This window comes from Streptomyces sp. NPDC050439 (assembly GCF_040655335.1).
Classification (GTDB): domain Bacteria; phylum Actinomycetota; class Actinomycetes; order Streptomycetales; family Streptomycetaceae; genus Streptomyces.
This window is the reverse complement of sequence record NZ_JBFAJT010000002.1, coordinates 918,296-975,966: the sequence shown is the minus strand read 5'-3', so window position 1 is coordinate 975,966 and position 57,671 is coordinate 918,296. Positions and strand designations below refer to the sequence as shown.

Here is a 57,671-nt window from a genome sequence, read left to right as displayed (position 1 = left end):
GTACGCGGTGCCGGACGAGCAGGACGAGGGCGGACACGGCGGCTCCGACCCGCTGCTCATCGACGAGTTCGTACGGTTCGTGCGCGAGGGAGGCCGCACCGACACCTCGCCCGTCGCGGCCCGGATGGCGGTGGCGGCGGGCGTACGCGCCACGCAGTCGCTGCGCGACGGGGGCACGCCGCGTGAGGTGCCCGAGCTCGACCCGGAGCTGATCGCCTACTTCGAGCGGGGCCAGACCAGGGCCTGAAGGAAAGGGCCTGAAGGAAAGCTGCGGCGGCGCTTAAGAAATCCTCGATGGACCCGGGCGCCGCCGTAGGGAAGATTCCTGTGTCGTCGGGGGAAGAAGCGACGTACGACAGGAGCCGTTGCGTTGAAGGCGCTGGTCAAGGAGAAGGCGGAGCCGGGTCTCCGGCTGATGGACGTACCGGAGCCGGTCATCGGCCACGGGGACGTCCTGATCAAGGTGCTGCGCACCGGGATCTGCGGGACCGATCTGCACATCCGGGCCTGGGACGGCTGGGCGCAGCAGGCGATCGAGGCGCCGCTGGTCGTCGGACACGAGTTCGTCGGCGAGGTCGTGGAGACCGGCCGGGACGTCGCCGACATCAAGATCGGTGACCGGGTCAGCGGCGAGGGCCACCTGGTCTGCGGCAAGTGCCGCAACTGTCAGGCGGGCCGCCGCCACCTGTGCCGCGCCACGGTGGGCCTCGGCGTCGGCAGGGACGGGGCGTTCGCGGAGTTCGTCGCGCTGCCCGCCTCGAACGTGTGGGTGCACCGCGTTCCCGTGGACCTCGACGTCGCCGCGATCTTCGACCCGTTCGGCAACGCGGTGCACACCGCGCTGTCCTTCCCGCTGGTCGGCGAGGACGTCCTGATCACCGGCGCGGGGCCGATCGGCCTGATGGCCGCGGCCGTGGCCCGGCACGCGGGCGCCCGCAACGTCGTCGTCACGGACGTCAGCGAGGAGCGCCTGGAGCTCGCCCGCAAGGTCGGCGCGAGCCTGGCACTGAACGTCGCCGAGACCTCGATCACCGAGGGGCAGCGCGAGCTCGGCCTGCGCGAGGGCTTCGACGTCGGCCTGGAGATGTCCGGCAACCCCGTCGCGATGCGCGACATGCTCGCCAACATGACCCACGGCGGCAAGATCGCCATGCTCGGTCTGCCGGCCGAGGAGTTCGCCGTCGACTGGTCCCGGATCGTCACCTCCATGATCACCATCAAGGGCATCTACGGCCGCGAGATGTTCGAGACCTGGTACTCCATGTCCGTGCTGCTCGAAGGCGGCCTAGACCTCGCCCCCGTGATCACCGGACGCTACGGCCACCGTGACTTCGAGGCGGCCTTCGACGACGCGGCGAGCGGCCGCGGCGGCAAGGTCATCCTCGACTGGACCGTCTGAACCCTGCCCCCGCCCGACCTGCCGCCCCTGCCTCAGCTGCCGAAGGAACCCAGCATGTTCGACTCCGTACGCGACGACCTGCGCACCACCCTCGACGAGATCCGCGCCGCCGGACTGCACAAGCCCGAGCGCGTCATCGGCACCCCGCAGTCCGCCACGGTCGCCGTCACCGCGGGAGGCCGCCCCGGCGAGGTCCTCAACTTCTGCGCGAACAACTACCTCGGCCTCGCCGACCACCCCGAGGTGATCGCCGCCGCGCACGAGGCCCTGGACCGCTGGGGTTACGGCATGGCGTCCGTGCGCTTCATCTGCGGCACGCAGGAGGTGCACAAGGAGCTGGAGGGGCGCCTGTCCGCGTTCCTCGGCCAGGAGGACACGATCCTCTACTCGTCCTGCTTCGACGCCAACGGCGGAGTCTTCGAGACGCTGCTCGGCGCCGAGGACGCGGTCATCTCCGACGCGCTCAACCACGCCTCGATCATCGACGGCATCCGACTGAGCAAGGCCCGCCGCTTCCGGTACGCCAACCGCGACATGGCGGACCTGGAGCAGCAGCTGAAGGAGGCATCCGAGGGCGGCGCGCGCCGGAAGCTCATCGTCACCGACGGCGTCTTCTCCATGGACGGGTACGTCGCCCCGCTGCGGGAGATCTGCGACCTCGCCGAGCGTTACGACGCCATGGTGATGGTCGACGACTCGCACGCCGTCGGCTTCGTGGGACCCGGCGGACGCGGCACGCCCGAACTGCACGGCGTCATGGACCGCGTCGACATCATCACGGGCACCCTCGGCAAGGCGCTCGGCGGGGCCTCCGGCGGCTATGTCGCCGCCCGCGCGGAGATCGTCGCGCTCCTTCGCCAGCGCTCGCGCCCGTACCTCTTCTCGAACACGCTCGCCCCCGTCATCGCGGCGGCCTCGCTCAAGGTCATCGACCTCCTGGAGTCGGCGGGCGACCTGCGCGAGCGGCTCGCCGCGAACACGGCGCTCTTCCGCTCGCGGATGACCGAGGAGGGCTTCGACATCCTGCCGGGCGACCACGCGATCGCCCCGGTGATGATCGGCGACGCCTCGGTCGCGGGCCGGATGGCCGAGCTGCTCCTGGAGCGCGGCGTGTACGTGATCGGCTTCTCGTACCCGGTGGTGCCGCAGGGCGCGGCCCGCATCCGCGTCCAGCTGTCGGCGGCGCACTCCACGGAGGACGTGAACCGCGCGGTGGACGCCTTCGTGGCGGCACGGGCGGAGCTGGACGCCTGAGAGCGCCCGGGGCGGGCGCCCGCGGTGGCTGATGGGCTTGGCCGGACCAGTGGTGTCGGTGGGTTCCGTGGTGCGGGACAATCGACCCCATGATCGAAGCGCGGCGGCTGCACATCCTCCGTGCGGTGGCCGACCACCGCACGGTCACGGCCGCTGCCGCCGCGCTCTATCTCACGCCGTCCGCGGTCTCCCAGCAGCTGACCGCCCTGGAGCAGGAGACGGGCCACCGGCTGGTCGAGCGGGGCGCCCGCGGGGTCAGGCTGACCCCGGCGGGCGAGATCCTGCTCTCCCACACGAACGCGGTCCTCGCCCAGCTGGAACGGGCCGAGGCGGAACTCGCCGCGTACAGCTCGGGCGCGGCGGGGACGGTGACCGTGGCGTCCTTCGCCACGGGGATCGGCCTGGTCGTCGGCCCCGCCCTCGCGCGCCTCGCGACCCTCGCGCCCGGCATCCGGGTGCGGGTCCAGGACGCGGAGGGCGACGCGAGCCTGCCGATGGTGCTCGACCGGCAGGTGGACGTCGCCGTGGCGGTGGAGTACCGGGGCGCACCGGGCGCGGACGACCCGCGGCTGACGCGCGTCCCGCTCTACGCGGAGCCGTTCGACGCGGTGCTCCCGGAGGCACATCGCCTGGCGGCGGCGGAGCGGGTGCCGCTCGCGGAGCTCGCCAAGGACGCGTGGATCGGCCCCTTCGTCGGCAACCCCTGCCATGACGTGGTGATACTCGCCTGCGAGGCGGCGGGCTTCCAGCCGCTGCTCGAACACTGGTCGGACGATTTCCGCGCGGTGGTCGCCCTGGCATCGGCGGGGGCGGGCGTGGCGCTCGTGCCCCGCTCGGCGCTGCGGGGCATGGATGTCTCGGGCGTGGTGATCCGCCCGGTGGAGGGTGTCGCTCCCACCCGCCGGGTGTTCGCGGCGGTGCGGTGCGGGGCGGAGGAGCATCCGCTGATCCGTCCGGTGCTCGACGCACTGGGGGAAGCGGCGGGAGCCGACCTCACGGCTTAGGGCCCTTCTGATGGATCTCCGTCAGAAGGGCCCTAGGTGCGGCATGGTCCCGCCGACGGTGGGGCCGACGGGACCGGGCGCTACACCCTTACATCCAGAGGCCGTCGAGGAACGGGTAGGCCTCGGTCAGCCTGGCCGGGCCCTGGATGAGCTTGTCCTCGGAGACGACGACGAACTCGTCGCCCTTGGTGAGGAAGTAGTGCGCCGTGGAGTCCGAGACGGCCGTGGCCGCCGCGTCCGGCCCGAACCCGAAGGCGTCGGGTGCGGCCGTCAGCAGGAACTGCTGGTGGGACGAGCCACGCGCCAGATCCACCTTGGTGGGGTCCATGGTGACGCTGTCCTTGCGGCCGAAGATCACGAGCCTGCCGCGCTCGGTGCCGAAGCCGGTGACGTCGCACAGCTCGCCGACCGCCTGTACGAGGCCGGGGTGCAGCATGGCCTCCGCGTCGTGGACGGGGCCGTGGCTCTTGTCGGAGAACTCGATGGCCTGGTCCCGTGTGAAGCCCAGATAGGTGTGACCGCTGCGCTTGGCGGCCGGGCCCACGGCGTCGAAACCGTCGCGGAAGGGCTTGGGCAGATGCGGGAACTGCTCGGCGATCTTCCGTGGGCCCGCCTCGATGCCGCGCCGCTTGGAGAAGCGGATGAACTCGTCACGGCGGAAGCCCTCGAAGCGTACGTAGGGCGCGTCGCTGTCCGGGATCGACTTGGCCGCCGCCTCGAAGATCCCGCCGCCCGCGTCCAGCGCCTGCTTGGCCGCGCCGCTCAGGGAGCCGAGAACCGAGCCGAGGATGCCGCCGCCGGCGGAGACCACGGTGGCCGTCAGCGCGTCGAACGCCGTGGTCTCGCCCCGGCTCGGCACCCGCTCCAGGCGCCACTGCTGGGCGATGCGGGCGCCCGCGGAGGGCTTGGCCGCCTGCTCCAGGGGCACGTCCGGCATGTTGCTGTCGTCCTCGACGGACAGCAGGTGGCCGCTGTTCACGTTGACCAGCGTGTACCGGTCGTCGCCGGCCGCGACCGGCCGCCACAGCTGGGAATCCAGCAGATCCTGCCGGGTCTCCGCCGGGCACTGCTGCACCGGCGAGCCCGCGCGGCCACGGCCGGTCATGATGTCCATGCGCATGGTGCTGTGCACGCTCTGCAGCGTCCAGGCGCCCTCCTTGGCGGCACTGGGCCGCAGATGCCACAACTGGCTGTTCCGGGCGGTTCCTTGCGGGTGCAGCTCCTGCTGCACGACCGGGGCGCTCTGTGCGGTCTTGGCCCCCCGCACTCCCGCGTACAGCCCGCTCGCCTCGTTCTTGAGCAGGTAGATCCCCTCGGACAACGCAGACATTGCCAACCTCCGTGGAAGACGGACAGTGATCCCCCGCGTGTGCGCCTCACAGAGTAGGAGCTGCGCCCGATTGCCGATACGGGCGGATTTCGGCTGCTATTTACCCCTCAATCAAGGGGAGTTGGCGGGGGTGAGTGTGGGGGGATCGGCCCAGGTGGCGTCGAGTGCGGGTGTGGGTGGACCTGTCGGCGGAAGGCGGGGCGGGGGCAGGGGTGCGTGGAGAGTGGCAGTCCGGTTCTTGCCTGTGACGCAGCGTCAGGTGCTGTGGTGGCGGACTGATGACTTGTGGCCGGGGTGGGCGTGGTTCACGTCAGGCCGCCGGAGACCGGCGTGGCGCCGAGGTTTCCGTCTCCGTCCTCGCTGCCGCGCCCGCGCCCGTCTCCGCCCGCGTCCCCGCCGCCGCGCACGCTCCCGTCCCCGCCCGCGTCCCCGTCCGCGTGGCGCAGGACCCAGTCGTCGAGGTCGCGGGCGGCTTCCAGCGGATTGCCTGCAACGTAATCCCGCCACCACCCCACCTGAGTGGAACTTTTGGTGGCCGAGGCCGACTCGGCGGCGCGCAGCTCCTCACGGAAGCAGGACTCGGCCGCGGTGAAGCGTGCCCGCGCCGTCGGCGCGTCCACTCCCAGGACGTCACCGATGACCTGCCAGTTCGCCCCGCCGAGCCGCTCGTACACGGTGGCGGCCTCGAAGAAGCGCTGCGCGGCGCGCAGCACGTGGGCGGCGTCGGATAGCACCGAGCCGGGGGAGTGCGTGGTGCCGTCGGGGCGCAGCTCGCGTTCACCGACGGGCACGGCCGCGCGTGCGATCTCGGCCAGATCACACGCTTCGTACGCCATCGCCAGCCGGGCTCGTGCCGCGTCGGTGAACGGGTGTCGCGTGTACGGCGCTCGCGTGTACGGCGGTCGCGTGTACGGCGGTTCAGAGTGCGGCGACCCCTCGTTCGGCGAGGCGGCGGCGTCGGAGTGTGAGCTGTCCATGCTGGCCGGCCTCAGCCGCGTACGAAGTAGAGGACGGTCATCGACACGGCGGTGGTCAGGATGATGCCGCGCAGCAGCCGGTCGGAGAGATGGCGCGCGAAGTGGGCTCCGGTGAAGCCGCCCGCCAGCGCCCCGGCGAACATCGTGGCGAGGACGAGCGGATTGCTCAGCGCGTCGGAGGCGACGAGGAGCAGGGCGGCCGCGCTGAGGTTGATGGCCGCGATCTGCGTGACCCGCATCGGATTGCTGACCGCGGTGTCGAGTCCGAGGCCGATGCCCCACAGGGCGAACATCATGATGCCTACGGCCCCGCCGAAGTATCCGCCGTAGAGGGCGAGGAGGAACTGGCTGAGCAGAATGGCCCGGGAGCTGATGCCGAGCTCGCGGCCGAGTGCGTCGCTCAGCGCGCGGGAGAGGCGGCGGCCGAAGGCGAGGACCAGCGTGGCGAACGCGAGCAGCCAGGGCACCGCGGCGTCGAACGACGCGGCGGGCAGGGTGAGGAGCAGGACGGCGCCGAGCCCGCCCCCGACCACGCTGACCACCGTCAGCGCCTTCGTGGATGTCGTCCCGAGCGGGGTGAGTTCGCGTCGGTACACCCATCCACTGGCCACGGCTCCGGGGACGAGGGCGATGGTCGACGACGCGTTCGCCGTCACGGGGGACAGGCCGACCGCCACCAGAGCGGGCAGCGCCACGAACGTGCCTCCGCCGCCGACGGAGTTCAGCGCTCCGGCGGCGAGGCCCGCCACCAGCACGAGGAGTATTTCTGACACCCGCCGAGCATCGCCCTGTGGGCGGTGGGCCCACAATGCGTTATCGGCGTACCCAGCCTAAGGCTGTGCCATAGGCTCACGAGGGTGCGCTATGACCTGGACGACCTGCGGCTGTTCCTCGGCATCGTGACGGAGGGGTCGATCACGGCGGGCGCCCGCCGCATGCACCTGAGCCTGCCGTCGGCCAGCGCGAGGGTCCGCTCGCTGGAACAGCAGGCCGGTGTGGCGCTGCTGATCCGCGGCCGGAGGGGCGTGCGGCCGACCCCGGCGGGGACCACGCTGGCCCGGCACGCGCGCGAGGTCCTGGCCCAGACCGTCCGTCTGGAGAGCGCGGTCGCGAGCTATACGAGATCCCCGACCGCGCCCCTGACCCTGCTTGGCGGCGGTTCGGCGGTGCACCGGCTCGTGCCGCAGGCCTTGGTCTCGTTCCTGCTGGCCCACCCGGATGTCGACGTCCGCGTCTTCGAGAACCGCACGCCACAGATCGTGCGGATGCTGGCGGACGGCGAGGCGGACCTGGGGATCGTCCTGGACGACGAGGCGCGCGACTGCGGTCTGGCGATGGAACCCCTCGGCGACGACTCCCTGGTGGTCGTCGGCCAGGCGGGCGGCATCCTCGCGGGCCGTACGTCCCTGACCTACAGCGAGGCGGCCGAGCACCCTCTCGTCGGCCTCGACGCCGATGCCTCGCTGCGCCGCTGGATCGAGCGACATGTGGGCCCCCACGCACCGGTCGTGCGCTACCGCACGACGGTCGCCGACCTCAATGTCCTGGTGGCCCTCGCGGCGGCGGGCGTCGGCCTCGCCATAGTCCCCCGCCGCGTGATCGACCCGTCCCAGCCCCTGGAGGTATGCGACTTGCAGGACTCTTGGGCCCGCCGCCACCACCTCCTGGCCTGGGGCACCAAAACAGGCCCGGCTTCCCCGGCCGCCAAGTCCCTGGCCGAGCATCTGCGCAGGGCGTCGAACGCCGAACCAAGGCGCGCCCTCCCACCCCTCCCACCTTCCTGAACCCTCAGCCCGCACCACCACCTCGCCCCGCACCCGCTCCACCCGTGACCTGGCGCCCTGTTCGCGAAGGGCGAGGGCCAGTACTTCGCGGCTCATGCGTGTCGCGGGGCAGGGTCACTGTGGTGAGTGGGGGCGTGAGTTTGTCCCTGAATGCTCAGCCCGTGGGCCGTCCGGTGCTGGCCCGCAGCACCACCTCGCCCCGCACCCGCTCCACCCGTGATCTGGCGCCCTGTTCGCGGAGGGCGAGGGCCGGTACGTCGCGGCCGATGCGTGTCATGGGGCAGGGTCACTGTGGTGAGTGGGGGCGTGAGTTTGTCCCTGAATGCTCAGCCCGTGGGCCGTCCGGTGCTGGCCCGCAGCACCACCTCGCCCTTCACCCGCTCCACCCGTGATCTGGCGCCCTGTTCGCGGAGGGCGAGGGCCGGTACGTCGCGGCTCATGCGTGTCGCGGGGCAGGGCCACTGCGGTGAGTGAGGGCGTGAGTTCGTCCTTGAATGCTCAGCCCGTGGGCCGTCCCGTGCTGGCCCGCAGCACCACCTCGCCCCGCACCCGCTCCACCCGTGACCTGGCGCCCCGTTCGCGGAGGGCGAGGGCCAGTACGTCGCGGCCCATGCGTGTCAGCGGCAGCGCCACCGTGGTCAGCGGGGGCGTGAGTTCGCCGATGAGGGGGATGTCGTCGAAGCCCGCGAGCGACACGTCGTCCGGCACCCGGAGCCCCCGCTCCCGGAGTGCACCCAATGCCCCCACGGCCATCACGTCCGTCACCGCGAAGACGCAGGTCGGACGCTGCCCCCGCCGCAGCAGTTCGACCGCCGCCGCATGACCGCCGTCGCGGGTGAAGGCGCCCTCGACGATCCGCTCCGGGCGGAGGGCGACCCCCGCGTCGGCCAGCGCCTCGCGGAAACCGGCCAGGCGGTCCGCGACCGTGGTGAGACGTTCGGGACCGGTGAGGACGGCGAACTCCCGGTGGCCCAAGGCCAGTAGAGCCCGCGCCAGCGCACCCGCCCCCGCCCGGTTCTCGGGCTGCACCGTGTCCACGCGCAGGCTGCGGTGCCGGCTGACCACGGCGACGCGGCCCCCGTCACGCATGTAGGGAACGAGCTCCGACTCCAACGCCCTTTCCCACGCGGGGTCCTGGAAGCCCGAGCCGATGAGGAGGATCGCCCGCGCCCGCTGCGCCCGCAGCATCGAGACGTACGCGATCTCCCGCGCCGGAGCGCGGAAGGTGCTGGCCAGCATGACCAGCACGTCCTGCTCGGCCGCCGCCGCCATCACCCCGCTCGCGATGGCCGCGAAGTACGGGTCACCGACGTCGTGACAGATGACGCCGACGGTGTTGTTCGAGGAACTGGCGAGCGCCTGCGCATGGGCGTTGGGGATGTATCCCAGCAGGTCCGCCGCTTCGAGCACCCTGCGTCGCAGATCCTCGCGTACGCGCGTCGTGCCGTTCAGGGCCCGGGACGCGGTGGCCGGGGAGACCCCGGCGGTCCGGGCCACCGCGTGGAGGGTGACGTGGGGCCCGCGCTCGCGTCCCCGCCCTGGCGCGGGCGCGGCGGCAGGGGCTAGCGGTTCCTGCCCCTGCGCAGACCCCTGCGCAGGCCCCTGTGCCTGCCCCCGCGTCTGCCCCGGCCCTTGCGGCCGCCCAGCTCCGGACCCCTGCTCGCGCCCCAACGCCCGCACCGCGCCCCCCTCGTCCCGCCCCGCGAAACTTCGAGCCGACCTATTGACCCTGCGGTCAGCCAGTCATTAGCGTGGCGAACACCTTATCAGAAAGCGCTTTCTGAAAGCGGTTTCCGCATCACTGTCTCACCTATCGCCTCACCTATCGCCTTACCTGTCGCCCCACGTACCACCTCACCTACCACCTCACGACACCGCTTCACGCCAGGGGAGTTCACCGTGAGCCAGAGCGCACTGCAGGCAACTCCCGCGAAAACGGCAGGCGTTGTCGACCGCAGCCGCCCCACCCCGAGCCAACGCCTCGCAGAAGCGGCCGAGAAGAGCTGGCGTCCGCTCGTCCTGCTGCTCGTCTGCTTCGGCGTCTGGTGGCTGATCGCCGCCACCGAGATGGTCGAGGCGTATCTCGTGCCCTCGCCGGGCGCGACCTTCGACGTGATCCTCGACAAGCCCGACTACCTGTGGCAGCACACCTGGGTCACCACCTACGAGACCCTGCTCGGCTTCGTCATCGCCGTGGTCGTCGGCATCCTCGCCGCGGTCCTCATGGTCTATTCGACGACCGTCGAGAAGACGCTCTACCCGATCCTGCTCTTCGCCCAGGTCGTACCGAAGATCGCGATCGCCCCGCTGTTCGTCGTCTGGCTCGGCTTCGGCATCGCGCCGAAGATCCTCATCGCCGTGCTCATCGCCTTCTTCCCCGTCGTCATCTCGATGGTGACCGGGCTGAAGGCCGTCGACCCGGAGATGCTCCAGCTCTCCGCCACCATGGGCGCGCGGCCCTGGCAGACCTTCCTCAAAATCCGCTTCCCCGCGTCGCTGCCGCACCTCTTCTCCGGCCTGAAGGTGGCCGTCACGCTCGCCGTGACCGGCGCCGTCGTGGGTGAGTTCGTCGGCGCGAACGAAGGCCTCGGATACGTGATCCTCCAGGCCAACGGAAATCTCGACACCCCCATGCTCTTCGCGGGCCTGCTCGTCATGTCGCTGATCGGCGTCGTCCTCTTCGTGCTCGTCGAGATCGCCGAGAAGCTGCTGCTCCCGTGGCACGCGAGCCGCAGGGACGTGGCCGCCACCACGGCGTACTGAGATCCACCTCGGCCCACCAAGACCCACTACGGCCCACCAAGACCCACCACGGCCTACCAAGACCCACCCGCGGTGCCGGCGCACCCACCCCGCCAGTCCGATGTCCGACGTACGCGAGAAGGGCCGTCCCATGCACGCGCGCAGACTGCTCACCGGCCTCGTCCCCCTGACCCTCGTCGCGGTGACCGCGACGGCCTGTGGCGGCGACGACGACAAGACGAGCACCAGTGACTCGGGCAAGAAGCTCGACAAGGTGACGCTGACGCTCAACTGGTATCCGTACGGCGAACACGCGCCGTTCTACTACGGCAAGCAGCAGAAGATCTTCGAGAAGCACGGCATCGACCTCGACATCAGGGCGGGCCAGGGGTCGCAGAAGACCGTGCAGGCCACCGGCGCCGGGCAGACCGACTTCGGCTGGGCGGACACCCCCGCGGTGCTCGCGGGCGTGGACCAGGGCGTGAAGGTGAAGAGCCTGGGCGTCTTCCTGCAGACGACCCCCGCCTCGGTGCAGTACTTCGAGGCCCAGGGCATCAAGTCGCCCGCCGACCTCAAGGGCAAGACGATCGCGGGCACGGCGGGCGACGCGCTCACCAAGACCTTCCCGATCTTCCTGGAGAAGAACGACATGGACGTCTCCGACGTCAACATCCAGAACACCGACCCGGCGGGCAAGATCGCCGCGGTGATCTCCGGCAAGACGGACGCGCTGCTCGGATACGCGAGCGACCAGGGCCCCACCATGCAGAACAAGGCCAAGAAGGGCGTCTCGTATCTGCGCTTCTCCGAGAACGGCCTGAACTTCTACTCCAACGGCCTCATCGCCGGGCCCAAGACCCTCCAGGGCAGGGGTGATCTGGCCAAGCGCATGACCGCCGCGGTGAGTGAGGCGTGGGCGGCCGCGGAGAAGAGCCCGGAGCCCGCGGTCGCCTCGATGGAGGGCGCCTCCGAGCAACTGCCGCCCAAGGACGTGCTGTCCGAGCAGTTCAAGACGACGCTGACCCTGCTGCACACCGACGCGACAGAGGGCAAGGCGCCGGGTGCCAACACCGAGGCGGACTGGCAGCAGACCATCGACGTCTTCTCCGAGGCGGGCATGGTCAAGGAGGCCAAGCCCGTCGCCGAGTACTGGGACGCGGCCAAGGGAATCAAGGGCTGAGGGGCGGCAGAGCCATGGCGAAGGACGCGATTCTCAAGATGAGCGACGAGCCACGCGCGACGGCGGGAAAGACGGCGGAAAGAGACGCGCGGTCGGCCGCGGTACGCCTCGATGACGTCGCCGTCCGCTTCCGTACGAAGAAGAAGGACGTCACCGCGTTGCGGGACGTCTCGCTGAACGTCGGCGCGGGCGAGTTCGTGGCGATCGTCGGCCCGTCGGGCTGCGGCAAGTCCACCCTCCTGAAGCTGATCGCCGGGTTGCTCGCGCCCTCTTCGGGGGATGTGCTGCTCGGCGGCGAGCGGGTGCGCGGGCCGCGCCGCGACATCGGATACGTCTTCCAGCGCGCCGCCCTCCTGGACTGGCGCACGGCACGCCGCAACATCCTCCTTCAGGCGGAGATGCGGGGAATCCCGGGCGCCGAGGCACGCGCGCGTACCGACGAGTTGATCCACATGACCGGGCTCGACGGCTTCGAGGACGCCTATCCGCACGAGCTGTCCGGTGGCATGCAGCAGCGTGTCGCGCTCTGCCGGGCGCTGCTTCACGAGCCTCCGGTGCTGCTGATGGACGAGCCCTTCGGCGCGCTCGACGCACTCACGCGCGAGCAGATGAACGTCGAGCTGAACCGGATCTGGCGCGAGACCGGGACCACGGTGCTCCTGGTGACGCACTCGATCCCGGAGGCCGTCTATCTGGCCGATCGCGTGGTCGTGATGAGTCCGCGGCCCGGCACGGTGGAGGAGATCATCGATGTCGGCCTCCCCGCCGAGCGCTCGTACGCGTCGACGCTGGCGACAGCCGAGTTCGTCGAGGCCACCGGGCGCATCCGCGAGTTGCTGGGGGCGGTGTCCGCGCACGAGTGAGGCCTGCTCCACGGAGCCGGGCGGGGGTTGTCGCGCGTCTCATATTCGGGATACCGTGCCGAATATGGAACGCACGCCAAGCGTGGAACACGACGGGGTCGACGAACGGCTCGCCGCGCGCCTCGCCGAACTGCGCGCGGAACACGGCTGGTCCCTGGGTGACCTGGCGGACCGCAGCGGCGTGAGCCGCTCCACCCTGTCGCGGGCCGAACGCGCGGAGATCAGCCCCACCGCGTCCCTCCTCAACCGGCTCTGTGCCGTCTACGAACGCCCCATGTCGCAACTCCTGAGCGAGGTGGAGGCCGAGCCCGCGCAACTGGTGCGCGCCGCCGAGCAGAGCGTGTGGACCGACGGCGCCTCCGGCTTCGTGCGCCGGTCGGTGTCGCCGCCGCACGCCGGGCTGCGCGGCGAACTCGTCGAGGGCCGGCTGGAACCGGGCGCCGACGTGGCGTACGACCGGCCTCCCGTGGCCGGGCTCGAGCAGCACATCTGGGTGCTCGACGGTGGCCTCGAAGTGACCGTGCAGGGCGAGACGCACGCCCTGGACGCCGGGGACTGCCTGCGCTTCAGGCTGTGGGGGCCGACGCGGTTCCGGTGCCTAGGGGAGCGGGCCGTGCGGTACGCCCTGGTGGTGGTCGCGCGATGAACACCGGGCGTGCGAAACAGGCCGCAGGGCAAGCGACGCCGCCCGCGGGGCAAGCGGCACAGACGCCGACGCGCCTCACCGCCGGGCAACTCCTCGCAACAGCCGACGACTTGGCGGGCCTGCTCGCCGATGTCGTGGACGGCGGATCGTCCCTCGGCTTCCTCGCGCCCCTGGACAAGGCGGCCGCCGCCATCTGGTGGCGCAGCCTGGCCCCCGCGGTGGCCGAAGGCCGGCTCGCGATCTGGGTGGCGCGCGACGGCGAGCGGATCACCGGGACCGTCAGTGTCGGCTTCGTGGACAAGCCCAACGGCAGGCATCGCGCCGAGATACTCAAGCTGATGGTCCATCGCGCCGCGCGCGGCCGCGGCTTCGCGCGCACCCTCCTGGCCACGGCGGAACAGGCGGCCGCCGACGCGGGCGTCACCCTCCTGGTCCTGGACACGGAGACCGGCAGCCCCGCCGAGTCCCTTTACCGGCACGGCGGTTGGACGGCTGCCGGGACCATCCCGGACTACGCGGCCGATCCGGCCGGGGTGCTCCACCCGACCACCCTCTTCTTTAAGAAGGTGGGCGGTTCGGGCACACCCCGGCCGAAGCCGGCACCTCAGTACCGCAGTGCGGCCAGATACGCGTAACTGTTGCGGGCCGTGGCGAACGGATCGGCGGGGCTGTCGTGCTCCACCAGCCACTGCTTGACGCCGCCCGACCGCGCGTCGTCGAACATCGCGGCGAAGTCCAGCGTCCCCGAGCCGACGTCGGCGAAGCCGCCGTCCGGTGCCATGTCCTTCACATGGAGCGCGGGGAAACGCCGCCGGTGCCGCACGAAGTACGTCGCCGGATCCGCGCCGCCCTTCGCCGCCCAGTACACGTCCAGTTCGAAGCCGACCAGATGCGGGTCGGTCTCGGTGAGGAGGATGTCGTACAGGCTCGTGCCGTCCACCACCACATGGTCCGAACCGTGGTTGTGGAAGAGCACCGGACCGAGCCCTGCGTCACGAGACGCCTGCCCGATGCGGTTGAACTGCCGTGCCGCCTCCCGGAATCCGTCCGGCGTGTGCAGCGCGCCGGGCAGACTCGGCACCACCGGCCACTTCGCGCCGAGGGTGTGCAGGTCCTCCAGCGCCTGCGGAAGACCGCTGCCCTTGAGGATGTCGTACGAGATGTGTTCGAGGACCGCGCGCAGGTCCACCGCGTCGAGCATCCGCCGGATGCCGGCCGCGTCGTTCCCGTGCCTGCCGCTCACGCCCACCGTCGCGTAGCCGATGTCGGCGAGCTGCTCCAGCGTGCCCGCGAAGTCCCGCGCCAGGGCATCACGCATCGTGTAGAGGTGCATGCCGATCCCGCCGCGCGGGATGCGACGGCACCGTGACGCGTCACTCGCGCGCGCGGGCAGTGCGGTACCGACCGCTGCCGCGAGCCCCATCGACGTACCGAGAAAGGCGCGTCTGGTCCCGTTCAGACCGGTTCTCTTCCTGGATGTCATGGCTGACCCCTCACTTCGCCGTGATCCGGACAGCGCCGGTCGTCGTGTCGCCCTTGTCGTCCGTGACGGTCAGATGCGCCGTGTACGGGCCCTTGCGCGCGTACGTGTGCTCGGCGGTGGCGCTCTCCGTGCCGGTCGGCTTGACGTTGTCGCCGAAGTCCCAGTGATACGAGGCCGCCGTGCGGCCCGCGGGGAGCTTCACCGTGCTCGTGAGCTTGACGGCGAGAGGCGCGGTGCCGTCGGCCGGAGCCGCCTTGACCGTCACCTTCGCACCGGTCTTCTTCTCGACGCCGGGTCCGTTGAAGTGCAGCCAGTCGAGCGTCAGGAGGTCGGCCTTCTCGGACGTCCACTCGGGGTTGGTGAAGACGGCGTAGAGCTTCGTCGTGCCGTCGTGGTCGGCCAGTTGGGCGGTCGGCGAGATGAAGTTGCCCCAGCCACCGGTGTTCGGCACGCTCACCTTGCCGAGCAGCTTGCCCGTCGAGGAACCGGCGCGGAACTCGATGTCGCCGCCGAGCCCGGCCGAAGCCGCGCCCACCGTCACGGAGTCGACGCCCTTGAGGTTCACGGGGTCGAAGGAAACCCAGTCGCCGTCCTCGATCTCGATGAGCCGCTTGCCGCCGGACGCGTCCGCGCGGTCACCGATGTCCACCCCGCCGTGCGCGCCGCCGGTGGCGGTACGGTGCTCGCCCTCCCGGAAGGAGGTCCGCAGCGTCAGCGAGGCGGACCCCGTCAGGGCCGGCGCACCGGACGCGCCCTTGTCCTCGTACTGGGCCGTGATCCCGTAGTACAGATTCTGCCCGGGACCATGACTGTCGCCGGCGTCCGTCACGATCTCGCCCGCGCAGCCGGTGTAGTTGTCCAGCGGATGCAGATGGGTGTCGTGGCCGAGCTGGGACTGGACGACGACCCGCTTGCAGTCGATCTTCCCGTCCTCCTTGTCCGTCACCTTGATCTTGAACGGAATCGTGTCGCCGAAGCTGAACGTCCCGCCGTTGGGCGGCTGTTGAATACTGACCACGGGCCGGGTGTTCCCGACGGTGATCTCCTGCACGGCCAGGCTGCTCAGCTCGTCCGGTCCGGTGACCTTCAGGCGCGCGCTGAACTGCCCCTTCTCGGTGTAGGTGTGCGTCGGGTTCGCCTCGGTCGAGTCGGTCGTGCCGTTGCCGTCGAAGTCCCACGCGTAGGTTACGGGCTTGCCGCCGGGCAGCCCCGAACCCGCGCTGGAGAACTTCACCTCAAGTGGGCTGCTGCCGTTGTCCGGAGTGGCAGTGACGCGCGCGTCGGGCAGCCGTCCGTCCGCCACGTAGTCGATGCGGTAGATGCCCGCGCCTTCGTTGCCGCCGCCGCGGCCCGTGCCGCTGCCGAGCCCGAAGTCGATGACGTACATGGCACCGTCAGGACCGAAGTCGGCATCGAAAGGCTGATTCCACTTCATGTCACCGAAAATGGAGTTGATCGACTGGAGATCGCCCGCCTTCGCGGGCTCGAAGCGCGGATCGGTGAACGTCTGGTCCTTCTCCTGCATCGAGAAGACCTTGAACCACTGCCGCGTCAGCTCGTAGTTGAACCACTTCCCCTCGAAGTACTCGGGGAACTTCGTCTTGTACGTGTTGGCGGCGTCGTAGTCATAGACGGGACCGCTCATCGGACCGCCGCCGCCCGTGCCGAGTTCGGGGAACTTCTCCGAGGCGGAGTAGGCGTACCAGACATCCGCGGCCTGGGCCGGAGGCAGGTCGCGCAGGCCCGTGTTGTTCGGCGAATCGTTCACGATCTTCGCGCAGTCGAATTTCGCGCCTGATTTCTTCGTCGCGAAGTCGTAGTCGTTGAACGGGGTGTTGTTGCCGACGCAGTACGGCCAGCCGTAGTTGCCCGCCTTGGTGATCCGGTTGTACTCGACGGTTCCTTCCGGGCCGCGGTCGGCCACGGCGTTCTTCGCGTCGGGCCCGTAGTCCGCCATCAGCAGGGCGCCGCTCAGCGGGTCCGTGGTGATGCGGAAGGGGTTGCGCATGCCCATCGCGTAGATCTCGGGTCGGGTCTTGTCGGTCCCCGGCGCGAAGAGGTTCCCCTCCGGCACGGAATAGGTCCCGTCGTCCTTCGGCGTGACGCGCAGGACCTTGCCCCGCAGGTCGTTCGTATTGCCGGAGGTGCCCTGCGCGTCCCAGGCGCGGCGGCCCTCGCGCTCGTCGATGGGGCTGAATCCGTCCGACGCGAACGGGTCGGTGTTGTCACCCGTGGCGATATACAGGTCGCCCTTCTTGTCGAAGGCGATCGACCCCGCCATGTGCGAGTTCGCCCGGCCCTCACCACGGAAGGTGGGAATGGTCAGGATCCGCTTCTCCGAAGCCGGATCGACCTTTCCGCCCGCTTCGGTGAAGCGCGAGAGATTGATGCGTTTCTCGTTCTTGTCCGAGTTCAGGAGATAGACCCAGTGGTTGTCCTCGAACTTCGGGTCGAGCGCGAGGCCGAGCAGTCCGTCCGACTGGCTCGTCATCTCGGGGGTGTAGTCGAAGTCGAGCGCCGTGGAGACCTTCAGCGTCTCCTGGTCGATGATCTTCAGCTTCCCGGTGCGCTGGATGAAGAACACCCGGCGGTCGGGCGCGACGGCCAGCTCGAAGGGGTCGGCCAGATCGTTCGTGGCGAGCGGCGTGCGCTGGAAGGCACCGGTCTTGGTGGCGGTGCAGTCGCCCGGCTTGTTGCCCGCGGCCCACTCGATGCCGCCGAGAATGTGCTTGAGGAAGCCCTCTTCCTGATAGGCCGCCTTGTCGTGTCCGCCCGCGGTGTACCAGGAGCGGCCGCCGTCGTAGTTCTGGCACCAGGACCACGGCTGGTCGACGCCCTCGTCGAGCCCGGTGACACCGTCGCGCACCTTGACCTGGGCGAGCGTGTGCACCTTGCCCGTCGGGTTGGCGCGCCAGTTGTACCACTCCTCCGTGCGCTCCCAGAGCTCCGGAAGACCCTTGGTGGAGGGGTGCGCGTGATCGAGCACCTTGACGCGCCCGGTCTGCACCTCGGGGTGCTTGTCGAAGATCGCCCCGACCAGACCCTCGTACCAGGACCAGTCCCGCTCGCTGGCCGACGCCGCGTGCAGACCGACCCAGCCGCCGCCCCCACGGACGTACTTCTGGAAGGCCGCACGCTGGTCGGCGTCGAGCAGGTCGCCCTTTTCCGGGGTGGAGTTGGTGTTGTTGAAGACGATGGCCTGGAAGCGGGCGAGATTGGCGTCGGTGAAGGCCGCCGCGTCGTCGGTGGCCTCGACCTCGAAGCCGTTCTCGCTGCCGAGCTTCTTGATGGCCTCGACACCCGCGGGGATCGAGTCGTGGGGGAAGTTGGTGACCTTGGAGAAGACGAGGACGCGGAAAGGGTCGGCTTTGGCCTCGGGCGGGGCTTCGGCTGCGGCCGGGGCTGCGACTTCGGGTGCGGGTGCGACTGCGGGTGCGGCTGCGGGTTGTGGCTGGGGTTTCGTTTCGGCAGCCGCGTGGGGCGATGCGGTGAGCCCGAGGCCGATGATGAGGGCCAGCAGGGCGATGAGCGCGAGCCAGGGGCTCGGCGTGGTGGGGCCCGGTCTCGATGTCGTGGGGCCGCGTCTGGGCGCGGTGGGACTCGTGGAACTCATGGCGCTCCCTGGGCTGGGCGGGTGGACGGCTGCCGGTAGCCGGGTTTGCGGTGAGTGCGAGTTGCGTGGGGTGGGTGGGGGTGCGCGGGTTAGAAAGCGCTTTCCCCTGTGCGGTGTTCAGCGTAGGTTCCGCTCTGACGGGGGGTCAATGGGTCGGAAGGGCCTGGCGTGAGAAGGGGGTCACGCAGAGGCACTTGAGTGAGGGCGCTGGTACGAGGGCGGTATGAGGGCGGTATGAGGGCGCGTGTGCGGGGGAGGGTTTTAGGGGTGGGTGGGCGTTCGGGAGCGGGCGTTCCAGGAGCAAGCTGAGATTCCAGCTCTGCCGACGCCGGCCCAGAACCGTTCCGGAACCGTCCCGTCCCAGATGTCGTCAGAAACCGTCCCAGATGTCGTACAGGGAGCCTTACGCAATGCCTGACCACGCCTCGACGCCCGCCCCCGCCGCGTACACCGCCGGACTCGTGAACGCGGCGGACGGCGTCCCCGTCGCCACGTACACCTGGCTGCCCGCCGGCGGCAGGCCGCGCGCCTTCGTGCAGATCGCCCACGGCGCGGGCGAACACGCCCTGCGCTACGACCGGTTCGCCCGCCACCTGATGGAACACGGCTACGGGGTGATCGCCTCGGACCACCGGGGGCATGGCGCGACGGCGCAGGCGACCGGGGGGTATGGGGTGACGGGCTCGTCCTCCGAGGGGCCTTCCGGTGGACCTTCCGACGAGGGAGCCGACGCGCCTTCTGACGAGGGAGCCGACGGGGCGGCCGATGCCCGGCGGTCCGACGCGTCCGGCGAGCCCGCCTCCTCGTACGACAGCTGGCGCGCCATCGTCGACGACCTCAAGGCGATCGGCGACCAGGTACGCACCCTGCACCCCGGGACCCCGCTCTTCCTGCTCGGCCACAGCATGGGCTCGCACCTCGCCAGGGACTACGCGCAGGAGTACCCGGACGGCCTCGCGGGCGTGATCCTCTCCGGCACGTTCCGCTCGCTCCCCGGTGTAGGGATCGACGAGTCGATCACCCGCCTGGAGCGTGAGATCGCCGAAGGCGGCCGGGAGGTGCTCTCCTCCTACCTCCCCGAACTCTTCGCCGCGTTCAACGACGCGTACCCGCACCGCACCGGCTTCGAATGGCTCTCGCGCGACGAGGCCGAGGTCGACGCGTACGTCGCCGACGAGCGCTGCGGTTTCCCCTTCTCCGCCGGGCTCTGCCTGGACTGGGTGCGTGCCGTGCGCAAGATGAACGACCCGCGAAACCTCGCCCGGGTGCCCGCTGACCTGCCCGTCCACATCGCCGTCGGCACCGAGGACCCCTGCAACCAGGGCATGACGCTGGTCCACGAACTCGTGGAGGACTACCGCTACGTGGGCCTCGACGACCTCACCTGGAGGGGTTACGAGGGGGCGCGCCACGAGATCCTCAACGAGACCAACCGGGAGGAAGTGCAGGAGGACCTGCTGAGCTGGATGGACAAGCGGGTGCTGTGAGGGGCGGGGCCGGGTCGCTGTCGCGCTGTCGCTGTTTCCGGGACTGCTGCGGGTGGTTCCGGGGCCGCTGTCGGTGGTTAGGGGGGCCGCTGTCAGTAGTTACGGGGGCCGCTGTCAGTGGTGTTGGCTACCGTTCGGGGCATGTCTCGAGCTCATGCCAAAGCCCAGGTCACGGGTGACGACGTCCGGCGTATCGCACTGGCCCTGCCGGATACGACGGAGAAGATCGCCTGGAGCATGCCCACCTTCCGGGTGGCAGGAAAAATGTTCGCCACGCTCCCGGAGGACGAGACGTCCATCGCCGTGCGGTGCCCGAAGGAGGAGCGGGACGAGTTGGTCCTCGCGGAGCCGGACAAGTTCTGGATCGCCGACCACGAGGCGATGTTCGCCTGGGTGCGCGCACGGCTCTCGGCGCTCGACAAGGATGAACTGAGTGACATCCTCGCCGACTCCTGGCGCCAGGCGGCCCCCACCCGACTCCTGGACGCGTACCCGGAGTTGGGGCTTCCGCCGACGGATTAAAAGGGATCGCTGCTGTCAGTGCCCCGTGGCATGATCCCGGCGGAGGTGACGGGCGAGGTTCGTGGGACGACGGACCGGGCGCCGCTGCCGGGGAGGGAACTGCGGTGCCGTCAGGGGACGGGTTGGGCGAGGGCGGGTCCGGTGAGAGCGGGACCGCTGGGGGCGGGACCGGCGAGGGCGAGCGTGGGCGGCTTCCGGTCGGGAGGCGAGGCGGGCGGGGCGAGCGCGCCACGCGCCTGCGCAAGGCCATGCCCCTGCGTAAGGCCATGCGCCTGCGTAAGGCCGAGCGCACGCCCACGCGCCTGCGCAAGGCCGAGCGCACGCCCACCGGCGGGCCGGCGACCGAACAATCCGCACCCCCAGGACAAGCCGCGCCCCCAAAACAAACCGCACCCCCAGGACAATCCGCACCCCCAGGACAAGCCGCACCCCCTGGACGAGCCGCGCCCCCTGGACAAGCCGCACCCCCAAAACAAACCGCACCCCCAGGCGCGAGCATCTGGTCCCGGGACTTCGGGTTCTTCTTCGGCGCGCGGACCGTCGCCAAGCTGGGCGACACGATGCTGCCCGTCGCCCTCGCCGCGGGACTGCTCCAGCACGGGCACGGCGCGGGTGCCGTAGGTCTTGCCATGGCCGCCACGACGATCTGCTTCGCCGGCCTGGTGATCTTCGGCGGGGTCTTCGCCGACCGGTTCAGCACCCGCCTGCTGATGATCGGTGCGGACGTGGCCCGGCTCGCCACACAGTCGGTCGCGGCAATCCTCTTCTTCAACGGCCACGTCGTGCTCTGGCAGATCTGCGTGATCGGAGCGGTCAACGGCGCGGCGGGCGCGATCTTCCAGCCCGGTGTCGCCAGCACGGTCCCGCGCCTGGCCACCGACGTCCAGAGGGCCAACGGCGCGATACGCGTGGCCGAGTCCGCCGCGGCGCTGGCGGGCCCGGCCGTGGCCGGCGTCCTCGTGGCCTTCGCCTCGCCCGCGCGGTCTTCGCCGCGCATGCGGGGACGTACGGACTGAGCGCACTGTGCCTGGTCCTGCTCCGGCTGCCGCCCGCGCTGCCCGGTTCGCTGCCACACAGCAACGGCTTCCGGGCCGACTTGGTGCAGGGCTGGCGGGAGTTCAGGTCCCGCACCTGGTTGTGGGGCGTCATCGCCATCTTCTGCGTCCTGATGATCACGACCACGGGCCCACTGACACCCCTCGTAGCCACGCTCGTGGTGCAGGAGCACGGCTCGGGGGCGTACGGCCTGGTGAACTCCGCCCTGGGCGCAGGCACCGTACTCGGCGGCTTGGTCGCCCTGCGTCTGCGCCCCCGCCGCATGCTCCGCGCCGGTTCCTTCGCGCTGATCCTCTACTGCGCGTTCCCGGCGACCGTCGGCGCCCAGCTGGGCGTCCCGCTGATGGCGGCGGGCGCCGCGGTCGCGGGCGCGGGGCTCTCCTTCTGGGGAGTGATGTGGGCGACGAGCGTCCAGACGCAGGTGCCGCCCGACGTCCTCAACCGCATCCACGCCTACGACGTCGCGGGATCGATCGCCTTGCTGCCCGTAGGCCAGGCCCTCGCGGGACCGGCGGCGAACGCGTTCGGCGCGGAACAGGTGCTGATCACGGGGGCCGTGACGACGGTCGTCGTCTGCCTGGCCATGCTCTCCGTGCCCGCGATACGTGGGTTGGTGCGGGTGGACGGAAGAGCGCCGGTCCGGAGCGGGGGAGCGGCGGGGACAGCCCGCCCAGGAGGCCACGAGCCCGAACCGGGCTCCACCCCGAACCGGGCTCTCCAAGGAAAAGGAAGGTAATGGGCGGCGCGCCCGGCAGCTAAACAAGAATCTGCGAGGACGCTGCTGCCCCCACCCAGCGGCTGATCCGCTCCCGCAGCGAGCGGACGTCGAGACCGTGTGCGGCCATGTGCTCGTCGACCTGCCCGTAGCGGCGAAGCTCGGCACGGCCGACGCCGAGCCCGAGCACCCGGTGCGGAACATCGGCGAGCGCGTCGTTGGCGGCAGCGGTGGAAGTCCCGGCCAGATAGGGCTCGACCACGACGACATCGGCGACGGTGGCGGCCCCCGTCGCGCGGCGCAGCGCCTCCGCGTCGAAGGGCCGCACGGTGGTGGCGTACAGAACGGTGAGGTCGAGGCCTTCAGTGGCGGCAAGAACGTTGTCCAGCATGGTCCCGACAGCGACAACCACCCCACCACGCCCCTCGCGCACGGTGTGGAAGCGGGCCCCGTCGACCGGCAGCGCCCGAGCGTTCGACTGCACGGAGAGCCGCACGTACACCTTGTCGTCGCCCGCTGCGACCGCGTGCCGCAGCAGGGTCTCGGCCTCGTCCGGGTGCCCGGGTACGTGGACGGTCCAGCCGTCGAGCGTGTCGAGCAACGCCACATCGCCGGGTGACATGTGCGTGTAGCCACCGGCGGGCCAGTCGAAGGAGGCGGCGGCGCTGACCAGAACACCCCCGACGCCCTGATGCCCGAAGTCGAGCTTCACCTGCTCGAACGGCCGCTCCACGAGAAAGCTGGCGAAGGTGTGCATGACGGGCCGCATCCCGGCCAACGCGAGCCCGGCCCCGGCCCCGACGAGCAACTGCTCCCGGATCCCGACATCGATCACCCGCTCCGGATGCTTGCGCTGAGCCTCCGCGAACCCGTCCGCACCGATGACGGCGAGGACGACGGCAACACGCGGATCCTCGTCGAGCAGGCGAGAGAGGGTGGGGGCAAAGCGATCACGCATGGTGTCCATGACAAAACCTCCGAGGGATGAACGAAGAACCAAGCAAACGGGCCGATGGGTCATTGGTCAGAGAGGCAGAGGCCGCGTGCGCGCCCTCTGTCGCCCCCTTTGTCGCCCCCTTACGGTCCCTTCGGCTCGACGCGGGCGACGACGACGCGGGGCTGCCCGGGATGCGGCGCGGTGAAGGCCGCGTAGAGCGCGTCGTGATCACGCCCGTCGACGGTCGCGGTGGACCACCCGGCGGCTTCGAAGCGGGCGGCGATGCCGCCGGGCCTGGCGTGCCGGGCGGAGGCGTTGTCGATCACGACGGTGTGCAGCCGTTCGAGCTGGGCGGGCCCGGCGAAGGCGATGGCCTCGTGATTGCTGCCTTCGTCCAGCTCCGCGTCCCCGACGAGCACCCACACCCGGGCGTCCGCGAGCCCCCGCGCCCTGAGCCCCAGCGCGGTCCCGACCGCGATCGGCAGCCCGTGCCCGAGCGACCCGCTCCCGATCTCGACCCCCGGCACGAGCACCCGGTCCGGATGATGCCCCAGCGGAGAGTCGAAGGCCCCGAACCCCTCTAGCCACTCGACGGGGATGAAGCCCTTGGCGGCGAGGACGGCGTAGTAGGCCATGGGCCCATGCCCCTTGGACAACAGAAACCGATCCCGCCCAGCACCCTCCATCTCCTGGGGTGTGACCCTGAGCACCCGGTCATAGAGAACCCAGAGCGCATCAAGGGTGGAGGTCGCGGCGGGCCCGTGCTTCTCGTCCCCCGTCATCTGCCCCATGAGGCGGGACAGGTCTGCATATCCGTATCCGTCCGCACGCCCGAGCGCACGTTCCGTTGTCGTCGTCATGCCACAGAGAGTGCAACCTCAAGTCCGCTTGAGGTCAACAGCCCCCGAAAGGCGTGAGCGATCACGGCCCCGAGTGCGGTATTGTTTCGGTGCACGTTCGGCCAGGGGAAACCCCAGGTCACACGGGCGCCGGGACGTGGCGCAGCTTGGTAGCGCACTTGACTGGGGGTCAAGGGGTCGCAGGTTCAAATCCTGTCGTCCCGACTAGTTCGAACGATCGAACGTCGCAGGTGAAGGGCCGTTTTCGAACGGCCCTTTTTCTGTTGCTCCCACGCTCCCGGGTGGGAGCGGGCGCGTGGGAGCAGGCTCCCACTGTCCCCTTGTCGGTTTGCTCCCACTCGCGCCGATGCGCACATATTCGATTCCTTGCGCGCACGTTCACATCCGCGCCTGGTTTGTGACCTGCGGCTCCCATCGATCGGGTGCTCTTTCGGTTATGCGCTTCCGCTCTTGCTGCTGGTCACCCGTGCTCCCAGTGGGAGTGGGGTCGGGAGTCGGGGCCCCATATCCGGGAGCCGGGATGTGGGGTCATACGAATCCTTGACCCCAGTTCCGATTGCGGGTGGTCGGTATGTGGGTTTTTGGGTGGTGGATGCTGCGGGATGCATCGAGATGTTGAACGCAGGCAGGGGTAGGTGGGAGCGGTTCGGGGCGGGTGGCGGATCGTGATGCCGGTTCGCTGCTCCAGGGTTACCGCTCGCGTGGTTCGGGGCGCTGAGTGGACGGGGGCGGCTGCTCGTGCCCTGGGTTTTGTTCGTCGGCGAACTGACGTCCGGGCTTGTGTGGGCGGCGCTCGCACGGATTTTTGGTGGCCCCTTACCGTGCGGGGTGGAGGCGCTTGGTGCGCGTGTCTGAGCACTTCCGGCGAGGGTTGGATCGTCATCAAAGCCCTCAGCCCGGACGACTCCGAAGACGGCCACTGCTGGCGGGTGCTGTCCACGCGGGAGATCCGACGGCAACCCGGCACATCCACTACCGAGATTGTCGGGGAGGACATCCAAGTCCCCGCCGAGGACGAGGAAAACCTCGGCCTGAGGCCCATGCGCCACTGTGCATGTGGGAGTCGACAGAGAGCGATCCGTGGAGTCCGAGTGGCTCCTGCGCTCAAGCGTGTTCCTGTCGATAACTGCTCCTGCTCGACGCCACCGTGAAGTCCACTGCTCGCCCGCATCACTGGCCCAAGCGCCCTTCTGGTCCCCACGGATGATGCGGCAGCCGACCATCCGCGGAGTTCAGACATCTCAGGCGTTCAACGTGTCAGGCGGCTGCCTCGAGTTCGGTGGGGGAAGGCGGTTTTCTCGTCAGGTACGACGACGAGAGGCTGTCGACCGTGTCACGGCTATGCCGTCTAATCGCACGGAAGTCCCGGCCCCCAGGCGTTGATCGTTTGACTACAGTGGTGGCAGGGGACATCACGCATCGGCGGGGCGGTGCGTTTCTGGGGGAGCGAGTGGCGATGGATGCGGCGGTACCAACCAGGATCGGTCGATACGCGATCGAGCGGCGGCTCGGGTCGGGCGGCATGGGGGAGGTGTACCTGGCCTACTCGGCCGCGGGGGAGCCGGTAGCCGTGAAGGTGATCCGGCCAGACCGCACCGATCCTCATGCTCGAGCCCGCTTCGAACGTGAGGCGGTGATCGCTCGCACCGTCTCTGGTACGGGCCGGGTTGCCCGGTTCATCGACGCGGACCCCTTCGCCGAGCAGCCCTGGCTGGCGATGGACTACGTTCCCGGTCGGCCGCTCGCGGATGTGGTGAAGGAGCAAGGGCCTCTCGCGGCGCCCCTCGTAGCGAGCCTGGGCGCGCTGCTCGCCGAAGGCCTCGCCGCCGTGCACGCCGTCGGGCTCGTGCACCGTGATCTCAAGGCGCAGAACGTCATCCTGGGCGGCTTCGGCCCGGTGATCATCGACTTCGGGCTCGGGGCGTTCCTCGACGCCACCAAAGGGTCCATGTCACAGGCCGGAATGATCATGGGGACGGTCCGGTGTATCCCGCCCGAGCAGGCGTTGGGGCAAGTGGATGTGACACCGGCCGCGGACGTGTACGGCCTGGGCACGGTGCTGCTGTACGCGGCGACCGGGCATTACCCGTACGACGGGGCCCACTGGGCGGCGGTGGCCGCGCAGGTGGCCAACTCCGACGTGCACCCTGATCTGTCAGGGCTGCCCGACGGGCTCGCCCCCGTCGTGTCGGCCATGCTGGCGCACCGGCCGGAGGACCGTCCCGCCCTGGATGAGGTGACCAAGCGGTGCGCGGGTCTGCTGCGCTCGCTTGGAACCAGCCCGGCGCGTGCGCGGCGCGATCTGATCAGCGCGACGACGGTCCGGGACGGCGCCACGCTGGTGGTGCCGCAGCCGGACGCGGAGATGCTGGACCGGATCGACCTGTTGGTGGACGACGAACCGGTTCCCGGGCCGCCTGCAACGGAGGAGCCCGCCACTCGGGTTGTGCGCTTCGAGGACCTCCCGACCATGGACGCCTCGGGGAAGCCGGGGCCGCCGTTGCCGCACGCGACGAGTCCGGACGTCACCAGCGATGTGTCGGCCCAGCTGGTGCCGAGGACGCAGAAACCCGGTCGCCCTCCCGCATCCCGCCGGGTCGCCGAGGAGTTGCGCGGGCGTTATGCGAGAGGGCCTGCGCTGGCCTGGTCGAAACGCTGATAGGCCGGAGCGTTGCCAAGTCCTCCCACCGGCGCGTGAACTGGCGCGGCCTACCCGGCGCATCGGCGCGGTGTACCCGGCGACGAGGCCCGGTATGTACAGCGAAATCCCTCCGGCAGTGACGGCCGTAGACCCATCCCGTAGGCAAATAACAGCTCAGCCATACCCCCAGCGAGGAGTGCACGTGAGCACGGCGACGTCGCCCGAATTACCTCAGGCGCGTGACGAGGAAGTCCACGCAGCCGCCGGCGTGCGGCCTGCCTTCGCCCCTGGCGCACAGGTGCGCATCCGGGACGAGCAATGGCTGGTGAAGTCCGTTGACGAGAGCCGGGACGGGCTCATACTCGAAGTCAGTGGTGTCTCATCGTTCGTACGCGGCACGGACGCGGTCTTCTACTCGGGTCTCGACCAGATCGACGTGCTCGACCCGCGCCGCACCCGCCTGGTGCCCGACGAGACCGCCAAGCACGCCAAGGCCCGTCTCTACCTGGAAGCGGTCATCCGCAAGACGGCGCTGCCGCAGACCGAGCACGGCATCGCGCTCGCCGACTCCTTCCTTATGGACCGGCAGGATTACCAGTTGCGCCCCGCCGAGTTGGCCCTCTCGATGCGCAACCCGCAGCCCCGGCTCCTGATCGCGGACGTGGTCGGCCTGGGTAAGACTTTGGAGATCGGCGTCACGCTTGCGGAGCTGATCCGGCGCGGGCGCGGGGAGCGGATCCTGGTGGTGACTCCCGCGCATGTCCTGGAGCAGTTCCAGCGCGAGATGTGGACCCGGTTCGCGCTGCCGCTGGTGCGTCTGGACTCCACCGGCATCCAGCGCGTCCAGCAGGAGATCCCGGCGGGTCGCAACCCGTTCGCGCATTTCAAGCGGGCGATCGTCTCCGTCGACACCCTCAAGTCAGCAACGTACGCGCACCACTTGGAGAACATTGACTGGGACGCCGTCGTCATCGACGAGTCCCATAATCTCGTCAACAAGGGCACCCGCAACAACCGTCTCGCCCGCCGCCTCGCGGAGCGCACTGACGCGCTGATCCTGGCCTCCGCCACCCCGCACAACGGTGATGCGGAATCCTTCGCCGAGCTGATCCGGATGCTCGATCCGGCGGCCGTCGCCGACCCGAAGAACTACAAGGTCGCCGACCTCGAGCACCTCTACATCCGGCGCACCAAGACCGATCGTGAGGTGCGCGACGGCCTCAAGGACAAGCCGTGGGCCGACCGCGGTGACTCGGTGCCGGTACCGGCCCTGGCGACGGCGAAGGAGGTCGCGGTCCTCGAAAAGCTCGCCGCCGAGTGGACGCCAGGTGATCCCGACTGCTCGTCGGTCTGTGCCGATCCGCTGGTGGCGTACGGTTTCCTCAAGGCGTTCCTCTCCTCCCACGTGGCCCTCAGCAAGTCCTTGGAGAGCCGTCGTGCTTACCTGAACGACCCGAAGAAGAGCAAGGCAACCGACACGCCCGAGCGCCGCGCCGCCCTCGCCGCCGAGAGCGCCGCACTGACAGAACTCGAAGCTCTGGTCGCTGACTTCACAGAGGACGACTCCGCCAAGCTCGACGTGCTGGTGCGCACCCTGAAGGGCCTCGGCGTCGGTCCGCGCTCAGAACGCCGAATCGTGATCTTCTCCGAGCGAATACACACCCTGAACTGGCTCGCCCGGGAGGTCCCGGCCCGACTCGGCTTCCCGAAGCAGCCGGTCAAGGGGGTAAAGGCGGACGCGTCGCGCCCGTGGAAGGCATACGGCGGGGCCGTCGAGGTCATGCACGGCGACACCACCAACGACCAGCAGCAACAGGAGATCGTCGACCGCTTCGGCCGGCGCGAGGAGCCGGTGCGACTGTTCTTCACCGGCGACATCGCCTCCGAAGGCGTCAACCTGCACCATCAGTGCCACGACATCGTCCACTACGACCTGCCCTGGTCCCTCATCCGCATCGAGCAGCGCAACGGACGCATCGACCGTTACGGGCAGGCCGTCAGCCCCGAGTTCCGTGCGATCACCCTCACCGCCGACGTGCCATGGAGGCGCGATGAGACCACTGGCAAGACCCTCACCCTCGACGACCGGCTCGTCGGCATCCGTCTCCTTCGCCGCGAGGAACAGGCCAACCAGATCGAGACCGGCGAGGGCAGCGCGGAGGCCGTCACAGGCCTGTTCAACGACAAGAAGGAAGAGGACCGGCTGACCCGCGACCTCATCAAGGGCAGCACCGTGGACCGCTCCATTGAGCAGAGCCGGCAGGAGGCGGGTGATCTCCTCACCGGCCTCCTGGGCGCCGTGAACGCGGCAATCGCCGACCCGGCGGCCGCCCCGGCCGCAACGGGCGCGGCGCCGGTATGTGAGGCCGACGTGCCGCACGTGTTCGCAGACACCAAGGCGTACTTCGACGCCGCGATGGAGCTCCTCTACCCGCAGGCCGAACGTGAGGACCTCGGATTCCGGCCCGAAACGGCAGGCGGCCGCATCGAGTTCACACCGCCCGACGACCTCCAGTACCGCTTTAGAGCGTTGCCGAAGTCGTACCTGGAGCAGGAGAAGATCCTCACCACTTCCAAGCACGAGGGCACCCTGCGCATCACCTTCGACAAGAAGTACGCGGCCGACCGCCTGGAGGCGGCCCGCAACGCCAAGCAGGGCAAGAGCGACCAGCCCACCTCCCAGTGGCCCAACGTCAGTTACGTATCGGACATCCACCCCGTCCTGGACTGGGTGACCGACAAGGTCCTGGCCAAGCTCAAGTACGACGAGGCCTTCGTCCTCGCCTACCGGTCTGACGTCGCCAAGGCGAAGAAGATCGACGAGGAGCTGCCCGCGGCCCTCACCGGCCCGGTCTACCTCCTCCAGGGCGTCTACTCCAACGCGGCCGGCAAACCGACGGTCGTGGAGTGGATGGCCCTCACCGGGCTTACCGAGGCCACGCCCCGCGTCTGGCGCATGGACTCCGCGTTCCTCGCCGCCTGCGGCGTCGGCCCCGACATGCCGGGCCGAGGCCGGCCCGTCGACCCCGACCGCCTGCAATCGCTCGTGTCCGACGCCGTCGACGCCGCCGAGAGCCACCTGCGCGAGCGCCGCGCCGACTACGACAAGCAAGTCGACGCCTACCTCGCCCCCTACGAGGACCGGGTGCAGGTCTGGGAACAGGACGCGTTGATCGCCGTCGGCAACCAGCAGCGCCGCCGCGAGCAGGTGTACGACACTGCGGCCAAGCGCCGGGACCTGGTACGCCGCCTGCGCACCGCCGGTGACCCGATGCTGCGAGTCCTCGGAGTCCTCGAACCCCTCCACGCCACCACCGCTACCCCTGCCGCTGCCCGGGACGAGGAGTCCGCACGATGAGCTACACCTACGACTCCTTCGCCAACCGCGGCGAATACCTGGCCGCCCACTACTTCAGTGAAGAACTGGAAAACAGCCTCAAGAAGAAGACAGCGGGCGACGAGGGCCTGTTCACCCTGTGGACCGACCGCGAGACCGACGAGCTTGACGACCGGTCCACACCGCGCGAACTCCTGCCCCGGCTGCGCGGTGACTACCTGGCGATCGTCCGGCCCTTCCTGGCCGCCCGCGGCGAGGAGGACAATGAGCAGGCCCTGGTCGGAAGCACCTACGACGACCCCACCGGAGAATGGGCCGAGCACGTCACCGCCTGGCACACCAAGGTGCTCGCCGCCCTCGGCTACCGCGATCCGTCCCGCTCGCTGACCGTGTACAACGCCGGCAGGGAGTACGAACTCCAGGTTGCCTGGCAGGGTGACGGCATCGTCGCCCTCGACTGCGGCTGGACCGACAAGGTCGACAAGGCCCTCGACACGGAGGCGGCCGGCGGCCTCATCCACCCTCTCAAGACCAGCGACGGACTCCTCGAAGCCGGCGAAAAACTGACCGGCTGGCTCTTCCAAAGCGAACTTGACGAGCACGGCGGCGACGCTCCCCGCTTTATCCTGCTGCTCTGCGGCGGCGTGCTCGTCCTCGCCGACCGCAACGCCTGGTCCGAAGGCCGGTACCTCGCAGCCAACCTGGACGCCGCCCTCGCCCGCAACGACACCGCCAAGGGCGGCGAACTCGCGCTTCTCGCCGCACTCTTCTCGCACGACATGCTGGCGTCCCGCACGGACGGCAAGGGGCGGCGCATCGACGACCTGCTCAAGGCCTCCCGCGACAACGCCGTCGGCGTCAACGCCGAACTTCGGAAAGGACTGCAGCATTCCGTCGAGATCATCGCGAACGAGGTCCTGGCGCGGCTGCGGAAGGAGGGTGTCTCGCCGCGTGACATCGAGAAGCCCGAAAAGGGCCCGATCGCCCAACAGCTCACACGCGAATCCCTGCGCTACCTCTACCGGATCTTATTCCTCCTGTACGCCGAAGCCCGCCCCGAGCTGGGCATCCTGCCCGCCGACGACTCCACCTACGAGGCCGGCTACTCGGTGGCCCGGCTGCGCGAACTGGTCGCGCGAGAGCGCAAGCTAGTCGAGGAGGAGAGCCGCACCGGATTTCACCTGTACGCGTCCCTCGACGTCCTGTTCAACAAGGTCAACCACGGCCACCGCCCGCACGGCACCGAGGCCGGCGACCGGCTGGCCGTCGGCGAGCGCAGTGAGGGCCGCGGACTGCGCTTCGAGGCGCTGCGCAGCGAACTCTTCGACCCGAAGGCGATCACCCTCATCGGCCGCAACGTCTTTCACCCCGACTGGGACGAGGGCGGGGACACCGAGCCCGAATGGCTCGACCTGCGCCTGAGCAACGAAGCCCTGCACGAGGTGCTGCGGCTGCTCACAATGAAGGAGGCCGGAGCGAAGGGCCGGCAGGGCGGCTTCATCTCATACCGGAACCTCGGCATCCCCCAACTGGGCGCGGTTTACGAGGGGCTGATGTCGTACACCGGCATCATCGCCAAGGAGGAGCTGGCCGAGGTCGCGAAACCGGGCGCGAAGAAGGGAGGCAAGCAGCACGGCGACCCGGAGAAGGGGTCGTGGCTTGTGCCCGTGGACAAGCTGCGCAACTACCGAGAGAACACGCACGTCGTCTACTCCGACCAGGACGCGCAGCTGTACGGGCTGCGAGGCCCTCGGAAGTACGTGGCCGGGGAGTTCGTCTATCGGCTCGCGGGGCGTGATCGGGAGACTTCGGCCTCGTACTACACACCGGAGTCGCTGACGAAGGTCACCGTCGAGTTGGCGCTCAAGCACCGGCTCGACCAGGGGGAGACGAAGACCCGAGCGAGCGAGCTGCTCAAGTACTCGATCTGTGAGCCCGCCCTCGGATCCGGCGCGTTCTTGAACGAGGCGATCAACCAGGTCGCCGAGGAGTACCTCAAGCGCCGGCAGGCCGAGCTCGGCGTCAGCCTGGACACATCGAAGGCACTGGAAGCGAAGCAGAAAGTCAAGGCGTACATCGCCCTGCACAACGCGTACGGCATCGACCTGAACCCGACGGGTGTCGAGCTGGCCGAGGTGTCGCTGTGGCTCAACACCATGCACCCAGGGATGCGGGCGCCGTGGTTCGGGCTGCACCTGCGGCGCGGCAACTCGCTGATCGGGGCGCGGCGCTGGGTGTATCCGGCCGAGCGCATCAAGAAGGAGCGGGCTGTTGGTGGAGGTACGCCAGAGAAGCTTCCGTTCCGGACGGAGGAGACGGGTGAGGAGCAGCCGTTGCCGGACGGGGCCGTGCACCAGTTTCTGCTGCCGACGCCGGGATGGGGTGCGGTCACGGGTGCGAGTGGGGATGCGAAGAAGCTCGTGGAGCAGCTCGCGGGAGAGCGGATGCGGGAGCTGAAGGCCTGGAAGAAGGCAATCGGCGCCAAGCCGAAGGCGACCGGAGGCAAGAGTGGCCAGCTCGGTCGGCTCCAGGCGGCTGCCCGCCGGGTGGAGTTCCTGTGGGGGCTCGTTGCCAAGCGGATGGAGCTGAGCGAGCGCGAGATCGCCCGCACTATAGAGGTGTGGGGCGCGGAGCGTGAGGAGAACGCGGACGAGTATGCGTTCCTACGCCGCGACAAGGGAACGGATGGCGACGATCTGCCGCTGACCAAGGAACAGGTCTTCAAGGACCTCTTTGACGCGGAGGGGTCGCCGTACTGGCGGCTCAAGCAAGTTATGGACGCATGGTGCGCACTGTGGTTCTGGCCGCTGGACAAAATGAGGTTGCTCGACGGTACGGATGCGGAGTACGGCGCGGCTCCTGTGGTGACGATGGACGTGTTGCTGTCGACCGGAGTCGTCGGAGAAGTTGCAAAGACCGTTCCGGAGGAGCCCGAATCCGCACCGCGTTTCGTCGAGCACGGGCTGCTGTTCGCCCTCGACGGCGACCAGATGTCCTTCGGCGATGACAGGGGTGACGGCGACCTGGTCGAGAAGCAGGAAGTCAAGAAGCGGCGGTTGACGGGAGCTGGGGCGAAGTCGGTCGGGAACACGGCCCAACGTCGGCCCATCGTGCCACTGGCCGACCTTGATGACTGGATCGACTTCCTCGAGTCCATGCTCGGTACCAAGGACGTGCAGCGGGGCACTCTCGTGTCGTCCGTGGAGTCCCTTGAGGAGCTGAAAACCCTGGAAGGTCTGATCCAGGCTCAGCCCGAGATGGACATGGACGATGCCCGTAGGGCGGTCGAGACGCGGTACCCGTGGATGCGGGTCGTGCGGGACATCGCCGCTGAGCAGGGTTTTTTTCACTGGGAGTTGGACTTCGCGGGCATCTTTGCGGGGGCGGCGGGCGGATTCGACCTGCAGGTAGGGAACCCGCCGTGGGTGCGACCCCGCTGGAACGAACCCTTGGTGCTTGCCGAACGTGATCCGTGGTTCGAGCTGGAGGAGCAGATCTCCACGACGGTGAAGGAAGAGCGCCGCGACGAACTCTTGGAGTCCGCCGCTGCGGCCACGTATGTGCTGAAAGAGCTCACCGACAACGTCGGGCAGGTCGCCTACTTCGGAGCACCACAGGCCTATCCGCTGCTCGCGGGAACGCAACCTGACCTCTACCGGGCCTTCATGTGCCAGGTGTGGGACCACGCTGCAGGGCCTGGAACGACCGGGTTCCTGCACTCGGACACCCATTTCACCGGAGACAAAGAAGCGGCTCTACGGGGAGCGGCGTATCGGCGGTTGCGCATCCATGGGGACTTCGTGAACGCGGGGCAGCGGTTTTTCCCGTTGCCTGTGGGCCACGCCACTCACTTCGGTGTGAATGTCTACGGTCGCCCTCGAAAGATCGGCTTTGATCACCTCTCCTGGCTGGTCTCGGCCGACGCGTTGCGCTTTTCGGCCAGCCATGACGGCTCGGGGGAGGCGCCGGGGATCCGCTACCAAAACGCGGAGTTCGACGAGCGGCCCCATCGAACGCGGGTCGTGCGGGTCAACGAGAAGCTGCTCACGGTCTGGAAGCGGCTGCTCGGAGACATCGGGCCGGTGGAGGAAGCACGCCTGCTGTCTCCCGTGAGCACGGCCGAGGCTTCCGCCATCGAAGCCTTGGCGAACTACCGACTACGCGTCGACGGCTTCAAGCCGCAGATCACCCGCGGCTATGACGAGAGCGGGGCCAAGAAGGACCGTTTGATCGACTACAACCGGCCCGACCCGGGTACGGGGGTGGCCTATGAGCCGCGCAGCTGGCGGCGGGTGGTTCTTAAGGGCACCCAGATCAGCGTCGCCACCCCTGTGTTCAAGCGGCATGACGCCAACTCCAACGCGCCCTACGGTGCTGATCTGGTCTTGCTCCCCTCGGACTTCGTACCGAACACGGAGTACGTGCGAGTACCGGGGCGGGCGCAGGATTACCTCAAGGGTCAGGACCGGTGGATCGACCACGAGGCGCTCGTACGCCTTCGCGCGGACGGAAAGGCCCTGGCGCGGGCTCGTGGTCAAGTGGCCGAGGCGACGGGGGTGGCGCCGGATGATGCCGATCCGGAGAAGGTGGACGCCTTGCTTGTGGGGCGGGCACGACGGCGGTATACGGCGTTCTATCGTGTGGCTTGGAGGCGGCAGGTCGCCCCGGATACGGAGCGAGCCTTGTATGCCGCGCTCGTGCCTCCCGGTACAGCGCATGTGCACGCCGTGAACTCGATGGCAATGAGTAGTGATCGGCATACGGTACTTGTGGCGGGTTTCTGGTCGTCCCTGCCGTCTGACTACTTTCTCCGCATCACGGGGCGCAGCGACTTGCTGGGGCGTAGCGCTCGGGCGATGCCGTCTCCCACCGAGAGCAGCAGCCACCCGCTCGCCCCCGCCCTCCTGCTCCGCACCCTCCGCCTAAACTGCCTGACGACCGCCTACGCCGACCTCTGGCAGGACCTCTACGACGCGACCTGGTCCGCGTACGAACCCTGGGCTCTCACCTGGCCGAGCATGAACACGGACCTGCACGCCGTCACCCCGACCTGGCACCGCGACACCCCACTCCGCACCGAATACGCCCGTCGCGCCGCTCTCGTCGAGATCGACGCGTTGGTCGCCGTTTGGCTCGGCATGGATGCTGATGCGCTGATCGCCGCGTACAAGGGCCGTTTCCCCGTGCTCCAGAAGTACGAGGCGGCCAGCTGGTTCGACGCCGAGGGCTGGAAGCTGGCGAGTAATGCCCGGACCATCGGTCAGCGTCAGACCAAGGAGACCTGGACCGCGTTCGAGGCTTACCGCGAGGCAGTCGGTGCCCCCTCCGAGGCCGGCGTTCTCCCCGCCGACCCCACCACCACAGCTCCCGACACTGCCCCCGTCCCCGTCGGCTACACAGCCCCCTTCTACAAGGCCAACCGAATACGCGAAATGCGCGCCGCCCACGCCTACTTCAAGAACCGCCTCGACGAGGCCGTCGCCAAGGGTCTGTGGGACCCGGTCACCATGGAGGTCCCCACCCGATGAGGCCGACGCTCGAAGCGCAGGGGCTCAAGGAGAGCCTGCTCCAGTACCTGTCCACGACCTACGGGCTGGCTGACGAGGGCGCCCGCAAGGCCCTGGAGGCGTTCCTCGGGGACGAGACGACCGGTATGTTCCGCGGACCGTACCTCCGCCTCCGGACACCCTTCACCCGGGCCGACGACGGCTGGCAGGAGCACCTGGACTGGCGGCGCAGCGACGGCTGGTCCCCGTACGCGCACCAGGCCCGCGCCTTCGCACGCCTCACCACCAGGAACGGCCACACACCCGAGCCGACCCTGATCACCACCGGCACCGGCTCCGGCAAGACCGAAGCCTTCCTCTATCCGGTCCTGGACCACTGCGCCCGCGAGCGCGCAGCCGGGCGCCACGGCGTCAAGGCGATCTTCCTCTATCCCATGAACGCCCTGGCCACCGACCAGGCGGCCCGCATCAACGATCTTCTCGTCGAATACGGCGAGTTGAGCGGCGTGCGCGCGGGCCTGTACATCGGGGACAAGGCGGCGACGCACTACGACCGGGTCTACACCCGCCGTCAGGACATGCAGCTGTCCTCGCCGGACATCCTGATCACGAACTACAAGATGCTCGACCTGCTCCTGCAGCGTTCCGCCGACGCCCCGCTGTGGGACAGCAGTGACATCCGCTACGTCGTCGTCGACGAGTTTCACACCTACGACGGCGCGCAGGGTACCGACGTGGCGATGCTGCTGCGCCGGCTTGCCGCCGCCGTTGGTGCCACCCGGCCTGGCCGACCGCTTGGCACCATCACCCCCGTCGCCACCTCCGCGACCCTGGGTGCCGGTACCGATGCCGACGGCGCACAGCAACTCCTGGACGTTGCTGGCGCCGTCTTCGGTGCGGAGTTCACCGAGGACGCGATCGTCGGCGAGGACCGGCAGACGGTCGACGACTTCATGCTCAATGAGGTGATACCGGACGCGAAGTTCCTGCCCGGCCGGGTCCCGGCGCCCGAGGCGCTGACTGTCTTGCCGGACCCCGCCTCCGGCCTGGCCGCGCTCGCGGATCTCGCCGAGGCCGTCACTGGTGTCCGTACGACCGACCCGGTCGACCTGGGCGTCGCCCTCAAACGCAACCGGCTGACGTACGCGGTCCTGAAGGCTTTCGATGGTTCGGTGCACACGTACGAGGAAGTGCTCGACGTGATGCGTCGCAGTGGCGCGAAGGGCTGGGACGAGACGGTAACGAAGCGGCCAAAGGTCGCTGCGCTCGCGCTCGCCCGCTTTGTCGCCCTGCTGTCCGTGGCCCGCGACCCGGATGCGCCCGCCGGGATGAGCCGACCGCTCGTTCAGGTCGAAGTGCACCAGTGGGCGCGATCGGTGTCGCGGCTGCTGCGTGGCGTACTGCCCTGGCCGCGCGCCGAGTTCACGTGGGATGGCCGGGGTGCGTCCGCGCAGCAGCGTGCGACGCCGGACACGACCACCTCCCAGGGCAGCAAGCTGTTCCTGCCTGCGGTGTACTGCCGTGAGTGCGGGCGTTCGGGCTGGTCGGTGCTTGCTCCCGAGTCGGACTTCGAGGAGCTCAGCTTCGAGCCGCACAAGATCCGCCGGGCTACCGTGACCGCCGACAAGGCGAAGGTGCGCACCCTGGTGGCGGCCACCGACAACGAGGCCCGCGAGGGCAACGGCCGCACCGCCATGGACCGGGCGGCGCAGAAGGCACTGACCACCGGCGGCGCGGGCGTCCTGATGGTCCTCGATGGTCCCGCGCAGCGGCTGCGCCTCCCCGATCCGCAGGACGACTACGACGACGAGGACAGCCCCCAACCGTCCTCTGCCGACGCGGTGTTCGTCCTCGTGCAGCTCGGCGACAACGCTGAACGGGCCGCCAAGGACGACTGGTGCCCGGCCTGCGGCACCCACAACACGATCCGCTTCGTCGGTACGGGGTCGGCCGCGCTCGCCGCCGCCTCCGTCACCCAGCTGTTCACCGGCGGGGAGATGGACAAGGAGCAGCGTGAGACGAAGACGCTGATGTTCAACGACTCGGTGCAGGACGCCGCTCACCGCGCAGGGTTTGTCGCCTCTCGCTCGTACACGTTCTCGCTGCGGGCTCTGTTCGCCAAGCACCTGGACGAGGAGCGGCCGACCGCGCTCAACGACCTTGTCGCCGACGTCGTCGAGGCCACCACCGACCGGGAGACCCTGGCGGCCGTCGTGCCCCCGGACCTGCACGACGACGCCGGCGTGGCGCGTCTCCTGGCTGGCAGGGGGCGCGGAGGGGACCGCAGGACGTGGGATCTGATCGGGGAGCGGTTCGCGTTCGAGGCCGTGATGGAGTTCGGCCACCGCTCCCGCAACGGCCGCACCCTGGAACTGACCCGCACCGCCGCAGCCTGGGTGGACATTCCCGACACGCAGGCCGCCGTGGCGCTCGTACGGGCCACGCACGAGGAGTCCACCCACCGGGGGCTGGCGATCAGCGAGCACGATGACGCCCGCTATCTGGCGTTCCTGCGTGCCGTCCTGGAGCGTCTGCGTACCCGTGGCGCGGTCGGGCACCGGTGGCTGGAGCAGTTTCTCGACGAGGCGGGCACCAGCCGGTTCTTCATCTGGGGCGGCCGTCCGCGCGGTATGAAGGCCTTCCCCAAGGGGGTTTCCGCGCCCACCTTCCTGCTCGCGAAGCCCAAGTCGGGCAGTGAGTTCGATCTCGCCGCGGGGCGGCTTTCCTGGTACCAGACGTGGGCGCAGCGCTGCCTCGACCTGACGCGAGAACAGGCCGACGACTTCTGGGTCCGGCTGCTGCCCCGCCTCGCCGACGCGGGACTGCTCGCCTCGCGCACCCCGGGTGATACCACCGCTCGCGTCTATGGCCTCCAGCCCGGCGCCGTGCACCTGCGGCTGCTCGATGACGCGCAGGTCAACGAGGCGTATGTGCGCTGCCCCAAGTGCTTCTGGGAACAGACCGTCCACCCGTCGCTCCTCGTGCAGTACCACGGCCAGCCATGCCCGGCCTACCGCTGTACGTCCGGACGCCTGGTCGCCGGCGACCGGTGGCTGGAGATCGTCGACCGGCACGACCGGGACCGTGACTACCGCGCTGACTACTACCGCAGCCTTTACCGCAAGGCCGGTACGTACCAGGTCATCACCGCCGAGCACACCGGCCTGCTCTCGCGTGCCAAGCGCGAGACCGTGGAGGAGGCTTTCCGCAAGGGAGAGAACTTCGACGACCCGAACGTCCTTTCCTGCACGCCCACCCTGGAGATGGGCATCGACATCGGTGATCTGTCCGCCGTCGTCCTCGGTGCGCTGCCCCGCCGCCCCGCCAACTACGCGCAGCAGGCGGGCCGGGCCGGGCGCCGTACCGGAAACGCCTTCCTGCTGACCATCCCTGACCGGTCCCGGCGCGACATGTACTTCCTGGACCGGCCGCGCGACATGATCGACGGGCGGATCGTGCCCCCGGGCTCGTACCTGTCGGCCATCGAGATCCTGCGACGCCAGTACACCGCGCACCTTCTCGACCTCGCGGCGCGTAACCGTCTGCTGCGCGAGGACGGCCACCCACTGGCCGCACTGTCTCGCCGGGTCGACGAGCTCTTCGGTCCCTCCGGCTACCTCGTCGACTTCGTCGAAGCCGCCCTCGCGCACGGCGAGGAACTCGCCCGGGGGTTCCTCGCACTGTTTCCCACCGGCGTGAGCGAGATCGCCCGGGACGAGCTGAAGCAGTACGCCGTACGCGGCATCCGCTCCACCGTGGAGAAGGCCGAACGCGAGTGGGAGCGCGAGAACCAGAAGTTACGCACCCGTATCCGTACGATCCGGGCCGCGATCGACGAGCTCAAGGACGGCGACGAGGAACAGGCTCGCACCAAGGCCGAGTTGGAGGCCGAACTGCGCGCGACGTCGAAGCAGGGCGCCGCCCGGCAGCGGCAGCCCGCCCAGACCGTCCTGTGCGACCTGGGCCTGCTGCCCAACTACGCCCTCATCGATGCCTCGACCACCCTGGCCGCCACCGTCTACTGGCCCGAGGGCAAGACGCCCGAGGGGCGTGACCAGTACAAGTCGAAGCAGTACGGCTACGAGCGGCCGCGCAGCTACGCGCTGTCCGAACTCGCCCCCGGCAACACGTTCTACGCCGAGGGATACAAGCACCGCATCACGGGCATCGACATCGTCACCGGCAAGGAACAGGACTGGCGGCACTGGCGGTTCTGCCCGTCCTGCGGCTACGTCCGCACCGAGAACGCGGAAACCGACATTGCGCCGTGCCCGCGCTGCGGAGAGGCCGGCATCGCCGACTCCGGCAGCCTGCGGCAGATCGTCCAGCCCACCGTCGTCACCGCCCGCGACAGGCGGGAGGACACCAGGATCGGCGACGAGAAGGACGACCGCGACCGCCGCTTCTACACCATCCTCGACATGGTCGACATCGCCCCCGATGACTTCGCGCCGGGCAAATCCTGGCGGCACACCAGCCAGATCTTCGGCGTCGACTACACCCGGCGCGCCGTCATCCGCCGCGTCAACGCGGGGCCGCTGAGCATCGGCGCGCAGGAGAACGACCTGATCGCCGGGAAGTACATACGCGTCGCACCGTTCCACGTGTGCACCGCCTGCGGGGCCGCGACCGCCGACGGGCGGCCGGTCTTCGACGACGACCGCGATGCTGTCGACAGCTCCGCCAACCGCCGACGCGACCTCAAGCACCACACTCCATGGTGTCCGCTGCGACGCGGCGCCAAGGACGTGCCCCAGGAACCGGTGCTGCTGGCACACGAGTTGGAGACCGAGGCGCTGCGGGTGCTGCTTCCGGCCGCAACCGTCCTGGTCGAGGAGAAGGTCCATTCCTTCCAGGCCGCTCTGCGTCTCGGCGTGGACGACGCGTTCGGCGGCGACCCCCAGCACCTCGACTCCACACTCGCCACCATGCCAGACCGGGACACCGCGGAGCAGCGGCACTTCCTGGTCTTGTACGACCGTCTCCCGCACGGCACCGGCTACCTCGACCGGCTCACTGACCCGGCGGCCTTCCGGCAGGTCCTCGAAGGTGCCCGCCGACTCCTTGTGGACTGTCCGTGCAACGAGGAAGGCGGACAGGCGTGCCATCGCTGTCTGTACCGCTACACCGACGAGACGAACATCGCGAAAGTCTCCCGCCAGGCAGCCCTGGAAATCTTCGACGAACTCCTCGGCACGGACAGCGACGCCTGGGACACCGAACCCGTCGGCAACACCGACCGGATCGGCCTCGACGGACAGGTCGAGTCCGACCTCGAAGCCCGCTTCCTGAAGGCCTTGCGGAGCTGGGCCGAGGACCGCGTCGACACGAATCTGGAGGAAAGCGGGGACAACAGCGGCTACCTGCGCCTCGACGAGGCGGGGACCGTCCACGGCTGGCGGCTGACCGCCCAGCGCAACGAGGGATTCACCCGCACCGACTTCACCTTCGAACGCATCGACGGGCCCAAGCAGAAGGTCACCGTCTACCTGGACGGACATCGCTACCACGCCACCCGACAGCACAACCGGCTCGCCGGTGACGCCGACAAGCGCAACCGGCTACGGGCCGACGGCCGGACCGTCTTCCAGCTCACCTGGGACGACCTCGACGCCTTCGAACGGAAGACGGGCGTCGCGGAGGGATCGGCCGGCCGGGAGCCGGCGGAACCCGTGTGGCCGCCCTACCCGCGCACCGCCCAGGACGTCGCGAAGCAGCTGCACGCGCAGGCGGGCGGCGGCGATCTGCCCGACACCGCCTTCACCGACCCGATGACCCTGCTCCTGACCTACCTCCGCAGCCCGGACGACGCGGCCTGGGGCAAGCGGGCGTCGGCCGTGGTCGGCGGACTGCTCGGCACGAGCAACACGCCCCTGGTCAGCAACGGAACCACCGACCAGGCCCGCGAGGTGCTCGAACGCCTCCTTGACGCGTGGGGGCAGACCAGCGGGATCGACCCGGCGGCGGTCCAGGGCACGGGCACGCTCAGCCTGTTTAAGGCCGACGACATGTCCGGTCTGCCCGTCGCCTTCCTCGTCGATGCCGTTACCCGTTGCTGGACCGCGCTTGTCTGCCTGGACGACACCGCCGAAGACCAGCTCGGCACCCCGGAGCACAAGGCGCGTTGGCGCGCCTGGCTGCAGTGGTCCAACATCCTGCAGTTCCTCGCGCACGGCGGCGGCGACGGCGTCCAGCTGACCACCTCCGCCGCCGGCGGCTTCGACGTCGAGGTCCTCAAGGCTTTCGGCGGCATAGGCGAGTTGGAGACGCTGGTGGTCGAACTCGGCACCCAGGTCCTCACTCCGCAGTCGCAGCGCGGGTCTACCGAAGTCCTCGACGACACTCCCGTCGAGGCGGCGATCAGGGACCTGCTGTGGGACCAGGAGATCCTCGAATTCCTTGACGAGGACGAGCCCGATGCCCCCCTCGCTCACCTCGCCCACACCCTGGCCAACCACGGGAAGCGGGCCCCCGCCTTCGGCTATGAGCTCGGCGAGCGGGGCTGGCTGGCCGACTTTGCCTGGCACCGCTCCGATCCGGGTCTGCGGATCGCGGTCATGGCCGAGCCGTACGACCACGAGAGCGAAGAGAGCGAAAGGACCTGGCGGGCCTACCGTGACGCCGGATTCACCATCCGGTCGGCCGGCGAATGGCTTACCGACCTCGACGCTCTCCTCGCGGCACTGCCCGACGCCACCACCCGCGGTGGGTCGGCAGCCGACTCTGCTTCCGCCCCCGACTCCGCATCCGCTTCCGACGAACAGAGTGCCGCACGATGACCGCACGCCTGAGCCTGTACCAGAAGGCCGAGAACGAGCTCTACAAGATGGACTCGTCGGTCAAGACGAAGTTCTACGACTTCTGCCACCAATTCCGGAACGACCCCGACCACCCCAGCCTCGACCTCAAGCCCCTCAAAGGCGACGGCCGGATCTTCCGCGCCAAGATCAACCCCTCGTACCGGGCCCTCCTCGCCCGGGCCGGTGTCGGCGCCGACGGGGTCCAGCAGTGGCTGATCGTCGCGGTCCGACACCGCAAGGACGTGTACGAGGAACTCTCCGTCGCAATCAACCGGATCACCGGTGAGATCGAGTTCGTCGACTTCGGCGTCGTCGGCCAGAGCGTGCTGCAGCGGGCGGGGGTCCAGCTCACGCCCGCCGCCGACGAACAGGCCGCAGCCGAGACGACGCCCGATAGCGCGTCCGCGTCTGCACCCACGGCCGCGGAAGCGGCGCCGCGGGCTGCCCCACTCCTGTCGGGGAGCACTGCCGAGGACCTACGTCGGCTCGGTGTCGCCGAAGCCCTCATCGAACTCGCCCTCACCGTCACCGCCGACGACGAGCTCGACCAGCTCATCTCCGGCGCCCCCCGCCTGTCCGCCGAGGTCCTCACCGGGCTCGGTTCCGGCATGTCGGTCGAGGAGGTCGAACGGGAGATCACGAAGCCTGCCTCGGCCGACCTGGAACCGGGCTTCGAGGAGGACATGGCGGCGGCCCTCACCCGAACCGCCGTCACCACCATCGACGACGACATCCGCAACGTCCTGGCCGAAGGCGACTTCCGCGCCTGGAAGGTCTACCTCCACCCCACCCAGCGCAAGATCGTCGAGCGGAACTACAAGGGGCCGGCCCGGGTCAGCGGCGGCCCCGGCACCGGCAAGACCATCGTCGCCCTGCACCGTGTCGCCCGGCTCGCCGCCGCCCTGCCGCCCGGCCACAACAAGCCGATCCTGCTGACCACCTACACCAAGAACCTCACCGCAGACCTCCGCTCCCGCCTCACTTCCCTGATGGGCCCGGAGCTGCTCGACCGCGTCGACATCAAGCACATCGACCAGCTCGCCCAGAGTGTCCTCAACGAGAACGTCGCGCCTGGCGCACAGCGCAGCGTGATCACCGACGACCGCGCCCAGGATGTTCTGCGCGAAGTCCTCTTCGAGTACGACGAGCAGCGCTGGGACGCCGAGTTCCTCTTCGAGGAATGGGAACAGGTCGTCCTGGGCCAGTCCCTCGCCACCCGGCAGGACTACTTCAAGGCCCGCCGCGCCGGAATGGGCCGCGCGCTGAGCCGGCCCGAGCGTGCCGCCATCTGGAAAGTCCTCGAACAATTCACGCTGCGTCTGGGCAGCATGGGCCGCGAGACCTGGTCCCAAGCCGCCGAACGCGCGGCCCGTTACGAGAACGAACGCGCCCGCAAGATCCAGGCCCGGGCCGAGGACAAGGAGGCCATCGGCGGCCTCGAGCTGCGCCACCTCGACGACAACAGCTCCGCCATGCGCTACCTGCGCCACCGCTATCAGCACATCGTCGTCGACGAGGCCCAGGACCTCAGCCCTGCCCACTGGAAGATGCTGCGCGCGATGGCCGCCCCCGGCCCCGACGACCTCTTCATCGCAGGCGACACGCACCAGCGGATCTACGACCGCCAGGTCACTCTCTCCACCGTCGGAGTCAGCATCCGGGGCCGCGCCTCGAAGCTGACCCTCAGCTACCGCACCACCCAGGAGATCCTCGACCAGGCCGCCAAGGTCGTCGGCGATGCCACGTATGACGACCTCGACGACGGCACCGACAACCTCGACGGCTACCACTCTCTGCTGCGTGGCCCCACCCCCGAATTCATCGCCTGCGCCGACTGGGCCGACGAGACCACCCAGCTCGCCGCGGCCCTCAAACGCTGGCGCGAGGAGATCGCCCGCCCTAACGAGGACGGCACCGTAGGCGACCCCAGCGGCACCATCGCCGTCTGTGTCGCCGACGGCGACATGGCCGGCCGCGTCGCCAACGACCTGGAAACCAAGCACGGCATCACCACGGCCACCCTCACCAAGGACGGCCCCCAGGGCGGCGGTGAGGTCCACATCGGCACCATGCACCGCTTCAAGGGCCTCGAATACCAGAAGCTGGCCATCATCGGCGTCAGCGACGGAATCCTGCCGCGTACCGCTCTCGTCGAGAAGTACGCGACGAGCGACCCCAGGCGCTACGAGCGCGAACTGAAGAAGAGCCGCAACCAGCTCTTCGTCGCCACCACCCGGGCCCGCGACGCGCTGCGGATCTCGTGGCACGGGAGCCCGAGCCCGTTCCTTGCCGTGTAATAGGGCCCTGGAGCCCATGCTCAGACGTCAGGAAGCACTGTTGCTGGATCAGGGTCGGGCAGTCGGTACAGGGGCAGAGGTCACGGAGCGCCGTGTCGCCAGCGCTGTTGTGCCTTCAGGAGCGTGAAGATGCCGCCTGGACTGCCAGTGCGGTAATGAACGCCAGGGGAAGGACTTCCCACACGTGCCGCACGTGCAGGCCGCGCGGTTTCGCCCGGCGCCGACACGACGATGCCCCCGTGCTCGGTAAATCTGGGCACGAACCGCCGCGGCTGCTGAGCACGGGCCGCGCTTGGTCGGCCGGAACGGAGCGGTCTCTCTCTACCCCGGATCAGCTCCCCGTCTGCGAAGCCCCGACGCTGCTGTCTACCGCACTGACCGCTTGCGCGCCAATCGGCGCCTGTGAGTTGGGTTGTGCACCGTGCTGAGGGTGGCAGGGTAATGGGCGCCTAGCAGTCGGTTTCGGTCCAGCGCGCCAGCACCCCGTGGGGTTCGGTGTGACTATCGAGAGATCATCTGTCGATGCGATAGCGGCTCTGCGTGATGACGGCCTGTCGTATTTTGGTGGTGAATTCGGGTGTGCGGGCGATGCGGTCGACGCCGCCCGCTTTGCTGTGGCGCAGGGCGCTCTTGAAGTTTTGTTCCAGGGTGCTGGTCATGCGGGACATGAGCGCTTCGTTGAGGTGGTCCGGGTCGATATTCAGTAGGTCTCGTGTGGAGGGTTGGCGTAGTCGGGTGAGCGTGTAGGCCGACACGGAGGCCAGGGGGTAGAGCCAGTTTTCCAAGGTTTCCCCCAGGAGCGGTCGGTCTTCAGCGTATTGCGTGAGGAAGGCGCGGAGGCGGGTGTGTACGTCGAGGCAGAGCCGGTAGATGTCGAGGTCGTGGCGGGTCGAGAAGATCTGCGTGTAGTGCTGGTCGTCAAGGAGCAAGGCGTCCGAGTGCCGGAGCGCCATGTGGGGCTCGCGGAGGGCGAAGGCGGTGAACTCCCGTGCCAGGCGGGCCATGCTGACGACGCGGGCGAGTGGGAAGCCCAGGTTGCGGTAGTAGCTGGCGCGACGTTCGTAGTAGTAGCCGCCGGCCTGATGGAGAATTTCCTCGATGTCCTTCTGGATGGATTCGGTGGCGCGCAGAGCCCCGGCGGGTAGTTGGGTCTGGCTGTTGGTGGCCCGGATGATGCGGTCGCGGGCGGTTCCGGATTCCGGAGCCACGACGATCTTTACCAGAAGGGAGCGGTTGCGGTGCTGCCCGCCGCTCTGGACGTAGCCGTAGATCTCATGGCTCGTCTGCAAACCGTTGACGATCTGAGGCTCTTTGATCACGATCTTCTTGCCCGCAATCTGTGCGGCGTCGGCCACGACGGTGACGCCGTTGTTGAACCACCAGAAGTCCTCGCCGGTACCGGACTTGAGGGTCTCACCGATGGCATTGTTGACCACGGTCGATCCGGCGTAGTCGCGTACGTTGGACTCGAACAACTCAAGCCGGAGGGCTTCGTTGTCCGAGGTGATGAACCGGTAGTACTCGTCCAGACGTGCCAGGCAAACGTAGCCTTCGCCGAGCGAGGTGCTCATAGGTGTTTCGGTGAATACGAGTTGGGCGACGGCTTTGGCGCCACGCGCGGTGCGCTCACGCAGATCCGGTGCGTTGAGATATTCGATCTCGGCGGTGGTGTCCGAGGTGATCTTCGCGAGTTCCCTGCGGAGCCGGTCGCCCTTGGACTTGACGTTCGGGTGTGGGGTCTCCGCCGCCTTGCTGGCGTAAATGACTTTGATGCGGACCTGCGGGAACGAGGAGGCCAACTCCTCAAGCACATGAAGGAACCTGCGTGTGCGGTCCATCAGCTTGGCGTTGGTGTGCTCGACCAGGTCGTATTCTTCTCGCCCCATGTCGAGCAAGGTGGGCAGGTGAAAATGGAGCTTCTCGATCACGGTCTCTTGGTAGCCGGAGGTGTTCTTCGCCTGGAGGATCACCAGCTCGATCTTGCTTGCGCGTGAGGGCAGGTACTGGTGCGCGTCGGCGGTGATGTACCGCTCGTCGACGAAGGTCCAGATGCCATCGATACCGCAGTCGTGTGCCCCGTCTACGACCCCGTCAGTGATCTCGTCGTTGTCGAGATCCCAGTCCTGCAGGGCTTTATCGGCCGCGAAGAACGTGAAGAAGTCGTCTCTGCTCTTTTCGGGTGCAAGCTTTCGGTGTTGGTCTTCCAGGATTCGATCGAGCAGTCGCTGGTCGTTGTTCTGCCCCGATGCCATGCAACACCTCACTGATACAGAGGGGTCCTAGACATGAGATGCTGACACCGTCGATGGAGAAAGAACACCCTGCGGGGTAGAACGTGTTGGGGCGCACGGGTGTGAATGCTGCGCATGTGCGGGCATGGGCCTCGTGCTCGAAGAGCGCCCGGCAGGTGATGATTCGTCGCTGGCGATCATGCTTCCTTTGTCCCGGACGCCACGCCTGTATCGGTCCGGCTTATCGACCGTGTGGGTGCCCCTAACATGGCTGCCCCATGCGACCTGCGTGTATCCGTGCATGACGCCGCCGAGTAGATCACGGCGGATGACTTCGGCGTCTGGTGCTATGGGGTGGGGGAGTGGTCGCAGGGTGCTGCTTGGTGGAGGGCGCGGTGTGGGCGGTGGGCGTTGAAGTGTGTCTCGTTTACGGCCATAACACTTCGCAGGTGTCGTTCGTTGACGATCAGCGTGCGGTCGAAGGCTTCTCCGCGGCATCTGCCGATCCAGCGCTCGATGTACGCATTGGCCCGCGGGGCCCGAACGGGAGGGCGCAGTATCTGGATGGCCTTGGATGCGAAGACGGCGTCGAAGGCGGTCGTGAACCTGGCGTCTCTGTCCCGGACCAGGAACTGCGCTCGGTCGATGCGGTTGTCCAGTGCCACGAGGAGGTCACGCGCCCGCTGGACTGTCCAGATACCGGTCGGGTGGGCGGTGACGCCCCAGAGGCGCACCCGACGGATGGATATCTCCATGACGACAATGCAGTACAGGCGCCCCAGCAGTACGGTGTCCGCGTGGAAGAAGTCCACCGCTAGGATCCCGGAAGCTTGATTGCGCAGAAACTGGGCCCAGGTCGGGCCCGTGCGTTTTGGCGCCAGGTCGACCCCGGCCCGCTTCAGAATCGCCCAAACCGTCGAGATAATGACTTGGCGGCCCAGACCGGCGAGTTCACGGGCGATTCTGCGGTATCCCCATGGTGGGTTCTCCCTAGCTGTTTGCAGCACTAGTTCCCGTACAGCGGGGCGGGCAGGCGGGCGGCTGGAACGTCGGCGTTCGTAGGTTCAGCGGCGCTTGACCAGGTCGGAGTGCCAGCGAGCAGGGTGCCTGGGGTGACGAACTTAGGTGCCCTGCTCGCTGGGACTTGGGCAGCAGCCGGGACAGTGCCGCAATTACTAACCGGCCCGCCCATGAGGGCTGTGGCCGGGCGACTTGACGGCGAAGGGTGGCGAGTTGGTGTCGGAGTGCGAGAATTTCCGCGTTCTTGGCAGCCTCCGATCGCGCCACCAATGCGATCCATCCCAGGACTTACAGGAAGGTCAGGTATAACAGTCGCAGAGCCATGTCTCAGGATCCCGCCCTGCCTGGCCTTGACCAGCAGGCCAGGTCGGTAGGGGCAGCCGCGTTTTGGGCATCCACAGGCTTTTTGGTGTTCGGTTCGGGCTGTGGGCAGGTGCACCGGCTGGCCCCGGGTGCCGTACGCGGAGAGCATGAGCCGCCAGCGCGAGCTGTACGAGGCGGGCATGATCTGGCGAGTAGGCCTCTCAAACGTCGCTCGCCTGTGAGCTGTCTGAAAGTCGCCGAACGATCATCGGCAGGGCCGTACGATTTCCCAATTAGCCGCGTGCAGGTGGGTATTCTGAGCGTGGCGGTCTGCCTGCGCCCTATGTGGCGCAGGCCTGGTAGCGGGGGTCTGATGTATCTGGCCACACTGAGCGCCGAAAACTTCCGAGTCTTCGGCGCCCGGCATTCAGTGGAGGAGGCTGGGGGGTCCCTCCAGCTGGAGCTGGGTCGGGGTGTCTCCGTGCTGGTCGGGGAGAACGACGCAGGGAAAACGGCCATCGTCGATGCCATCCGGTTGTGCCTGCTGACGACGACGGCGGACTTCTACCGGGTCACAAAGGACGATTTCCATGTTGGTCCCGAGGGCCGCGCGGAAACGTTCACGATCACGTGTTGTTTCAAGGACCTGTCCACAGAAGAACAGGGCATGTTCCTGGAGCTGTTGACCACGGACCAGCACGGTACGACGTCCCTGTACATCAGTTTCAAGGCTCAACTGATGGAGCCCCTACCGCCGCACCGGGTGTCCGTGTCGACGAGGACGGGTCCTGACGGAGACGGCCCGGCTGTGGACGGCGAGGCGCGGGAGCATCTCAAGGCAACGTACCTCCGTCCGTTGCGGGACGCCGAAGGAGAGTTGCGGGCAGGGCGAGGTTCCAGACTCTCGCAGATCCTCGCCCACTACCCCACCATGCAGGCCGAGGGGAAGGACGATTTCGACACCGGCGAAGACACGGCCAAGACTCTCGTCGGAATCATGCGCAGAGCCGAACACCACATTCGTTCTAACGCCACTGTCGAAGCGGCACTCAAGGACATTAACAGCGGCTATTTGGAGAAGTTTTCCATTGGGGCAGAAACGCTCCGCGGAGAGATCGGCATTGCTGGTGACGCGACCCTCTCCAGGGCGCTGGAGCGCCTCGAACTCAGACTGTCGGCCGGTACGCCGGAATGGATCCGGCGTGGTCTTGGCTACAACAATGCCCTCTTTATGGCTGCCGAACTCTTACTACTCGGCAACAGCGACGTCGCTCCTCTGCTCCTCATCGAGGAGCCGGAAGCGCACCTGCACCCTCAGCTCCAGACGAGAGTTATGGATCTTCTGATCGAGCGGGCGGGGAGTGGCTCTGATGCGCAGGTTCAGGTTCTGCTTACCACTCACAGCCCGCACCTCGCATCGGTCGTCCCGGCCGAATGGATAATCCTTGTGGCGGGTGGGCGCACGTACAGTCTTAGACCGGGTGTGACCCGACTCGAAGCGGGCGACTACGCATTCCTGTCCAGGTTCCTCGACGTGACTAAGGCTAACCTGTTTTTCGCCCGCGCAGTGGCTCTGGTGGAGGGGGACGCAGAGGCGCTCCTGCTGCCGGCTCTCGCGGCTGCTGCGGGATGGTCATTCAGTGAGAACGCCGTCAGTATTGTCAATGTGGGGCACACTGGCCTATTCCGCTACAGCCGCATCTTCCAGCGGGACGGCGAACAGATTCCAGTATCCGTCGCCTGCGTACGCGACCGTGACCTACTTCCTGCGGGTACACCTGATGAAATGAGCGGCGAACTGCGCTGCATTACGGACTTGACTGACCAACAGGTCGCGGAACACGTGGTGGGTTTGAAGACTGGGGACTCTGGCCCCGTGAAAACCTTCGTGTCCGACCATTGGACATTCGAGTATGACCTCGCGGCAGCCTCGTGGCCGCTCGCGATCGTAATGCATCAGGCGGTCCGTTCGGCTTGGGCGTCGATGGGAAAGTGGCCCACAGACCATGATCTAGCCGACGTGCAGGCCCGCGCAGCTGAGGAAGTGAAGCGGTGGCAGACGGCCGGGAGGACGTTGGGCGAAGTTGCGATGGAGGTATATCGGCCGCTGCGTAGGACAGGTAAGAAGGCCAGCAAAGCCGTGACCGCGCAGTACGCCGCGCAGCTGTTGCCTCCGGAATCCCTCAGCCCAGCGGACCTCCCACTGTACCTGCGCGATACGTTCGGCCACCTTTGCGGAGGGGCATAACCCGTGGCGATACCACTGGCCGCCGACGCCCTGTCTAAAGAAAAGGCCGAGATCATCGCCGCCGGGATGGGTCTGACGCTGACGCATCAGGAGCAGTGGGATTTCCTGCAGAGCCTGTACTCCATGGATCTGCAGGCGGCGCCCGGATCGGGGAAGACCAGTCTGATCGGCCTCAAGCTGGCCCTGCTCGCCCAGGGATGGACGTCGACTACTCGCGGAGTGTGCGTCCTATCTCACACCAACACTGCCAAGGACGAGATCAATAGTCGGGTCGCTGTAACTCCAGCAGGACGTGCACTTCTGCGCTACCCGCATTTCATCGGCACGATCCAGTCCTTCACCCACACGTTTCTGGCCGCCCCCGCGATCCGAGGACAGGGTGGTCGGGTCCTGGTGGTGGACGACGACGCGTACGCCGCTGCGGCTCAGCGCATTTTGAAGAGCAGTGGGAGGTACACGAAGCTCCGACATACGTTGGGGCGCAGGACCGATGGTCAACGCCTGCTCGCTGACGCTTGCTACGTCTGCGACGGCGCAGAGCTCAAGGTCACATCCTCCAGACCTCTTCCCTTTGGCGCGGAATCTGACAGCGGGCAGCAGTTCGTGCATCTTAAGCATCGGATTGCATGGTCCGGAGTGTTCCGATTCCAGGACATGTATGCGATCGCCGAGCGACATCTTGCCCGTGCACCGGACCTAGCACAGGCCGTCGCGCGGCGCTTTCCGTTCGTGCTCCTGGACGAGATGCAGGACACCGATGCGGTGCAGCAACTCTTGCTCGACAAGGTCTTCGGGTCTGTGAGTACCGTCGTGCAGCGTGTGGGGGACGTGAACCAGGGGATCTTCTCCCGCAGCCCGAGCGAAGGCGCGGGCAACTCGTCGTTCCCACTGCCGATGGCCGCCGAACTGCCGGTGAGTCAGCGCTTCGGCAGCATTATCGCCCAACTCGCCGGTGAGCTAACCGTCCATCGGAGGCAGAGGATCGTCGGCGCTGGTCCCGATGGGACGGTGGCCCTGCTCGTCTTCGACGAAGGATCGGTCAACAATGTCGTTGCAGCCTTTGAGTACTTGGCGGCTCAGATTGTCCCCGAGGATCTGCTGGCGGCCAGACCACCGAGGGTTCTGGGAGCCCGGAGGCGGCCAGGTGGGGCGAAGCAGTTCCCGCAGAGCCTGGCCTGCTATGTCCCGGATTTCAGTGTTGAGGAAGAGATAGCGGGGTCGCAGGGGCCGCTGGTCCCGCTCGTGCGCGCCGCACGAGACCGATGGGGGGACGGCCTCAGCCACGCGGCGGCAAGCGACCTATGGAACGGGATCCGCACCCTGATCCGACCCACCCGAATGCACGGAGTGCCGCCGCTGCCAGCGCTCGGCAGGTTGGAAAGATCGCCAGCCACCGCGGGTGGGCGAACGAGGGCAGCGCTCCTGGACCTGCTCACCGAACCGGTGGAGGAGCCATCGAGATGGGCCACGCTCACCAGTCGTCTGACCGACGCCCTTTTGGGCCTGCCAGACGTTCTCCCCGCAGACTTGTCCAGCATGTATGGCCATACAGAGCCGGTGTGGAAGGAAAACTTGCCTTCTGGCCACCTGGGTAAGGCCGTCGCTGGAACAATTCAGAGCGCCAAGGGCGAGACCCACGCCGCTACCTTGATTCTCGACTGCCTGGGGCGTACCGGTAAGAAGCACGACGTCAGGCAGGCGATAGCCTTTCTGGCCGGACAGGGAGACCTGACGCGAGCCTCCGGGACCGTCAAGCAGGCCATGCAGTTGATCTTCGTGGGTGCCACTCGCCCGACTCATCTGCTCGCCTTCGCCACCCTGAGGGAGCATGCCACGCCCCATCTGGCGGTGTTGGAGGGGCGAGGCTGGCTCATTCGTGACGTGTCTGTCCCTCACTGGGGAAGCCGCTGAAGGGGGGCAATACGTGGTGCAGACTGCTTGAGTCTGGTCGGTTCTTGACCACAGAGCGAGTCTCTTCTACCGCGTTGCCTGGTCCTGAATGGAAGGAATGGCAGGAGGTGTGCGGCGCTTGCGCTTGGCCAGGGTGTAGCCGACGAGTGTGGTCAGCGTAGTGGCGAGGAATCGCCCAGGACGTCATGCGGCAGGATGTGGGGGTCTCCCACACCCTGAAGAAGCTCAAAACGGCCGGGCTGCTCACCTCCGAGCGGCGCGCCACCTGGGTCTACTACCGCGCCGAGCCGTCCGTCCTCGCGGCCACTGGGCAGTTGCACCCGGCGCTCCGCAGCCTGATCCCGACCTCTTTTCCAAGGGGCACACGGAAGTGAGCAACGGGGTGTCCAGCGCTGTGATCGTGCCGGTTCAGCCGTAGTCGCAGTCGGGGCGGCAGGCGCATGCATCTGCCGTGGCCGCAGGCGCCGCACTGGCAACGGTCGAGGGTGCGCAGCCACCCTTGCCTTCCCCGCTTCCACCTGAGCCGGACCAGGGATGCGTGGGGTGACGAGCCGGTGCCCACGCAGGCCGGGGGAGTAGGCGGGTGAGTGCGGCTAGCGCAATGCCCGGCCCGGCCACGTGGGCTCTGGAGCGGTGATTCGTCGGCGCAGAGGGTGGGTATTCGGCGTTTTCCGCTGCGTTGTTTCTGCACAGCAGGGCCAGCCAGGCGAAGAGTCGCGTCGCGAGCAGATAGGTCATCTGTGTGAGCAGGCTCTTGATCATGCCCTGACTCATTGCCGGGAAGTCCGGGCATCGGTTGCCGTGCGAGGTCCCCAACCTCGTGTGTATCCCTGGTCAAAACCCCGTGTCGTCAGGCTTTGAGGGCGGCGACTTTTCGCGCCCGCCCTGCCAGGTCTTTCACAGGTCGCGCGGCGGCATGAGCGCGCATCTCCCGGCGCATCGTCCCGAAGTGCTCGTCGCCGCGCGCGGAGGAGACGAGCTCATACTCGTCCAAGAATCGGCCCCAGGAGGCGCACGCCGCGTCCAGATGCCCGTGGGCGAGCTGCCGTTGCGCCAGCAGGGCGTAGGAGTGCACGCGGCCCTGCCGTTCCTGTGCGGGCTGAACCTTGATGGAGTCCTGTAGCGCCTTGATGCTGCCGGGCAAGTCCCGCTCCTCGTACAGCACATGCGAGAGGTGGAAGAGCCATGCGGTGCGGTCGTATCCGCCCACGGCGTCACGCCGGTTGTCGGCCTTCGCCAGTGCGGCCTCGGCCTCGCTCAGCCGTGCGTGGGCCTGCCGGCGGTCCTTGACCATGGACGCGGCGTGGGCCTGCTGCCCACGCAGGAACGCCACCAGACGCGGGCCGGCCTGTGGTGCGGCCTCGGCGGCGCTGTCGGCGAACTCCAGCCCCTTGCGGCCGTGGCGAAGGCTCGTCATCTGCAACGACATGCCCCGCAGGGTGCGGCAGTACGTCACGTGGTCCCCGGCTTCGTCGGCGAGGGAGAGGGCTTTGAGGTACCAGCGCTGGGCGGCGGCGTGGTCCTTCTCGTACATCGCCATCCAGCCGGTGAGGTACGTCAGATCCGAGGCTGCGGCCTTCATGTCGGCCGCGACGGGGCCCGACGCCTCCGCCTTCATCCACGGCCCGACCGTGTTGACCAGGAATGCGGCTGCCATCGGCCGTGCGTGACCTGCGCCGTCCTCGTCCAGGATGTCGGCGATCCGGACTGTCGTGCGCCGCACTGAGGCGACCTGTGAGCTGCCGATACGCGTGGTGGCTTTGCCTGGTGAGACCGGCTCGCTGGCGTGTGCTGCCGCCGTGCCGAAGACGGGTACGGCCAGCGCTGCAGTGAATACGCCGGCAGCGAGGACGCCGCGTCGAGAGGGATCCATGTCCGCCCTTCCCAGGTCGATCAACTCCTCCACAGTGTCGGGGTGTTGAGAGCCGCCGGCGGGTGTGGCAGGGGTCAGGCCTGCTTCCTCGTGCGTGATGGGCCTGCTGAGTTTCTCCGACAGGGCGGCCACCACTATCGCCCTGACCTGTTGCTTTGGTTGGTGGCCGCGTAGCCACATCGAAACCGACTGACCGCTGTAGGTCAGCGGCATCCCGGCGAGGGCGCCGATGCGGTTCACCGCGCGAGCGAGCTCCTCGCGCTGGCATTGACCCTGGTCAAGCAGGTTGGCCAGCTTGGTGTTCGGCGTACGCGGTGTGCCTGCCATGCGTGATTCTCCCGCCAGCTCCGTCAGCTTTTACGGCGTTTACGTGCGCGCTCTTCCTTCACGGTACCCGCGCAGCGTGACCGGTAGTTGGCTGTACGTCAGGAACCAGACGGAACCATCTTGTCCACCCCAGGGAGCCCGCGGTGACCCTCATGACCACCCCTCACCACCAGACCAGCGACCCCGTGGACCTGGCCCTCGTCGACAACGCTGTCCACCGCGCCGAAGGACTGGCCGTCGCCGACCCCAGCAGCCGTCTCGCCGACGCTGTGGCCGCCGAGCTGGCGACCTACCTGGCCGCGCTGATCACGCCCGCCGAATACCACCTGGGCCGCATGCCGGGACGTAGCCCTGCCGAGCAACGCGCTCGCGATGTCCTCGCCGACAGCATCGGCCACGCCAGATCCGTCCATCACGACCAGCAGACCGGCGCGTTCACCAACCCCACCGCCCGGCTCTACCTTCTCGCCGGTGCATGCCGTCTGCTCAAGAACGCGATGGTGCCGTCGTGGTGAACCGGTGGGACGGTCACCGCTCTCGGCGTCCGATGCGCTCCAGAGCGACCGAGACGGTCATCACCACGGCGCTGGTATCGCTGGTCGTGATCACCTTCAGCCTGCTCCTCATCCACACACTGGCCGGCGCCTGAGCCTTCTTAACTCCCGTGCCGGGCCTCACCAGCCGCCCTTGCTTCCCAGCGAGGCGGCCCGGCACGGGTCCCGCGGGCAGATCCGCCCGCCCCGGAGCACAACCGACGAATGGAACCCGCTGTGAAGCAACGCCTGGACCAATCCACCAGCTTGCAAGCCACGACGCTCGGCGGCATCGAGCTGGGCCCGCTGTTCACCGATCACGCTCAGTACGAGGTCCCCGACCTGGCAACCCGCTTTGCCTACAAGAAGGAAGCAGGCTCCTCGGACACCAACCACGAGTACGACAGCCTCAAGGTCTGACCCGCCCCGCCCCAGCACCCGTGTGCGTGGGGCCCGGCCAGGCCCAGACACCGCCCGGCCGGGCCCCGCGCCTCACCTCGTGGAGGACCCGTGCTCAAACTGCGCATCCAACCCACCCCGGCCGACCGCGAGGCCGGCGGGTGGGCGAGGACCAACACCCGCCTTCAGTGCGGCGCGTCCTGGGTCGCCCCCCTCGACCATCCGTCCCTGGACGCGGTCGCCCTCACCGACCGCGATACCGGACAGGTCCTTGTCCATGTCCGCGAGCGCGACGCCCGTCGTGCAGGCGATGCCCGACGTGCCGTCGTGGAGCTGTCCACCACCTCCTTCCGCGAGCTCCGCGCGGAGCTCTTGGCCTGGCCCCTGAACTTCATCGCCATCGATCTTGCCCCCGACGGCACGGTCAGCGTCAGGGCCGGTGAACGCGGCACCGCCCCGCTGTACCTGACAGCCATCGGCGGGGTGCTGCACGGATCGTGGACCACCGCAGACCTCGTCAAACGCATGCCCCGCGTGGAATTCCATATCGCCGAGACAGCACGACTGCTCAGCCTGTGGTTCCGCTACAGCCACCACACCTGCTTCTCCGGCTTGTACCGGCTGACCGAGCGCGCAGCCGCCCACTACAACGGCCACGGACCGATCCGCTTCGAGCGGCCTGCCCCGGCGCTGCACTCCAAGGCCCGTGCTCTCGCCGATGACGCGGACGTACTGACCGCTTACGGCACCATGCTCGACGCGGTGCTCGACCGGCATCTGTACGACCCGGACACCACCAGCGCGCATGTCTCAGGCGGCTTCGACTCCGCCGTCACCGGCACCCATCTGTCACTGCGCCACCCCGGAAGGATCACCGCTTCGGCGATGCTGCTCCCCGGCCCGATGGGAGTGCAACAGCGCACGCGGCGAGCCGAGATGCTCCGTACCGGGCGCTTTCGCACCGACATCACCACCCCGGCCCTGCCTCCACTGCACCCAGACGGACGACGCGCCCAGAGCGGATACGTCTACCCCTACGAAGAGCCCTACCACGAGGCCACCACCGCTCTCGTCTACCAACTGGCCGGGGCCGGCATCCGTACCGTGGTGACCGGGATCGGCGGAGACGAGATGGTCGCCCTCACCCCCGAGGAAGCACCACACCCTCCCGTCGGCCCGGGCCACGCGATGACCCAATGGCTGGGGCCTGCCGCCCGCGAGGCCCTCATGGACGTGGACGGAGACACCTGCCCGCCCGCCGTCGTCAACGAAATGACCCTGCTCGCGATGGCATCGGCCGCACCCCTGCTGCTCGAGGCCGGGATCTGGCCTCTGCACCCCTTCGCCGATCCGGACATGATCCGCTTCGGCGAATGGCTGCCCCGCTCCTGGCGCTCCCGCAAGAACCTGCACCGCCGCCGCCTGAGCGCCCTGGGCCTGTCCGAACTGGTCGTCGAGCCACCCCTGCCGGAAAACTTCACCGACATCATGAACACCGCGATCCGCACCACACTGCCCACACAGGTGCGACGCCTACTCGATCAAGGTTCTCCGCTCATCGACGCCAAGCTCGTAGACGCCGACACCCTCACCCAAGCTCTCACGCGCATCGAATCCGGCGACATCCGCGCCACAGACGACCGCCTCGCCGACGTCGTCGCCGCCGACCTCGCCCACCGAGCCGCCCACAACTGAGAGCCTCAAACACATGTACGTGATGCGCCCCGCCACCACCGACGACCGCGCCGCTTACACCGAGCTGATCCGCGCCCGTGCCGCCTGGATGGTGAGCACAGGCAAGGTCGGTGGTGCAGACCTCCTCGAAGAGGACCGGGCCGAGCAGATCGCCGCACAGGCCGGGAACGGCCGCACCCCCGTATGGGCTTTGCTCTCACCCGAGGCAGAACTCATCGGCTGCACCAGCCTCTACGACCAGACCCCCGCATGGGGATGGACTGATGCCGAGCGCGCCGAGCCCGCGCTCTTTCTGGCCACCACCTTCACCCATCCCGACCACCGGGCGACCAAGCCCGGCACCCTGATTGCCTGGTGGGCCCTGGCACACGCAGTCAGCACCGGGAAACTCTGGGTGCGACGCGGCTGCGGACACCAAGGGCTGGTGCGCTACTACCGCGACCATCAGGGCTTCGACCTCATCCACGAAACCGAGCGCGGAGGCCACCCCGCCTACCTCCTGGCCCGCAAAGCCGAGGAGCTCAACCACCTGCCCGTCACCACCGACCCCACCGGCACTTTCACCTGACTCCTCGGGAGGCGCACGCATGCCCAGCAATGTCACCGAGCGCGACGCCGCGTTCAACCGCAAAGCCTGGGACACTCTGGCCACCACCCGCACCGGTCAAGAACCAGTCCTGTACTGGCACTTTCGCGA

At 68.4% G+C, this 57,671-nt stretch carries 37 protein-coding genes, 1 tRNA gene and 1 pseudogene (2 of these 39 running past the window's edge); 27 read left to right on the top strand and 12 right to left on the bottom strand.

Features of this window, described 5'->3' with window-relative positions; translation table 11 throughout:
- The 4 genes from AB0I66_RS11480 to AB0I66_RS11465 all read left to right on the top strand — a co-directional run.
- Positions 1–247, top strand: the end of a protein-coding gene (locus AB0I66_RS11480) for a Gfo/Idh/MocA family oxidoreductase (protein WP_363207536.1). It extends 938 nt beyond the left edge of the window; the window shows 247 of its 1,185 coding nt (coding positions 939–1,185); the start codon falls outside the window, past its left edge; it ends in the stop codon at positions 245–247.
- Between the two features lie 123 nt (positions 248–370).
- Positions 371–1,399 carry an L-threonine 3-dehydrogenase gene (gene tdh, locus AB0I66_RS11475; RefSeq protein WP_363207535.1) on the top strand — a complete coding sequence of 343 codons (1,029 nt, stop codon included), beginning with the start codon at positions 371–373 and terminating at the stop codon, positions 1,397–1,399.
- Positions 1,400–1,453: 54 nt separating this feature from the next.
- Entirely contained in the window at positions 1,454–2,653 is a 1,200-nt protein-coding gene (locus AB0I66_RS11470; RefSeq protein WP_363207534.1) for a glycine C-acetyltransferase, read from the top strand.
- Positions 2,654–2,742: 89 nt separating this feature from the next.
- Positions 2,743–3,657 (top strand): LysR family transcriptional regulator, encoded by a 915-nt coding sequence (locus AB0I66_RS11465; RefSeq protein WP_363207533.1) that lies wholly within the window; start codon positions 2,743–2,745, stop codon positions 3,655–3,657.
- Between the two features lie 88 nt (positions 3,658–3,745).
- Here the strand turns inward: AB0I66_RS11465 and AB0I66_RS11460 are convergent, their stop codons facing one another.
- The 3 genes from AB0I66_RS11460 to AB0I66_RS11450 form a co-directional block, all read right to left on the bottom strand.
- Positions 3,746–4,987 carry an RICIN domain-containing protein gene (locus tag AB0I66_RS11460; protein WP_363207532.1) on the bottom strand — a complete coding sequence of 414 codons (1,242 nt, stop codon included), beginning with the start codon at positions 4,985–4,987 and terminating at the stop codon, positions 3,746–3,748.
- 305 nt (positions 4,988–5,292) lie between these two features.
- Positions 5,293–5,964 carry a hypothetical protein gene (locus AB0I66_RS11455; RefSeq protein WP_363207531.1) on the bottom strand — a complete coding sequence of 224 codons (672 nt, stop codon included), beginning with the start codon at positions 5,962–5,964 and terminating at the stop codon, positions 5,293–5,295.
- A gap of 11 nt (positions 5,965–5,975) precedes the next feature.
- Positions 5,976–6,737: a sulfite exporter TauE/SafE family protein gene (locus AB0I66_RS11450; RefSeq protein ID WP_363207530.1), complete on the bottom strand. Its 762-nt coding sequence runs from the start codon at positions 6,735–6,737 to the stop codon at positions 5,976–5,978.
- 84 nt (positions 6,738–6,821) lie between these two features.
- On the opposite strand from AB0I66_RS11450, the gene AB0I66_RS11445 reads away from it, so the two are divergent.
- A complete protein-coding gene (locus AB0I66_RS11445; protein ID WP_363207529.1) occupies positions 6,822–7,748 on the top strand; it encodes a LysR family transcriptional regulator in 927 nt (308 codons plus the stop codon).
- Positions 7,749–7,902: 154 nt separating this feature from the next.
- Here the strand turns inward: AB0I66_RS11445 and AB0I66_RS11440 are convergent, their stop codons facing one another.
- Together AB0I66_RS11440 and AB0I66_RS11435 are read right to left on the bottom strand one after the other, a co-directional pair.
- Positions 7,903–8,025 carry a hypothetical protein gene (locus AB0I66_RS11440; protein ID WP_363207528.1) on the bottom strand — a complete coding sequence of 41 codons (123 nt, stop codon included), beginning with the start codon at positions 8,023–8,025 and terminating at the stop codon, positions 7,903–7,905.
- Between the two features lie 221 nt (positions 8,026–8,246).
- Positions 8,247–9,245 carry a LacI family DNA-binding transcriptional regulator gene (locus AB0I66_RS11435; protein ID WP_363207527.1) on the bottom strand — a complete coding sequence of 333 codons (999 nt, stop codon included), beginning with the start codon at positions 9,243–9,245 and terminating at the stop codon, positions 8,247–8,249.
- A gap of 402 nt (positions 9,246–9,647) precedes the next feature.
- Here AB0I66_RS11435 and AB0I66_RS11430 point away from each other — a divergent pair, with 402 nt between their 5' ends.
- The 5 genes from AB0I66_RS11430 (at position 9,648) to AB0I66_RS11410 (ending at position 13,814) form a co-directional block, all read left to right on the top strand.
- Complete coding sequence (locus AB0I66_RS11430) at positions 9,648–10,511, top strand: ABC transporter permease (RefSeq protein WP_363207526.1); 864 nt, start codon at positions 9,648–9,650, stop codon at positions 10,509–10,511.
- Between the two features lie 130 nt (positions 10,512–10,641).
- Entirely contained in the window at positions 10,642–11,670 is a 1,029-nt protein-coding gene (locus AB0I66_RS11425; protein ID WP_363207525.1) for an ABC transporter substrate-binding protein, read from the top strand.
- Positions 11,671–11,708: 38 nt separating this feature from the next.
- Entirely contained in the window at positions 11,709–12,533 is an 825-nt protein-coding gene (locus AB0I66_RS11420; protein WP_363207880.1) for an ABC transporter ATP-binding protein, read from the top strand.
- A 64-nt stretch (positions 12,534–12,597) separates the two neighbouring features.
- On the top strand, positions 12,598–13,179 hold the full coding sequence (locus tag AB0I66_RS11415) for an XRE family transcriptional regulator (protein ID WP_363207524.1): 582 nt from the start codon (positions 12,598–12,600) through the stop codon (positions 13,177–13,179).
- Positions 13,176–13,814, top strand: a complete 639-nt coding sequence (locus tag AB0I66_RS11410; protein ID WP_363207523.1) for a GNAT family N-acetyltransferase — start codon at positions 13,176–13,178, stop codon at positions 13,812–13,814. The genes AB0I66_RS11415 and AB0I66_RS11410 overlap by 4 nt, the downstream gene beginning before the upstream one ends.
- On the opposite strand, the gene AB0I66_RS11405 is transcribed toward AB0I66_RS11410, so the two are convergent.
- Together AB0I66_RS11405 and AB0I66_RS11400 are read right to left on the bottom strand one after the other, a co-directional pair.
- Positions 13,784–14,602 (bottom strand): sugar phosphate isomerase/epimerase, encoded by an 819-nt coding sequence (locus AB0I66_RS11405; RefSeq protein WP_363207879.1) that lies wholly within the window; start codon positions 14,600–14,602, stop codon positions 13,784–13,786. The genes AB0I66_RS11410 and AB0I66_RS11405 overlap by 31 nt on opposite strands.
- 70 nt (positions 14,603–14,672) lie before the next feature.
- Positions 14,673–18,275: a ThuA domain-containing protein gene (locus AB0I66_RS11400; RefSeq protein ID WP_363207522.1), complete on the bottom strand. Its 3,603-nt coding sequence runs from the start codon at positions 18,273–18,275 to the stop codon at positions 14,673–14,675.
- Positions 18,276–18,685: 410 nt separating this feature from the next.
- Between AB0I66_RS11400 and AB0I66_RS11395 the strand changes: the two genes are divergently transcribed.
- From AB0I66_RS11395 to AB0I66_RS11385, 3 genes and pseudogenes are all read left to right on the top strand, one after another.
- Positions 18,686–19,762 (top strand): alpha/beta hydrolase, encoded by a 1,077-nt coding sequence (locus tag AB0I66_RS11395; protein ID WP_363207521.1) that lies wholly within the window; start codon positions 18,686–18,688, stop codon positions 19,760–19,762.
- Positions 19,763–19,903: 141 nt separating this feature from the next.
- Positions 19,904–20,284, top strand: a complete 381-nt coding sequence (locus AB0I66_RS11390; RefSeq protein ID WP_363207520.1) for an MmcQ/YjbR family DNA-binding protein — start codon at positions 19,904–19,906, stop codon at positions 20,282–20,284.
- A 497-nt stretch (positions 20,285–20,781) separates the two neighbouring features.
- Positions 20,782–22,076, top strand: a pseudogene (locus AB0I66_RS11385) (MFS transporter).
- A gap of 19 nt (positions 22,077–22,095) precedes the next feature.
- Here the strand turns inward: AB0I66_RS11385 and AB0I66_RS11380 are convergent.
- On the bottom strand, positions 22,096–23,022 hold the full coding sequence (locus AB0I66_RS11380; protein WP_363207519.1) for a transketolase: 927 nt from the start codon (positions 23,020–23,022) through the stop codon (positions 22,096–22,098).
- A gap of 110 nt (positions 23,023–23,132) precedes the next feature.
- A complete protein-coding gene (locus AB0I66_RS11375; RefSeq protein WP_363207518.1) occupies positions 23,133–23,852 on the bottom strand; it encodes a transketolase in 720 nt (239 codons plus the stop codon).
- A gap of 130 nt (positions 23,853–23,982) precedes the next feature.
- Between AB0I66_RS11375 and AB0I66_RS11370 the strand changes: the two genes are divergently transcribed.
- The 6 genes from AB0I66_RS11370 (at position 23,983) to AB0I66_RS11345 (ending at position 44,434) form a co-directional block, all read left to right on the top strand.
- Positions 23,983–24,056 (top strand) — tRNA-Pro (locus AB0I66_RS11370).
- A 1,252-nt stretch (positions 24,057–25,308) separates the two neighbouring features.
- Complete coding sequence (locus tag AB0I66_RS11365) at positions 25,309–26,511, top strand: serine/threonine-protein kinase (RefSeq protein ID WP_363207517.1); 1,203 nt, start codon at positions 25,309–25,311, stop codon at positions 26,509–26,511.
- Positions 26,512–26,695: 184 nt separating this feature from the next.
- Entirely contained in the window at positions 26,696–29,851 is a 3,156-nt protein-coding gene (locus tag AB0I66_RS11360) for a DEAD/DEAH box helicase (RefSeq protein WP_363207516.1), read from the top strand.
- Positions 29,848–35,358 (top strand): hypothetical protein, encoded by a 5,511-nt coding sequence (locus AB0I66_RS11355; protein ID WP_363207515.1) that lies wholly within the window; start codon positions 29,848–29,850, stop codon positions 35,356–35,358. Before AB0I66_RS11360 ends, AB0I66_RS11355 begins: the two co-directional genes overlap by 4 nt.
- Positions 35,355–42,116, top strand: coding sequence for a DEAD/DEAH box helicase (locus AB0I66_RS11350; RefSeq protein ID WP_363207514.1), 6,762 nt, complete (start codon positions 35,355–35,357; stop codon positions 42,114–42,116). The genes AB0I66_RS11355 and AB0I66_RS11350 overlap by 4 nt, the downstream gene beginning before the upstream one ends.
- Positions 42,113–44,434 carry a UvrD-helicase domain-containing protein gene (locus tag AB0I66_RS11345; RefSeq protein ID WP_363207513.1) on the top strand — a complete coding sequence of 774 codons (2,322 nt, stop codon included), beginning with the start codon at positions 42,113–42,115 and terminating at the stop codon, positions 44,432–44,434. Before AB0I66_RS11350 ends, AB0I66_RS11345 begins: the two co-directional genes overlap by 4 nt.
- Positions 44,435–44,946: 512 nt before the next feature.
- On the opposite strand, the gene AB0I66_RS11340 is transcribed toward AB0I66_RS11345, so the two are convergent.
- Positions 44,947–46,686, bottom strand: coding sequence for an AIPR family protein (locus AB0I66_RS11340; protein WP_363207512.1), 1,740 nt, complete (start codon positions 46,684–46,686; stop codon positions 44,947–44,949).
- Positions 46,687–47,012: 326 nt separating this feature from the next.
- Positions 47,013–47,477: an integrase core domain-containing protein gene (locus tag AB0I66_RS11335; RefSeq protein WP_363207511.1), complete on the bottom strand. Its 465-nt coding sequence runs from the start codon at positions 47,475–47,477 to the stop codon at positions 47,013–47,015.
- An 884-nt stretch (positions 47,478–48,361) separates the two neighbouring features.
- Here AB0I66_RS11335 and AB0I66_RS11330 point away from each other — a divergent pair.
- The 3 genes from AB0I66_RS11330 (at position 48,362) to AB0I66_RS11320 (ending at position 52,521) form a co-directional block, all read left to right on the top strand.
- Positions 48,362–50,236, top strand: coding sequence for an AAA family ATPase (locus AB0I66_RS11330; RefSeq protein WP_363207510.1), 1,875 nt, complete (start codon positions 48,362–48,364; stop codon positions 50,234–50,236).
- Between the two features lie 3 nt (positions 50,237–50,239).
- Entirely contained in the window at positions 50,240–52,147 is a 1,908-nt protein-coding gene (locus AB0I66_RS11325; protein ID WP_363207509.1) for a UvrD-helicase domain-containing protein, read from the top strand.
- A gap of 185 nt (positions 52,148–52,332) precedes the next feature.
- Complete coding sequence (locus AB0I66_RS11320) at positions 52,333–52,521, top strand: hypothetical protein (protein WP_363207898.1); 189 nt, start codon at positions 52,333–52,335, stop codon at positions 52,519–52,521.
- 476 nt (positions 52,522–52,997) lie between these two features.
- Here the strand turns inward: AB0I66_RS11320 and AB0I66_RS11315 are convergent, their stop codons facing one another.
- The gene (locus tag AB0I66_RS11315) at positions 52,998–54,347 is read right to left on the bottom strand and encodes a hypothetical protein (RefSeq protein ID WP_363207508.1); all 1,350 of its coding nucleotides are present in this window, start codon (positions 54,345–54,347) and stop codon (positions 52,998–53,000) included.
- Positions 54,348–54,490: 143 nt separating this feature from the next.
- Here AB0I66_RS11315 and AB0I66_RS11310 point away from each other — a divergent pair, with 143 nt between their 5' ends.
- The 5 genes from AB0I66_RS11310 to AB0I66_RS11290 form a co-directional block, all read left to right on the top strand.
- Positions 54,491–54,862 (top strand): hypothetical protein, encoded by a 372-nt coding sequence (locus AB0I66_RS11310; RefSeq protein WP_363207507.1) that lies wholly within the window; start codon positions 54,491–54,493, stop codon positions 54,860–54,862.
- 243 nt (positions 54,863–55,105) lie between these two features.
- Positions 55,106–55,300 (top strand): hypothetical protein, encoded by a 195-nt coding sequence (locus AB0I66_RS11305; protein WP_363207506.1) that lies wholly within the window; start codon positions 55,106–55,108, stop codon positions 55,298–55,300.
- Positions 55,301–55,390: 90 nt separating this feature from the next.
- Complete coding sequence (locus AB0I66_RS11300) at positions 55,391–56,974, top strand: asparagine synthase (RefSeq protein ID WP_363207505.1); 1,584 nt, start codon at positions 55,391–55,393, stop codon at positions 56,972–56,974.
- A 13-nt stretch (positions 56,975–56,987) separates the two neighbouring features.
- On the top strand, positions 56,988–57,542 hold the full coding sequence (locus AB0I66_RS11295; protein ID WP_363207504.1) for a GNAT family N-acetyltransferase: 555 nt from the start codon (positions 56,988–56,990) through the stop codon (positions 57,540–57,542).
- 19 nt (positions 57,543–57,561) lie between these two features.
- On the top strand, positions 57,562–57,671 hold the start of the coding sequence (locus AB0I66_RS11290; RefSeq protein WP_363207503.1) for a class I SAM-dependent methyltransferase. 565 nt of this gene lie beyond the right edge of the window; 110 of the gene's 675 nt are visible here — the first part of the coding sequence; the start codon lies at positions 57,562–57,564; its stop codon lies off the right edge, out of view.

Coding starts and splice junctions, on each gene's coding strand:
- AB0I66_RS11470 (WP_363207534.1), top strand. CDS start 1,454: ATGTTCGACTCCGTACGCGACGACCTGCGCACCACCCTCGACGAGATC.
- AB0I66_RS11465 (WP_363207533.1), top strand. CDS start 2,743: ATGATCGAAGCGCGGCGGCTGCACATCCTCCGTGCGGTGGCCGACCAC.
- AB0I66_RS11460 (WP_363207532.1), bottom strand. CDS start 4,987: ATGTCTGCGTTGTCCGAGGGGATCTACCTGCTCAAGAACGAGGCGAGC.
- AB0I66_RS11455 (WP_363207531.1), bottom strand. CDS start 5,964: ATGGACAGCTCACACTCCGACGCCGCCGCCTCGCCGAACGAGGGGTCG.
- AB0I66_RS11440 (WP_363207528.1), bottom strand. CDS start 8,025: ATGACACGCATCGGCCGCGACGTACCGGCCCTCGCCCTCCGCGAACAG.
- AB0I66_RS11425 (WP_363207525.1), top strand. CDS start 10,642: ATGCACGCGCGCAGACTGCTCACCGGCCTCGTCCCCCTGACCCTCGTC.
- AB0I66_RS11420 (WP_363207880.1), top strand. CDS start 11,709: ATGAGCGACGAGCCACGCGCGACGGCGGGAAAGACGGCGGAAAGAGAC.
- AB0I66_RS11415 (WP_363207524.1), top strand. CDS start 12,598: ATGGAACGCACGCCAAGCGTGGAACACGACGGGGTCGACGAACGGCTC.
- AB0I66_RS11410 (WP_363207523.1), top strand. CDS start 13,176: ATGAACACCGGGCGTGCGAAACAGGCCGCAGGGCAAGCGACGCCGCCC.
- AB0I66_RS11405 (WP_363207879.1), bottom strand. CDS start 14,602: ATGGGGCTCGCGGCAGCGGTCGGTACCGCACTGCCCGCGCGCGCGAGT.
- AB0I66_RS11400 (WP_363207522.1), bottom strand. CDS start 18,275: ATGAGTTCCACGAGTCCCACCGCGCCCAGACGCGGCCCCACGACATCG.
- AB0I66_RS11395 (WP_363207521.1), top strand. CDS start 18,686: ATGCCTGACCACGCCTCGACGCCCGCCCCCGCCGCGTACACCGCCGGA.
- AB0I66_RS11390 (WP_363207520.1), top strand. CDS start 19,904: ATGTCTCGAGCTCATGCCAAAGCCCAGGTCACGGGTGACGACGTCCGG.
- AB0I66_RS11380 (WP_363207519.1), bottom strand. CDS start 23,022: ATGGACACCATGCGTGATCGCTTTGCCCCCACCCTCTCTCGCCTGCTC.
- AB0I66_RS11375 (WP_363207518.1), bottom strand. CDS start 23,852: ATGACGACGACAACGGAACGTGCGCTCGGGCGTGCGGACGGATACGGA.
- AB0I66_RS11365 (WP_363207517.1), top strand. CDS start 25,309: ATGGATGCGGCGGTACCAACCAGGATCGGTCGATACGCGATCGAGCGG.
- AB0I66_RS11355 (WP_363207515.1), top strand. CDS start 29,848: ATGAGCTACACCTACGACTCCTTCGCCAACCGCGGCGAATACCTGGCC.
- AB0I66_RS11350 (WP_363207514.1), top strand. CDS start 35,355: ATGAGGCCGACGCTCGAAGCGCAGGGGCTCAAGGAGAGCCTGCTCCAG.
- AB0I66_RS11345 (WP_363207513.1), top strand. CDS start 42,113: ATGACCGCACGCCTGAGCCTGTACCAGAAGGCCGAGAACGAGCTCTAC.
- AB0I66_RS11340 (WP_363207512.1), bottom strand. CDS start 46,686: ATGGCATCGGGGCAGAACAACGACCAGCGACTGCTCGATCGAATCCTG.
- AB0I66_RS11330 (WP_363207510.1), top strand. CDS start 48,362: ATGTATCTGGCCACACTGAGCGCCGAAAACTTCCGAGTCTTCGGCGCC.
- AB0I66_RS11320 (WP_363207898.1), top strand. CDS start 52,333: ATGCGGCAGGATGTGGGGGTCTCCCACACCCTGAAGAAGCTCAAAACG.
- AB0I66_RS11315 (WP_363207508.1), bottom strand. CDS start 54,347: ATGGCAGGCACACCGCGTACGCCGAACACCAAGCTGGCCAACCTGCTT.
- AB0I66_RS11305 (WP_363207506.1), top strand. CDS start 55,106: ATGGAACCCGCTGTGAAGCAACGCCTGGACCAATCCACCAGCTTGCAA.
- AB0I66_RS11295 (WP_363207504.1), top strand. CDS start 56,988: ATGTACGTGATGCGCCCCGCCACCACCGACGACCGCGCCGCTTACACC.